This is a genomic window from Brevibacillus sp. BD137 (assembly GCF_041644655.1).
Lineage (GTDB): Bacteria > Bacillota > Bacilli > Brevibacillales > Brevibacillaceae > Brevibacillus > Brevibacillus brevis_D.
The window spans coordinates 1-41848 of the sequence record NZ_JAOTNO010000025.1 but is presented as its reverse complement, the minus strand read 5'-3'; the positions used below and the strand labels follow the sequence as shown (position 1 = coordinate 41848).

General features: G+C 47.0%; 47 protein-coding genes and 1 pseudogene. All 48 read left to right on the top strand.

Going from position 1 to position 41848, the window contains the following annotated elements; all coding sequences use genetic code 11:
• Nucleotides 1–166: 166 nt before the first annotated feature.
• Nucleotides 167–895, top strand: a complete 729-nt coding sequence (cpaB, locus tag ODZ53_RS28910; protein WP_372681807.1) for a Flp pilus assembly protein CpaB — start codon at nucleotides 167–169, stop codon at nucleotides 893–895.
• The gene (locus tag ODZ53_RS28905) at nucleotides 892–2295 is read left to right on the top strand and encodes a CpaE/TadZ family protein (RefSeq protein WP_199927624.1); all 1404 of its coding nucleotides are present in this window, start codon (nucleotides 892–894) and stop codon (nucleotides 2293–2295) included. The genes cpaB and ODZ53_RS28905 overlap by 4 nt, the downstream gene beginning before the upstream one ends.
• Nucleotides 2296–2306: 11 nt before the next feature.
• Nucleotides 2307–3794: a TadA family conjugal transfer-associated ATPase gene (locus ODZ53_RS28900; RefSeq protein ID WP_142498986.1), complete on the top strand. Its 1488-nt coding sequence runs from the start codon at nucleotides 2307–2309 to the stop codon at nucleotides 3792–3794.
• 11 nt (nucleotides 3795–3805) lie between these two features.
• A complete protein-coding gene (locus ODZ53_RS28895; protein WP_372681805.1) occupies nucleotides 3806–4702 on the top strand; it encodes a type II secretion system F family protein in 897 nt (298 codons plus the stop codon).
• 128 nt (nucleotides 4703–4830) lie between these two features.
• The gene (locus ODZ53_RS28890; RefSeq protein WP_372681803.1) at nucleotides 4831–5628 is read left to right on the top strand and encodes a type II secretion system F family protein; all 798 of its coding nucleotides are present in this window, start codon (nucleotides 4831–4833) and stop codon (nucleotides 5626–5628) included.
• Between the two features lie 90 nt (nucleotides 5629–5718).
• Nucleotides 5719–5895 carry a hypothetical protein gene (locus ODZ53_RS28885; protein WP_012683911.1) on the top strand — a complete coding sequence of 59 codons (177 nt, stop codon included), beginning with the start codon at nucleotides 5719–5721 and terminating at the stop codon, nucleotides 5893–5895.
• The gene (locus tag ODZ53_RS28880; RefSeq protein ID WP_064203248.1) at nucleotides 5892–6389 is read left to right on the top strand and encodes an A24 family peptidase; all 498 of its coding nucleotides are present in this window, start codon (nucleotides 5892–5894) and stop codon (nucleotides 6387–6389) included. Before ODZ53_RS28885 ends, ODZ53_RS28880 begins: the two co-directional genes overlap by 4 nt.
• The gene (locus ODZ53_RS28875) at nucleotides 6386–6817 is read left to right on the top strand and encodes a TadE/TadG family type IV pilus assembly protein (protein WP_372681800.1); all 432 of its coding nucleotides are present in this window, start codon (nucleotides 6386–6388) and stop codon (nucleotides 6815–6817) included. Before ODZ53_RS28880 ends, ODZ53_RS28875 begins: the two co-directional genes overlap by 4 nt.
• On the top strand, nucleotides 6814–7323 hold the full coding sequence (locus ODZ53_RS28870; protein ID WP_064203246.1) for a hypothetical protein: 510 nt from the start codon (nucleotides 6814–6816) through the stop codon (nucleotides 7321–7323). The genes ODZ53_RS28875 and ODZ53_RS28870 overlap by 4 nt, the downstream gene beginning before the upstream one ends.
• A 97-nt stretch (nucleotides 7324–7420) precedes the next feature.
• Nucleotides 7421–8038: a DUF4046 domain-containing protein gene (locus ODZ53_RS28865; RefSeq protein WP_372681798.1), complete on the top strand. Its 618-nt coding sequence runs from the start codon at nucleotides 7421–7423 to the stop codon at nucleotides 8036–8038.
• 108 nt (nucleotides 8039–8146) lie between these two features.
• The gene (locus ODZ53_RS28860) at nucleotides 8147–8425 is read left to right on the top strand and encodes a hypothetical protein (protein ID WP_012683916.1); all 279 of its coding nucleotides are present in this window, start codon (nucleotides 8147–8149) and stop codon (nucleotides 8423–8425) included.
• Nucleotides 8426–8573: 148 nt separating this feature from the next.
• Nucleotides 8574–9338 (top strand): hypothetical protein, encoded by a 765-nt coding sequence (locus ODZ53_RS28855; RefSeq protein ID WP_012683917.1) that lies wholly within the window; start codon nucleotides 8574–8576, stop codon nucleotides 9336–9338.
• 2 nt (nucleotides 9339–9340) lie between these two features.
• The gene (locus ODZ53_RS28850; protein ID WP_199927619.1) at nucleotides 9341–10219 is read left to right on the top strand and encodes a CpaE/TadZ family protein; all 879 of its coding nucleotides are present in this window, start codon (nucleotides 9341–9343) and stop codon (nucleotides 10217–10219) included.
• Nucleotides 10216–11004, top strand: a complete 789-nt coding sequence (locus tag ODZ53_RS28845; RefSeq protein ID WP_064203243.1) for an SAF domain-containing protein — start codon at nucleotides 10216–10218, stop codon at nucleotides 11002–11004. Before ODZ53_RS28850 ends, ODZ53_RS28845 begins: the two co-directional genes overlap by 4 nt.
• The gene (locus ODZ53_RS28840; RefSeq protein ID WP_372681795.1) at nucleotides 11001–12119 is read left to right on the top strand and encodes a hypothetical protein; all 1119 of its coding nucleotides are present in this window, start codon (nucleotides 11001–11003) and stop codon (nucleotides 12117–12119) included. Before ODZ53_RS28845 ends, ODZ53_RS28840 begins: the two co-directional genes overlap by 4 nt.
• Nucleotides 12119–13471, top strand: a pseudogene (locus ODZ53_RS28835) (ATPase, T2SS/T4P/T4SS family). Before ODZ53_RS28840 ends, ODZ53_RS28835 begins: the two are co-directional and overlap by 1 nt.
• Before the next feature lie 191 nt (nucleotides 13472–13662).
• The gene (locus ODZ53_RS28830) at nucleotides 13663–14367 is read left to right on the top strand and encodes a hypothetical protein (RefSeq protein WP_234126135.1); all 705 of its coding nucleotides are present in this window, start codon (nucleotides 13663–13665) and stop codon (nucleotides 14365–14367) included.
• Complete coding sequence (locus ODZ53_RS28825; RefSeq protein ID WP_372681793.1) at nucleotides 14367–15206, top strand: hypothetical protein; 840 nt, start codon at nucleotides 14367–14369, stop codon at nucleotides 15204–15206. Before ODZ53_RS28830 ends, ODZ53_RS28825 begins: the two co-directional genes overlap by 1 nt.
• A gap of 13 nt (nucleotides 15207–15219) precedes the next feature.
• Nucleotides 15220–15366, top strand: a complete 147-nt coding sequence (locus ODZ53_RS28820) for a hypothetical protein (RefSeq protein WP_007725181.1) — start codon at nucleotides 15220–15222, stop codon at nucleotides 15364–15366.
• A 488-nt stretch (nucleotides 15367–15854) separates the two neighbouring features.
• Nucleotides 15855–16178: a hypothetical protein gene (locus tag ODZ53_RS28815; protein WP_372681811.1), complete on the top strand. Its 324-nt coding sequence runs from the start codon at nucleotides 15855–15857 to the stop codon at nucleotides 16176–16178.
• A gap of 3 nt (nucleotides 16179–16181) precedes the next feature.
• Nucleotides 16182–16334 carry a hypothetical protein gene (locus tag ODZ53_RS28810; protein ID WP_012683926.1) on the top strand — a complete coding sequence of 51 codons (153 nt, stop codon included), beginning with the start codon at nucleotides 16182–16184 and terminating at the stop codon, nucleotides 16332–16334.
• Nucleotides 16334–16750 (top strand): hypothetical protein, encoded by a 417-nt coding sequence (locus tag ODZ53_RS28805; protein WP_041749197.1) that lies wholly within the window; start codon nucleotides 16334–16336, stop codon nucleotides 16748–16750. Before ODZ53_RS28810 ends, ODZ53_RS28805 begins: the two co-directional genes overlap by 1 nt.
• 55 nt (nucleotides 16751–16805) lie before the next feature.
• Entirely contained in the window at nucleotides 16806–17369 is a 564-nt protein-coding gene (locus tag ODZ53_RS28800; RefSeq protein ID WP_372681790.1) for a hypothetical protein, read from the top strand.
• Nucleotides 17370–17506: 137 nt separating this feature from the next.
• Nucleotides 17507–17848: a DUF3870 domain-containing protein gene (locus tag ODZ53_RS28795; RefSeq protein ID WP_012683929.1), complete on the top strand. Its 342-nt coding sequence runs from the start codon at nucleotides 17507–17509 to the stop codon at nucleotides 17846–17848.
• Nucleotides 17849–17984: 136 nt separating this feature from the next.
• A complete protein-coding gene (locus tag ODZ53_RS28790) occupies nucleotides 17985–18923 on the top strand; it encodes an ABC transporter permease (protein WP_172143247.1) in 939 nt (312 codons plus the stop codon).
• Nucleotides 18924–18949: 26 nt separating this feature from the next.
• On the top strand, nucleotides 18950–19837 hold the full coding sequence (locus ODZ53_RS28785; RefSeq protein ID WP_372681809.1) for an ABC transporter permease: 888 nt from the start codon (nucleotides 18950–18952) through the stop codon (nucleotides 19835–19837).
• A gap of 5 nt (nucleotides 19838–19842) precedes the next feature.
• Nucleotides 19843–20868, top strand: a complete 1026-nt coding sequence (locus tag ODZ53_RS28780; RefSeq protein ID WP_372681787.1) for an ABC transporter ATP-binding protein — start codon at nucleotides 19843–19845, stop codon at nucleotides 20866–20868.
• Between the two features lie 116 nt (nucleotides 20869–20984).
• Complete coding sequence (locus ODZ53_RS28775) at nucleotides 20985–22643, top strand: peptide ABC transporter substrate-binding protein (RefSeq protein ID WP_372681785.1); 1659 nt, start codon at nucleotides 20985–20987, stop codon at nucleotides 22641–22643.
• Nucleotides 22644–22790: 147 nt separating this feature from the next.
• Nucleotides 22791–23885: a dipeptide epimerase gene (locus tag ODZ53_RS28770; RefSeq protein WP_172143265.1), complete on the top strand. Its 1095-nt coding sequence runs from the start codon at nucleotides 22791–22793 to the stop codon at nucleotides 23883–23885.
• Between the two features lies 1 nt (nucleotide 23886).
• Nucleotides 23887–24804: a C40 family peptidase gene (locus ODZ53_RS28765; RefSeq protein WP_372681783.1), complete on the top strand. Its 918-nt coding sequence runs from the start codon at nucleotides 23887–23889 to the stop codon at nucleotides 24802–24804.
• 25 nt (nucleotides 24805–24829) lie between these two features.
• On the top strand, nucleotides 24830–25789 hold the full coding sequence (locus ODZ53_RS28760) for an ABC transporter ATP-binding protein (protein WP_372681781.1): 960 nt from the start codon (nucleotides 24830–24832) through the stop codon (nucleotides 25787–25789).
• 250 nt (nucleotides 25790–26039) lie between these two features.
• On the top strand, nucleotides 26040–26984 hold the full coding sequence (locus tag ODZ53_RS28755) for a sigma-70 family RNA polymerase sigma factor (RefSeq protein ID WP_372681779.1): 945 nt from the start codon (nucleotides 26040–26042) through the stop codon (nucleotides 26982–26984).
• Between the two features lie 165 nt (nucleotides 26985–27149).
• On the top strand, nucleotides 27150–28022 hold the full coding sequence (hslO, locus tag ODZ53_RS28750; RefSeq protein ID WP_064203230.1) for an Hsp33 family molecular chaperone HslO: 873 nt from the start codon (nucleotides 27150–27152) through the stop codon (nucleotides 28020–28022).
• 28 nt (nucleotides 28023–28050) lie between these two features.
• Complete coding sequence (locus ODZ53_RS28745; protein ID WP_199927605.1) at nucleotides 28051–28953, top strand: peptidyl-prolyl cis-trans isomerase; 903 nt, start codon at nucleotides 28051–28053, stop codon at nucleotides 28951–28953.
• 82 nt (nucleotides 28954–29035) lie between these two features.
• Nucleotides 29036–29968: a cysteine synthase A gene (cysK, locus tag ODZ53_RS28740; protein ID WP_012683940.1), complete on the top strand. Its 933-nt coding sequence runs from the start codon at nucleotides 29036–29038 to the stop codon at nucleotides 29966–29968.
• A 120-nt stretch (nucleotides 29969–30088) separates the two neighbouring features.
• Complete coding sequence (locus ODZ53_RS28735) at nucleotides 30089–31582, top strand: anthranilate synthase component I family protein (protein ID WP_372681776.1); 1494 nt, start codon at nucleotides 30089–30091, stop codon at nucleotides 31580–31582.
• A 17-nt stretch (nucleotides 31583–31599) separates the two neighbouring features.
• Entirely contained in the window at nucleotides 31600–32184 is a 585-nt protein-coding gene (gene pabA, locus ODZ53_RS28730) for an aminodeoxychorismate/anthranilate synthase component II (RefSeq protein WP_372681774.1), read from the top strand.
• A 136-nt stretch (nucleotides 32185–32320) separates the two neighbouring features.
• Nucleotides 32321–33964: a PhoX family protein gene (locus tag ODZ53_RS28725; protein ID WP_372681772.1), complete on the top strand. Its 1644-nt coding sequence runs from the start codon at nucleotides 32321–32323 to the stop codon at nucleotides 33962–33964.
• Between the two features lie 20 nt (nucleotides 33965–33984).
• A complete protein-coding gene (tatA, locus tag ODZ53_RS28720) occupies nucleotides 33985–34185 on the top strand; it encodes a twin-arginine translocase TatA/TatE family subunit (protein ID WP_372681770.1) in 201 nt (66 codons plus the stop codon).
• A gap of 69 nt (nucleotides 34186–34254) precedes the next feature.
• Nucleotides 34255–34983: a twin-arginine translocase subunit TatC gene (tatC, locus tag ODZ53_RS28715; protein WP_173627905.1), complete on the top strand. Its 729-nt coding sequence runs from the start codon at nucleotides 34255–34257 to the stop codon at nucleotides 34981–34983.
• A gap of 38 nt (nucleotides 34984–35021) precedes the next feature.
• The gene (gene pabC, locus ODZ53_RS28710; protein ID WP_372681768.1) at nucleotides 35022–35867 is read left to right on the top strand and encodes an aminodeoxychorismate lyase; all 846 of its coding nucleotides are present in this window, start codon (nucleotides 35022–35024) and stop codon (nucleotides 35865–35867) included.
• A 52-nt stretch (nucleotides 35868–35919) separates the two neighbouring features.
• Nucleotides 35920–37107: a dihydropteroate synthase gene (gene folP / locus ODZ53_RS28705; RefSeq protein ID WP_372681766.1), complete on the top strand. Its 1188-nt coding sequence runs from the start codon at nucleotides 35920–35922 to the stop codon at nucleotides 37105–37107.
• 3 nt (nucleotides 37108–37110) lie between these two features.
• Nucleotides 37111–37482: a dihydroneopterin aldolase gene (gene folB, locus ODZ53_RS28700; protein ID WP_064203224.1), complete on the top strand. Its 372-nt coding sequence runs from the start codon at nucleotides 37111–37113 to the stop codon at nucleotides 37480–37482.
• Complete coding sequence (gene folK, locus ODZ53_RS28695; protein ID WP_372681764.1) at nucleotides 37479–38009, top strand: 2-amino-4-hydroxy-6-hydroxymethyldihydropteridine diphosphokinase; 531 nt, start codon at nucleotides 37479–37481, stop codon at nucleotides 38007–38009. The genes folB and folK overlap by 4 nt, the downstream gene beginning before the upstream one ends.
• Nucleotides 37961–38170 carry a helix-turn-helix domain-containing protein gene (locus ODZ53_RS28690; protein ID WP_012683949.1) on the top strand — a complete coding sequence of 70 codons (210 nt, stop codon included), beginning with the start codon at nucleotides 37961–37963 and terminating at the stop codon, nucleotides 38168–38170. The genes folK and ODZ53_RS28690 overlap by 49 nt, the downstream gene beginning before the upstream one ends.
• A gap of 70 nt (nucleotides 38171–38240) precedes the next feature.
• Nucleotides 38241–39269, top strand: coding sequence for a tRNA dihydrouridine synthase DusB (dusB, locus tag ODZ53_RS28685; protein ID WP_199927598.1), 1029 nt, complete (start codon nucleotides 38241–38243; stop codon nucleotides 39267–39269).
• A gap of 217 nt (nucleotides 39270–39486) precedes the next feature.
• Nucleotides 39487–39963: a transcription elongation factor GreA gene (gene greA / locus ODZ53_RS28680; protein ID WP_007725265.1), complete on the top strand. Its 477-nt coding sequence runs from the start codon at nucleotides 39487–39489 to the stop codon at nucleotides 39961–39963.
• A gap of 102 nt (nucleotides 39964–40065) precedes the next feature.
• Complete coding sequence (lysS, locus tag ODZ53_RS28675) at nucleotides 40066–41601, top strand: lysine--tRNA ligase (RefSeq protein WP_372681761.1); 1536 nt, start codon at nucleotides 40066–40068, stop codon at nucleotides 41599–41601.
• Nucleotides 41602–41848: the final 247 nt, after the last annotated feature.

Sequence of the window (41848 nt, the reverse complement as noted above, 5' to 3'; positions counted from 1 at the left end):
GAGACGAAAAGCTGTATTCCCGATTACTTGTAAAAAGTAATGGAGAATGCAGCTTTTTTTGTTGTGTAATAGGTGTAACTGTGCATTTTTCTGCACAGTTTTTTTGTTTTCTTTTTTTGTCCCTCTATTCTCCTCTACGCTAGAAACAATGGAGAGGAGGGGGAGAATGTCTATACATCCGTTACGACTATTGGCTATATTGCTTTTCGCTACATGTATAGGTGTAGCGACCTACATCATTTTGAAGCCGCATCAAGTGACCTATATACAATTGCGATCAACAGTGGAAAAAGAAAGTGGCCAATTACTTGAAGCAAGGGATATGGAGCCATTAACACTGAGACTGGGAGGGATCTTTCAACAACCCATTGCCCCAATTCCAGGTTTGATTCCATGGGAGGAAGGACAGAGTCTTGTCGGTTTAGCATTCACCCGTCAAGTGAAGGGTGGCCGACCGTTATTGAAAAGTGATTTGGAGCAAACCAGTAATGCGCAAGGCAACGGAGTGATCACAGAAAAAATGACAGGTATGAGCATTCCCATAGACAATGTTGCAGGAGTTTCACCGCATGTATCAAGCGGAGAAAGGGTGCACGTCTATGCTTCCTTTGAAGATGAGACAGGAGCACATTCTGGACTGCTGCTGCAAAACATGCCGATCATTGGCATTCAACGCGAAATGGAAGGCGATCACCCCAATCTGGTAGCTGTGACTCTCTCCCTGACACGTGATGAGGCTGTTCTGCTAACACACGCACTTCATTATGGAAAAATCAGACTGGGCTTGGCTGCAGTGAAGGATGAGGGAAATCCAGGAATAGGAGACGTAAAATTCGCTTCAGAGTTAATGAAGACGAAAACTCGCTGGGGTATTAAAAAGGAGGAGCATGAGTGAAAAGGCGGTTGCTCATAGTAGATGATGATAGAGATTCAGTTCGTTTGTTAACGGCGCAACTTATAAACAGCAGATGGATCGAAGTGTGCGGGGAAGCACTCGGAGTGGAAGAGGCATGGGCAAAATTACAGGCAAACCAACCCCATTTGGTGTTGCTTGGTGGTATAAAGGGAACGGAAAGAGGTGTGTTGTGTCAGCAATTTCGGCTAGCCTTTCCTCATCTTTCATTTATTGCTGCTTGCTCAAGCAATGAACTGATGTGGGAGCCATTTTTCCGGAACTTAGGTCTATGGGTTATTGCCAAGCCCATTGAACCAGGGCAAATCGAAGCGTTAGCCATGATGATACAGCCTCCAGGTATGGTAGCAGAAGCTGCGCCACAACAACATCAGTATGTAATCCAGGAACAAACCAGGAGCTATCCGAGTCAGCCGCCTTCGATCTCCGAGCCGATCACGGATAGTTTAGTTCCTGAAATGACTCGTCCTAAACAGCTTATTACTGTTTACGGTCCCAAAGGTGGCGTAGGAAAAACATTTATTTCTCGTGAGCTAGCGATTTTCTTTTCCATGCAAAAAAACGAGGGCGTCCCATTGCGGGTTATCGCTGTTGACTTCAATCTTGATCTCGGTACTTTTGCGACTACTTTGAATCTCCCCCGTACCCCTAATCTTTTTACGTGGGTAAAGGATCTTGATGCTCAATTGCATTCGTTTATTCAGGATCAAGGAAAAGACCCGTATTCCATTAGCAGTGAGGAATGGCAGGAATACGCACAAGCCTTGCCTTTATCTCCTCAACATATCGAGAAATATGTGGTTGCTCATCCTGATACAGGCTTGCATGTACTTACGTCCCCCCGTGATATTCGGCAAAGCTTTGAAATCCGTGACTATCATTTATATCTGATTCTCGAAACGTTAAAACAGAGCAACTATGACGTCATTCTTATTGATACGGCTCCGGATACAACAGATGCAACGATTCAAGCTCTGTTTTTTGCAGAACATGTCGTGATGGTGGGGAATCCGGTGGTAGATTCCATTGAAAATATTCAACGATTGCTGAAACTGTTGAGAGAAGCAGAGTACCCAGAAGAACGCATTCAAATTTGCATGAATCGTTTGCAGAGGAAAGAAATGTTTACCTTAGATGAAATTCGTGCCTATTTCCAGCTTCACCCTAGCAAAAAAATTTTCTCCATACCTGATGATGTGGAAGTGAAAAAATCAATTAACACCGGAACGCCAGTCATGCTCCAGTCAGGGAGAATTCCAGCCAAGGAAGCCATTGAGACATTAGGAAAAGCACTGTTTCCCGTAGATGGGGAGCAAATGAAGGCTGCTGAAAAAGAGAAACAAAAAGAGAAAACATCTCTCTTCAAATGGTTATGGGGATAAGGGAGGGTGTCATGTTCGATAAAAAACAGTTACTAGGCATTTCAAATCAAGTCCGCCCTGCGCAAGAATTGCGATCAGCGGGGAGGGGAATGGCGGGAGTTCCTACGACGCTTCATGAAAAAATGCAAGCTCCTGATCATGAGCGGACGAATGAAAAATGGGTTGGGACAGATAGAGAAACATCGATTCGTACCCAGATTGTTGAGAAATACGGAAAGCGATTATGGGAGGAAAAACATTCTTCACTCTTTATGGATGAGCTGACGGCAGATATTCGGATGCTGCTGGAGTCGCAAACCACGCTGACATCCATACAAATGGAAGCAGAAGTAAAACGGCTGCTGCATTCTTTGACGGGGTGGGGCCCATTAGACGCTTTATTAGAGGATAACGACATCACGGAGATTCTTTTTCATCGCTATAACTATCTCGTCATTGAGAGAAAAAGTACTGGTCGTCTTGAATCTCCGGAGATTGCTGTTTTTCGCGATGAGGAAGAGCTGCTGCGCTTATTAGAACAGATTGCAGCGACAATGGGACGTGAGTTTAATGAAACGAAAGCAGAGCTGCATACACAGCTTCCAGACGGTTCCCGGGTTGCTGCTACGCATCGCTCTATTTCTCCCGATGGTCATATGCTCACGATTAGAAAACACCGTGAGCTACTCAGTGAGTCCGATTATTTACGGTACGGTTCCATTTGCGAGCCGATGCTTCTCTTTTTAAACAGAGCCGTCCGTTTATCTCGTGCATCTGGCATTGTCAGTGGAGGAACAGGCTCAGGCAAGACACACATGCTCAATCTCATCTCCCAATATGTCCCTGATCATTTAAGTATTATTACGATCGAGGATGTTTTGGAGATGAAGCTTCAGCATCCTTTTGTGCGCAGATTTTTAGCGAAACCTGCGAATTACGAGGGGAAGGGTGGGTTTTCGATCAAGGATTGTGTTCGCTTGTCCTTGCGAAAAAGGCCGGATGTCATTATGGTCGGTGAGACACGCGGTGGAGAAATCGTAGATATGCTTTGGGCGATGAATACGGACCACCCTGGTAGCTGGAGCACAGCGCACGCAAACTCACCGCGAGCTTTGGTCGATTCAACATTGCCCATTTTATTTGGAAAAGCAGATGAAGGGTATAGTGCTGAAGAGCGCAACTTAATGATCGGTTCAGCACTGGATTTGATTGTTCAAGTAAAACGTTTTGAAGAAGATGGTAGTCGCAAGGTGGTAGCGATAACGGAGGTAGTGGGGACGGGTCAATCGCATGAAGAATGGATAAAGCGAGCCTGCAACATTAAACAGGTTCTCCCTGATCGGGTGTATTTGCAGGATATATACGTGTACGAAGTAACAGGGGTGGAGAATGGGAGAGTAAAGGGCCATTTCAAATGGACAGGCTATCGCCCAGAGCGACTGATTAAGCGATGGCTAGAGAAAGGCCTGTCTCGAGAGGAGATTGAGCGCGTCTTTTTCACCACACCAATACCGCTATAGGAGGGGAAAGCATGGACATTAGCTTACCTGTTGCAATTGGGATAGGGATGGCCATCCTGTTATTGATCTTGCCCAACAAATTGTATATGCGAGAACCGGCGGGGAAGCACGAAATCGTAGAAGTGTTGCAACAGGACAGAAAAACGATTTGGAAGCAGTTTGAGGAGAGGTTGGCGAAATCGCGCTCAGGGTGGGGGGTAAACCAGTATGTGACCCTCTCTTTTTTATTGGGGATCGCGTCATTTGGTGTGAGTAGTCAGATCTTGCAGTCTTGGTGGATGGCAATGCCTGCTTTGCTGGCAGGGATTATGTTTACCGAACGGTTAGTGAGTGTATGGGGGGCCCGTCGAAAGGACGATTTCGAAGCAGGCAATGTAAAAGCGATTCGACTCATGGCCAGTTCTTTACGTACTTCTCCATCGTATTTGCATGCGTTTGAACAGGTAGCTACTAGTCCATTTTTATCAGAAATCGTATTAGAGGAATACAGGCGTATTGTAGAGCTATTGCGGGCACAAGTCCCATTAGAGCACGTAATGAATCGATTCTTTGAACGCACAGGATCAGCAGATGTCAAATATTTAGCGACCATTGTCCACATTCAACGTGAGATGGGCGGAGATATGGCTAAAACGCTCGATTTGGCTGCCTCTTCGATATTACGGCGCAGACAGTCGCTCCGTAGACAAAAAGCAGCTATGGCACAAATCGTTGCACAAGTGAATTTACTAAGCGTCATGCCGTTTGTTTTTGTCATTGCGTTGTATGTGAATAATCCCAATCATTTCGACCCACTTACGGCCACAATTGGGGGACGGTTTCTTATTTTGGGAAGCTTGGCTTCTATTTTGATTGGGGGAGAAGCAATTCGTTTTGTTGCGCATAAAAGCATAAGCAGGGGAGCATAGGGGAGGGTGCAATGTTCGTTCTCGTTCTTAGTATATTGGTGAGTGTTGCTATATTTCTATACGGCTTGCCGTCTTGTGTGAGTAAGGGAGAACCAATATCCGCCACCCTTTTGGGCAGGATTGACTCCGTGAAACAAGCCAAGCTTGAGCAATCGTTTCAACAAGGACGAAAAAGGTGGACACTAGTTCGAAGCTTGGAGAAAAACCAGGTACTGCTACAGCATTTTTACAAATGGACGGGAATCGATAAGAAAAAAATAGAGGAAACATTGGCGCGTCTGGGGATTGATATAAGCCTGACAGAAATTGTTTTGTTCCGGCTCATCAGTATGTGTTTCATCGTTTCATCTCTAGCATCATTGTCAATAAGCATGGTACATGGTGAAAAAATCGGTATGGTGACTGGGCTTCCCTTAACGATTAGCTTATTTTTGTACTTGCTGCCGAACATGCTACTAGATCGGGTAGACAAGCGGGCTAAAGCTGAAATTCGAGAGCAGGTCCCAATCTTTTTCAGCATTGTGCAGTCATTGGTGGAAGCAGGCATGCCGTTGCAGCAGGCTGTTAAGCAGACAGCGAGACGTTTTGATGCCAGACTTGGCAGAGAACTCGCGAGCCTAGAAATGGGAGAAAAAAGGCATGGGAACTGGCGAAAGGCACTTGAAGAGCTGGCCTTTCGGTGGGAGGTAGATTCGTTGACTTCCATCGCACTAGAGATGAACGAGGCAATGAAAAAAGGGGTTAGCATATCGCAAATGTTGTCTGTCCAAGTAGAGGAGCAAGTGAGACAACAAGAGGACGAAGCTGCTACCCATATGAATCGGTTAAATATCAGATTACTGCCTTTTGTCATTTTGTTAATGGGTCTGCCGCTATTGTTCCTGGTGATGGGGCCTGCATTCATCGGCATCGGAGAAAGCCTGTAGAAAAATAAGCGCATGTAAATATTTTTGCGAGAGGCGCTGTCTTTTGGCAGAGTGAAAATAGAACCAAAATATCAATGAGGAGTGAATGGAATGGGAACCATCGCAGATTACGTCAAGCGTTTTTGGTATGAGGAGGACGGTGTCACGATCGTGGAAATGGTCATTATCATTGCCGTCATCTTGATTGTGCTTATTCCGACACTGACACAACTAGGTACTGCTGAAGACGAGAAGCTGAAGGAACTGCAAGAAAAAATAAGCAAATGACAAACGTAGTCTTGCTAGGCGTATTAGGAGCGGCAGCATGGATGGATTGGAGACAAAGAAGAATACCGAATACGCTTGTTTTTCCGGCGATTGCTGTCGGCTTATGGTATCAGTGGGAAGGTGAATTATTAGCAGGAGCAGTGCTAGGTGTGGCAGGAGCATTTTTGTTGACAGTTGGTCCCGTAATCTTAAAAGGAATGGGGATGGGCGATCAAAAGCTGCTGATGGCTGTTGGAGCTTGGACAAGCTGGAGTGTGGTGTCTTCTTTGTTTTTGCATTCTATCATTTTATGCCTGATTGTGATGGTGTTCTATCCGCAAAATTGGGCTCGCCTACGCAACAATCTTCAAATTATTGCAGCCGGATGGACAGCTCATCGACAAGTGTGGCTGCCAGGCAGGGAAAAAACAGCCTTTTCATTCCCCTATGCTGTATATTTGCTGGGTGCTTTTGTGCTCCAATCTGTGCGAGATGTCATCGGAGCAAGCGGATGATCACACGTATGGGACGAATGATAAGTGCGAGGGTGAAAGATGAGCGAGGCAGCCAGATGATTGAGTTTATTTTGGTGTTTCCTTTAGTTTGGATCTTGATCGTATTCTCCTTTGACCAATTCAGCATGATGTACAACAAGCAAAAGGCATTGGCGGCTGCGTATGAGGCAGGGAGAATTGCTGCAGTGCAGCCCAATTTCGGTTTGGCCAAATTCCATGCGAAACAGAGAGGTACATCCGAATTAGCACAAGGTATCGGAGTCCTCCACAAAGATGTGCAGCTGGAGCTTGATGGGAACGGCTGGAGAAAAGGCAGTCATGTAAAAGCTAAAGCAACAGTTTCATTTCGGCTTCTCTCTACGGGGGAATTATTCGAGATAACTGAAAGCTATCACATGATGGTTGAAAATGCGGAGGAGAAGCAATGAATGATTCGTTGCATCATTTTTTGATTCGAGTGAAGGAAGAGCGCGGGGCAACCATGATTACTGTGCTCTTCTTTCTCTTCTGCTTGGGCAGTCTGCTCTCTATCCTGTTATTTTTGGAGCAGACAGATTATCTAAAAATGAAGATGCAACATACAGCAGATTTGATTACTAAGGGAGCACGTGCGGCTGGAAAATGGGAGTACGTGGATACGAACGGTGATAAGCAAATCAGATTGTTTGCGACAACAGAAGAAGCTGAACGTCGTGATGCGGATATTATTCGCGGGGCACGTGAAGAAGCGGGGATTCTTTGGAGATTAAACAGGCCGAATCTGGAGGGGACAAGTGATGAGGTCTCTGTCATTCACCAAAAAGGTGAACGGCCTTATTTGTACTTGCAAGGAATCTATCATTTAGAAGTAAAGGTTGAAAAGAATATACCCGTATTTTGGGATGAGCTTTTTGTAAAAATGAACAGAGTCTCCCAGTCTGGGGTCTATGAATAAAGTCACAATTTTGAACAGAGGTGCTGTTATTTTTGTCCTAATCCCGCATGGTAATTTAGTAGTATATTCCAGAAATGGGGATAGGAGTGAGATGACAATGCCCTCAAAAATAGTCGATCGGTACAAACGAATTCTTAACGGAGAGCAAAAGCGTTTTTCCCCGTATGAGTTCGAAGATGTGCAGTACCGAAAGCAAAAAGTCCAATTAGTTGTAAGATATGCGATTGAAAATGTAAAAAGATGGACTCCTGAGCAGGCGAGACGTGAATTGAACTTGCAGGATGTCAAAGAACTGAAGCTTCATTTGGTGAGAGAATTTATTGAACCGCCCATCGAGGCAAAGGCTGAGGATGTGTATTACTTCGTCGAATTCGCTTATCCGTATTTACCTCGGCTTTCAGAAGAACAACGAGTGTTATGGGTTTACCAAGAAGTGCTTTCAGGCATAAGACGTCATTTTCCCCCAGCTTATTTTCAGAGTATAAAGGGTGAGGAACGGGCAAAAATATGTGTCGACTATATGTGCAAGCATCTACTAAAGCTAGCAGATTTGCGTCAACTGCCAAGTATCTTCAGCAAAACAGAGAGAGCCTATACGCTCCTGAAAACATATAAACTCAAGATTCTCGTCGATACACTTTACTTTTCACCGTTTGATATGGTCACTGAAATGTATCCCGAACTTAGTAATCCCTCTTATTGGGATGAGTTATAAAAATATTTGCACAACCCTGCTGTCTTTTTTTACGGTAGAGGTAGTTTCATAGGCTTATAAGCAGATGAAACGGCCGTACTCTACAGGTGAGAGAAGGAGGCGTTGCGCATGGCAACAGTAGAGGCTCACCAGAAATGCTCTGCATCCGTGGAGCAGCTTCTAGGGCGACAAGTACGCTACCAGAAGCACAAACCTGGCAGACATCTTTCAGTGGAAAGAGTTCCGCAGGGAGCGTTCCAGATCGAATCCGTACATCGATTTGGAGACAGAGTAGTACTCAATGACGGGCTAATTGTAATGGAGAATGCTCCAACCGTCATGGAGCGCGCGGGAAGGATTGCTCTTCTTTTCGCGACCGGAGAAGAACTTTACTTTGTAACTGAGTAGGTTCTTTTAATCGCCTTGCACGGGTGCGTGTGAGGCGACCCATAAAGCGAAATGCCTGGTTTGCCAGGCTAAATAAGATTCGCCGCGTCGAGAACGCTGTTGGAGAATATCTATCGTTCTATAAAAAGGAAAATGGGGGTATTTTGACGTGTTGGCAAAGAGTGCAATCGAATTAGTCAACCGCTGCTATGAGGAGACAAACAAGCTGACATTGTTGTCATTGGAAGAGTTTAAGGAATCCTTTATTGCTTTTGTTTTTGGGGATTACCAGGAAGAATTTATGGTTCAGTATGATCTAGAAGAGTTTTATGAGCATCTGAATCAGCTTCAGTTATCGAATTGCCGGAGAGATTTTGATCGAGCAGTTGAGGAATGGTACATCACAGAGTATGGAAGCGGGTATAAAGGCGTCAATTATCATGACATTTTGTTTACGCTAGTAAAAGAAGCAGTCGTTCAATACCAATCGCCAAATCGGATAGCACTCATCCGAGACGTAACCAAGCTCCTAACAATGCCAAATGGATTCCTCGCTCGATGGCAAGATGGGCAGATACGTGAACGTCCCATCCCCACCTATTTTAAATACTTGATGAAGCTCGGAGTACGTACACATGAAGATATTGAAACGTTGGTAGACATGTGGCTGGTAGAGTACCCAAACGCATTTAATAAAAAGCAGCAGGAGCTATTTGCCAATCCACCAAGAAGAGGGAGACCTAACAACGTCGAGCTCGCTCTGTTAATCGAGCTAGCCATGAAAGTGAGACCAGAAATGACGGCTCAGGAAAGGGAGCGGCTGCGCAAAATATACTATTATCACCGCAAGTCCCTTACTGTTCGAGAGATGGTTGAGAAATTTGAGAAGTACATTGCTAGTAAAAATAAATCAAATGACTCCCAGGTGGGATAATCATGTTTCACCAAATGAGCCGCTTTGTCTCCAGGTTCCGTGATTTGGAGCAGCAGGAGTTTTCACAGTCTATTGAGGAAGAGCGGCAATGGAGGATACTTAAAGAAAAGCTTGCTTCTCCACAAATAGTTGAGCAACTGGAGTCGTATCAGCGTAAATGTATTGCGGTTATGAGCTTGTACGCACAGGCTGGAGCTAGTTTTCTTGCAAGTAACCTAGCGTATGCATGGTCAGGAAAAGGCATTCCTGTTACCCTTTGCGAGTTGCCAAAAGTGACATCCTATTATTATTTTGCTCTTGATTTTGAACGTAGAGCTCGACAACAAGTAAGAGATTCTCCTACATCATTGCTCCTCATGCAGAATAACCATCTTCGCATCCAGATAGAATCCCCAGCACGATTTCAGCAGGAATCTTCTCAAACAGATACAGCCAACTGGTTACTACGAATTTGTAAGGATAGTCCTATTGTGGTTATTGATGTTTCTTCCCATTGGAATGATGCTCACTCCAAACATATTTTTGAGCATGCCGACGAAATATGGGTAGTTTTTGATGCCGATTTGGCTAGACTTACCCGCTTGTTCCTGGTAGAGCCAGCCCCTGCTTGGTGGAAGACAGAAAGAAGAAAAATAAAAATGATAGCAAACAAATGGAATAGCCAATTGTCTCGGACAAGCATCATGAAAAAAGTAGAAGGAACGCTCTCCCTATGGGACCAGCAGCCGGGAGCTACACAGGTAACTAATATGATTCCGTTGATGAATGGAGAGAAAACAGCAATGGCAAGCGCCAAAGCCAATCTACTTTTGGAGATTTTCCCCGAGGAAGAAATTGAGTTTCAGTCATTGATTCATGCTTATAAAGGAAGGATGTTATGAAGAAGCAAACATTACTTGTCATTTGCTTAATTTCGTTTCTGCTAGCAGGGTCGTCCTTTTATGCGGCGACTCAATATATTGACGCGATGGCTGCGGAAAAGCTGTTTGCCCCAGTTATTAAGGTAGCTGCAGGGAAAGAAATATCAGCCTTCGAGCCGATTACACAAGATGACGTGATACTCGTACAGGAAGAGGTGGATGAAATTCTTCCAGGTTCAGCGCGCGATTTGGATACTGTACTGGGGAAAAGGAGCACGCAGACAATGTACGAAGGCGAGCAATTATTAGTGGAAAAGCTGACAGATTCGCAGCTTTTACCGGAAAAAGGGGAGGCGCGCTACGAGTTCCCCCTACTATCCATCCATCCGTTAACTGAATTACGTAAAGGCGATCATGTGAAAATTTGGGTCAAATACAAGAGTCTTTCGGAGCTGCAAGACTATCCTACACCACTGCATTTTCGAAAAACTAATGATACGGCAGATCTGTTATTTGAAAGTCAGCTTGCAAGTGTGAGGGACAGTAATGGTATTGAGATCTATACATTAAAGCCAAGCTTGTTACCATCGCCTGATCAGATGGATTCTATCTTTCATGGATCACGAGAAAAACCGTTGCAGAATGGAGAAAAGCGATATCGTGACTACCGGGTACAGCCAACAGCACTACCTGCTTTTATCGGTTTTAATTTGACAGACGAGGAGTATGTGATAATAACCGAGGCAATGTCATATGGGATGCTTCAGGTAGGTCATATCATGGGTTCGAAGGAGCAAGCGTCATGAAAATTTTAGTTTGTTATCCGATGAAGTCACTCGCCAAGACGTATATGCCTATGTACAGTGATGTGCTGGTAGCTGAGTCGGCGGCGGAGTTTTCACGGCTTGTGCAGCTTTATATGCCAGAAGCTTCCGTGATATTTTCCGAAATGTTCAACTCTCCCGTTTGGGAATGGCTTCCGGCACTGAAAGCACAGCTCCCGCCTAACTCACCGTTAATTATTGTCCCTCTCTATCGGGATGAGAAGATGATTGAGAAGGTAGCTGAGGAGTCTAGGCTAGAGCATGTATACATTTTATCAGCCCATTTATCACAAGAAGAAATACGTCATCAGATCAGTCTGATTCTAGGCTTTGTGCAAGAGTGTGCAGATATCGGATCGTCAAAAGAAAAGGGGCTCGTTTACGCTTTATTGAGCTACGGTGCTTCTGGCATTACTACTTTTTGTATTAATTATCCAGTCTTACTAGCGAGGCAGCATCCTGAAAAGCGAATTGTCGTACTTGATATGAATGAAGCTAAGCCAGATTTATCAAGATTCTTCAAGCTCCAACAACATCAATTATCTCTATTTCGTCCTGACTTTATTGATATACAAACAACTGCCAAGCGTAACTGGAGCAATGTCTGCAAACAGAGCGCCCACTTACCTAATCTGTATTACGCACATGCTGCCAGCAAGTGGAAGAGCTCAGAATTAAGCAATCTAATTACTGTGTTTCGTAGGCAATTTGACTATGTATACGTCGATTGGGGTTACTGCTTTCCTGAGTCTGAGACTTTACAGCGGTTGCTTCATACTGTTGACCGCAATCTTTTATTCGTGAGAGCTGATCCCTTTAGTATCGATAGTGCTAGAGAGTGGTTGTATAAATGGAAAGAAAGAGGAGTGAAATGCGAGGTTCTGCTCAGTCATTTAGATCCTGGGCAACCCTTTCGAATTGGAGAGGATGTTTCGGTCTATGGTGTAGTACCACGCATTTCGGAGAACAGGCTCATGCAATCTCATCAGAGCAGTAGCGTATTAATAGAAGAGTTTTTCGCTCCCAAATCGTACATCAGCAGTTTGAAGGAAATTGCTAAGGCGCAATATATGGATAGAAGTGCGGTGTTTTGCTGATGAGAGGGATAGAACGAGAACAACCAGTTAAATCAGACATCCAAACCATCGAGGACATGAAACAAGTAGCAAGAGATTATTTAAATCATTTTGGCAAAACTCGAGAAGAGAAGCTGGAGATGCAACGAATTCTCGCTTTGGCAGAGCAGGGAGACCGTGATAGTCACAACCATATTATTCTTCGCTTACAGCATTATTTTGAGGAAGTCCTCCAACGACCAGTAACCTAACAAATTTTGCCGCATGTTAACGGTTACGAAGGTCTCACCTTTTCTACTTACGGGTGGGGCATACTCGATGCCGTCCTACATTTATCTCCGTGGGTAGAGGAAGTGCGAATTTCTGCAAACCGCAACATTGCGTACCTGGAGCAAGGAGTCAAAAAATTTCTCTCTTACACTCCAAGCTGGAAAGAGGTTGAAACCCTCCAACAAAAGTTGACCAATACAGCGGGTCTATCTTTTAACGAGAAAAAACCTAGATTGAGTGGATACTTACATTCGCTAAAAGCAAGATTGACCATGTTTACTTTCCCTTATTCCAGAGTACCGACCATTCTGGTTAGACGATTTACAACACCTGCTTTTTCGCTCGACCAACTCCGTACACAGCAACAGCCAGCCTTCGACGAAAGAATTCAATGGCTAATGGAACAGCAAGTGTACGGACGAAGCAATGTGCTGGTTATTGGACCGATGGCAGCAGGGAAAACCACGTTGATGATGTGTATGTTGAAGCTGAAGGATCCTCGGACAGAATATATCACGATCTTTGAAAGTGAACACGAGATGCGATTTGGTGATATTTGGCCAGGGGAAGTGATTGAACTCCAAAACGTGGAGGAAATCGGCATTGAATTAGAGCATTGCTTCAAAGACATGTACCGATCAACAGCAAATACCATTTTGATTGGAGAAATTCGTGAACCTATAGAAGCGTACCATTTTATAAATGCCGGAATCAGAGGGACGGACGCTACAATCGGAGCAATGCACGAACGATTTGCTCATAGAGCGTTACATGATCTTACCGATCTTGTTTATCAATACGGGGGGCGGAGTGTCGAGCTAACGCAGGAGAGGATTAGCAGGGCAGTCAATTTTGTCAATTCGCTTACATACCGCAACAATGGTCACCGTTTTATTGATGCCATTCATACGACGGAGTGGAACTCTTCTTTTAATCGAGTTGAATCTATTCCCTTGGTAGGTCGCAACATGCAGACGGGAGCTTATGAATGGACGGGGAATCAACTGAGCCCACATTTAGTTGAATACATGTGTTACGTCGGCAAAGCAGACATTGAAGTGTTGAAAGAGCTACGTCTTACCGATATAGGCAGGCAACTATGATTTACACGTTTCTTTTCCCGGTGTTTCTATGTCTCTTCTCTGGCTTTTTGTTTCTCGGCTTACACCTGTATAAGGGATGGAGAAGCCCACGCGTATTCTTCCCGCGTACAGTTGAGGTATGGAGAGAGAAATTTTTAAGGCATTCTACTCGGCGAATGTTGTATGAAAGCTTTGAGCGTTGGTGTCAAATCGTGGGAGGTACGCCAGAAGGATACTTATTACTATCCATGATTGGCGCGATAGCGGGATTCATCTCGGGTATTTTGCTAGGAAATATGGTTGTATCCTTATCGCTTTTTCTGTTATTCCTCTTGCTGCCAACGCTGATTCTATACGCACGCTATACCGTGCAAATGAATAAAAAAATTAGCTCATTCTGTCGCTTCGTAGAATTGTTTGCCCGTTATTATAACAGTCGCAAAAACATTGTCCTTACTTTTCGCGAAATGATAGAGGAATGCCCCAAAGAGTTACTGCCTGACCTTCTTCTGCTAAACAATAGCCTTTCGGATGGGGGAAACTCGGTTGCGGCAGTGGAGAAGTTTGCGCAGAGATTGGACCACCCGTGGGCTTTTGACTTTGCAACGTATATTTCCAGCGGTTTGGAAGGAGAAACAGAAGATATTCAATCACCACTAAATCGGTTAACGAATGAGATGTTTGTACAACAAGATGAAAAGCATGAGCGTGATAGTGAAATATACTCCATTTGGATCAGCCTGCTAATCGTCATAGCGATTTGCATTTGCTTGATCCCCTACAATCAAGGTTTGCTTCAGGATTCTTACCGTCTCTATTTCTACACGCCAGATGGACAAGCCATTTTAGCGATTGCGGCGACTGTGTGGACTTTTTCGATCCTATTGGCTTTTATTTGGGGAAGGAGATATCGCTAATGCCAATGCTAATTATGTATACCTACCTTGGATTAGGCGCTCTATTTGTTTTTAGTGCAGCGTTTATGATCGGGAAGTATTTGTTTCACAAGCAAAAGCCGAAGCTGTTTGTTTCTGGGGTGTGGTGGGAAAAGTGGGAACAAGCACTCAAGCCTGACGAAGACGACAAATGGGAACAGTTACTTTCACGAGCAGGAAGGCCTTTTGGATGGGGGAAACCAGAGTGGGTGTTTCTGCAATTGTTGACTGGAAGTATGGTTTGCATCCTGGTTCTTATGTGGGTCGTTGTGAGTCGAATGGAATCATTCCCACTTCTGTCGATGTGTCTGGCATCTGCAGGTAGTTACATGCTGCCTTACATGGGCTTGAAGACATGGGCAAATCACAGGGAGGACATGCTGAGCACAGATATCGCCAGATTTATCAATCGTTATGTGACCCTTCTAGAAAATCAGGTGCCCATTTACAATGCCATGGTCAAGGCAGCAAGACCGACTAGAAAGCTAAAAGAATATATCCCTACTTTATCTGAGTGGAACAGAGACCCTAACGAAGCACTTGAGAGCTTTAAACGCAAAATCGGTGTCGACGACGGAATTATCCTCGTATCAAGTATGCGTACAATTGAGACGCTGAGTGAGGGACAAGTAAGTGCAACTATGCAACGAATGGAGTGGGCTGTCGATCACCGAAGAATGTTTCGTCACCGAAAAAAAATAAAGTCTTTAGGGATTGGCTACACGGTCATTGTCTACCCGGCATTTTACATGGGTTTATTGGTTGCTATGTTTCCTTGGTATAAGCTGCTTACAGAAATACTGGATAAATATTTGACCTGAGGAGGAGCAACTAATGACGAAGCTATTATCTATCATCATGTGCATCGTTTTCTCTTTAGGAATAATCGTTTCTAGCTTGTCTGAAATAAACACATCGGTAGTGAGGGAAGACGGACTGAGAGATCGAGCAGTTGGGTGGATCGATAAAGCCATACCTTAAATAAATCACGAACGAGAAAAGGGGAAAATTGAGATGTCGAAAATGTTTTTTATATTTTTAGCATGCGTCATGGTGTTAGGAATTGGTGTTAGCAGTTACGGCAATGAGTTAAGCCCTGCGGCCAACGATTCTGCCGAGAGCATTAACCAATCCATCACATCGCTGAACTATGATACTCGAAATGAAAACATCAACTTTAGGATGCAAAACGGCACATCCTATACGTCGTCTAAATGATGCTGCACATCCACGTACTTCTCATTATTTCGATTATGGTAGGGAGCTTGTGCGCGGTGCTTTGGAATCTCCAACCAGAGGAGCAGCTTAAACAGACACAACAGGAAAGGGTGTATCGGGCAGCGACAGTCATCTTCCACTAAAGAAGAGCTGGCGTTTCTAAAACGATGGTGAAAGCAAAAGTCTTTCTTATTTGTCTACTGGTCCTTCTATTGATCACTTCCGCACTGGGAGCTTACCACTTGTACGCAATGGAAAGGGCGATTGCCCGTGGAATCTATGCTGACTTACTGGATGATATGCAGGACATCGGGTATTTGGAGCCGACGTTAGCAGATTACTATCTTCTGAAAATGAAAGGACTGGGTTGGGAAGTGACAGGGGATACGTTTGCTGGGAGCTGGCCTCGAACCGAGGGCGAGCGAGCTCGTAAAGAGCGGCAGGAGGCGATTACCTTGTCGGTTACCATCCAGCCTTCAAAAGTGACCCAATGGCTGCGCAAATTTGTGGAAGGGAATACATCCTTTTCCTTTACAGGAAGCCGTCCGTCCGAATACTTTGATCCAGGGTGGTAGTGAATGAATAAAATGATTAGCATTTTGGCTGTAATGGCGATTGTTTTGCCTTTGACGGTAGGGTTGCTTCTCACCGGTCCGCAAAATCTCTTTTCGGCATGCACGCAGTTTTTCGGTGATTTGCTCGCTGAAGTAACGCGTTTTGGTACAGGCTAATGGGGCAATTAATCGCTGTGATTCTGAACATTATGGTTATGCTACTCGTTCCATTAGGGCTTTTACAGGTACATACGGTTGTTCAGGCCAGGAACGAATTATTGGAAGTGAGCGCAGCCGCTACGAAATATGTCAGCAACCACGGGGGGACGAGTGAAGCCAACCTGCAACAAGAGGTTCGTGCATTGATCACTCGGGAGCTGCGGGAGAAAAAGCTTTCCATTCCAGATCAGGAGCTGTTTGTCAGTGTCACTCGCACTCGTTCACTCGATCCCGTTCTGTGGAGCCACGAAGATGAGTTTGTCGTGGAGCTGGCAATTCCATACCCCCGCTTTACCTCGTGGATTCCGATGCCAGCTGATTCCTTGCAAGTCCAAAGAATAGGTACAGTTAACATCATGGACTATGATTTGTAAAAGCTCCCGTTAGGAGGCTATCGTTACGGGTATAAATATCTTATCGATTTCTACGATGCTGTTCTTTTTGTTGGTAGGTATGTTTATTGTAGATGCAGACCTCGCCATGCAGAAAAAAACAGAAGTGAAGATACTCCTGGAGTTGTCTAATCATCACGCTACCTTTGCTGTTGATCCTGTACTGAAAACAGAAGGTGTGATTGATCTGCTCGAAGACGAGGCTCTTGAACGTTTTGATGAAAGAATGCATAAGAATGGTGGCTACCGTCGTGAGCAGGCCATGTTCGTCCCTCAAGCAGACAGTGTGACCACTGATCCCATTCCTTTCTCCCGCTATTATGTGGATTTCCGTTCGTGGCGTAATGACCACCAATTACGCTTACAGTACAATGGGAAAACACTCGTGACAGAGCGAGCAACGAAAGGGCCAGCTCGTCCGGGAGGTGGAATGCTGCAGATTACCGTCGTAACTGAGCGTGGGGAGGAATTGCAGCTTGCACCGAAAACAATGGTGGGTCCATCGCATGTCGTAGTTGCCTACATCGACGAGCGACCGTTTCTGCCGATGCTGCCGTCGCATTCGTTTCCGGTCGTATCTGTAGAAGAACTGAAAGATTAGTCAGACTTATTTACAAATTGCGAAATCTTCTGGTACTATGTAGGAAAGTGCTTACCCAGCTTGCGATTGTGAGGAAGTCGCTCTCCGAACATCCCGTTTGCCGGTCCGTTAAGCATAGTAAAAGTGGGGTTATTGATTTGTTTGATAAAGATACCATTTATATCGTAGGCGATGCACAGTCTTCTTCGAACAATCCGATTACACAGCAATTCAGTGCTTTTTTTATCGGATTGGTTGTCGATACTTCCAATGACAAGATCGTTGATGCAGCCTGTTCTTCCACGGTCCAACTGACGTCTGATTTTGCTCGGTCGATCTTTATCGGTCATTCGATTATGGCGTCGGAGGAAATTGGCGAAGAGATTCGCTTTCGGTATTTTGGATCTTCCCAAAAAACATTGATCGCAGCGTTTAAGGATGCGCAAAAGAAGTACAAACAAGCAGTTTCCACGAGAAATAAAGCCACAGTCACCAAATGAATACACCCGCTGCTTTATTTATTCGTATGCACGGCATACACGTAAGTAAAACCCAGCAAATGCCATGATCACGTGCATTTGCTGGGTTTTTTGCTTATTACGAGAGGTCAGTTTCTGATGAAAAGGAGGAGAGTCCTTGCTATCTTTTGTTTTCCGCAGATTTATCTCCATGATCGTGACGTTATGGCTCATCATTACCCTCACTTTTTTCCTGATGCATGCCGTTCCGGGATCTCCTTTTGAAAAAGAAGGAAAGGCATTAAACGAAGCAGTTGCTGCCAATCTGAATGCCTACTATAACCTGGATAAGCCACTACTCGTCCAATACGGGCTGTACTTGCAAAAGCTGGTGCAGTTTGACCTTGGGCCGTCGATTGCAAACAGCTCGGATACGGTCAACAAAATGATCGCCCGTGGATTCCCCGTTTCTTTTCAACTCGGTCTGATTTCTGTCGTCTTTGCGATTGTTACCGGTATTGCGCTTGGTGTAATCGCCGCGCTACGACATAACCGTCTCATTGATTACCTTGCCATGATTATTGCTGTTATCGGGATATCTGTTCCCAGCTTTGTTGTCGCCTCCTTATTAATCAAATATTTGGCGGTCGAATGGAAGCTGTTGCCGACCGCAACGTGGGGGTCTTGGCAGCATGTGATTATGCCAGCGCTTGCATTGGCATTTGGTCCGATTGCGATTATCGCTCGTTTGACTCGTACCAACATGCTGGAAGTGTTGACCCAGGAATACATTGAAACCGCTCGTGCAAAAGGGCTATCTCCAGCGACGATCGTGTTAAAACACGCACTGCGTAATGCGATTTTGCCTGTCGTCACGCTTTTAGGCGCACTGATTGCCAACGTTTTAACGGGAAGCTTTGTGATCGAAAAAATATTTGCGATTCCTGGGATGGGGAAATATTTCGTAGCGGGCATTAATAACCGTGACTATTCCGTCATTATGGGAACGACCGTCTTCTATAGCGCACTTTTGATTTTCCTGATGTTTGTTGTCGATGTACTGTACGGCATCATCGATCCACGAATTAAGCTGCATCGAAAGGAGAGCGAAGGATGATCGTTTCTGATGATTTATTTATCCCCATGCGAAAAGACAATCTTAATGCGGAAGCGATTGTGCGACCTCAACTGACGTTTTGGCAAGAAGCTTGGCTTCGTCTGAGAGGAAACAAGCTGGCTCTGTTGGGGTTGGTAATTATTATATTGCTTGGGGTTATGGCTACGATTGGACCGATGATCTCTGGTCATGAATACGCCAAACAGTCGATTATTGTGAAAAACAAACCGCCGTCGGAAGTGAACTGGTTTGGTACTGATGATTTTGGCCGCGATGTGTTCACGCGTATTTGGTATGGTGCGCGCATTTCCCTGTTTGTCGGTTTGACGGCAGCACTTATCGATTTTTTCATTGGTGTCTTGTATGGAGGAATTGCCGGATATTTGGGCGGGCGAATCGATAATATCATGATGCGCTTCGTGGACATTTTGTACGGCCTTCCTTATTTGTTAGTGGTGATTTTGCTAATGGTCGTCATGGGGCCCGGACTTTTAACCATTATTATCGCCTTAAGTGCGACCGGTTGGATCGGGATGGCCCGGACTGTGCGTGGTCAGGTCCTGCAAATGAAAAACTCAGAGTACGTACTGGCAGCAAAAACAATGGGGGCAAAGCCTTTCTACATCATTCGTAAACACCTGCTGCCCAACACAATTGGCATCATCATTGTCTATGTCACGTTATCTGTTCCATCTGCGATTTTTGCAGAGGCGTTTCTGAGTTTTCTTGGTCTCGGTATTCAGGCGCCAATGGCTAGCTGGGGGGTAATGGCGAACGATGGACTCCCAACCATTTTGTCGGGGCATTGGTGGCGGCTCTTTTTCCCTGCTTTCCTCATCTCGCTGACGATGCTCGCGTTCAACGTGCTCGGTGATGGCTTGCGCGATGCGTTCGATCCGAAGTCAAGGAGGTAAGCAACATGAATAAAACGGAAAAGCTGCTGGAAGTCAGTGGGCTTCGGGTCACATTCAAGACGCATGGTGGTGAAGTGAACGCTGTTCGGGACGTGAACTTTACTTTGAACAAAGGGGAGACACTGGCGATTGTTGGTGAATCCGGATGTGGGAAAAGTGTGACTGCAAGGAGCATCATGCGACTGATCCCGGAGCATATCGGAAAAATCGCGGGTGGAAGCATTCATTTTAAAGGGCAGGACTTGGCAAAGCTGCCGGAAAAGCAAATGCGCGAGCTGCGTGGGAAAGAAATCTCCATGATCTTTCAAGATGCGATGACATCCCTCAACCCGACTATCACCATTGGGGAGCAGATTATGGAGGGAATCATTCGCCATCAAAAGGTCACCAGAAGTGAAGCCAAGCGGCAAGCGATTGAAATTCTCACCTTGGTGGGGATCGCCACTCCAGAAAGTCGTCTAAAGCAGTACCTCCATCAGTTTAGTGGCGGGATGCGCCAACGGATCATGATTGCGATTGCGCTTGTCTGTAAGCCGTCCATTCTTATTGCGGATGAGCCTACGACAGCGTTGGATGTGACGATTCAGGCGCAAATCATCGAGCTGTTCAAAAGCATTCAGAAAAAGACGGGAGTCTCGATCATTATTATCACGCATGATTTGGGAGTCGTCGCCAAGATTGCGGATCGGGTCAACGTCATGTATGCCGGAAAAGTGGTAGAGTCCGGGCCTGTTCGCGACATTTTTTACAATCCGCAGCATCCGTACACCAAAGGCTTGCTGGCGTCGATGCCTCGTTTGGATGCCGATCGCTCCATACCGCTTAGCCCGATACCTGGAACACCCCCGGATTTGTTCAGCCCGCCAATTGGCTGTGCATTCGCTGCGCGCTGTGACTACGCGTTGGAAGTATGTCGGAATTACCAGCCAGCGGAGACCCATGTTCATAGCAAACATGCGGTTTCCTGTTGGTTGCAGGACCCACGGGCGAAGAAGTTGTTAGCGTCGATGCAACCGCCAACGGGGACCTGATTCATAGCTGTCGAGGGCAGTGGTCAAGCCCGGCTTTGTTCGTGTAAAAGAGGGTGTCGGCTGACGGCGCTATCCTTTTACGTCATACAAAAACAAAAAATAAGGGGGAAGAAACAGTGAAAAAACTATCAACATTGCTGCTGACGGCTACGCTGGGGGTGTCCATGCTCATGGCTGGCTGTACATCGGGTCAACCAGCTGCATCAGGTGAGCCTGCACCAGGTAACACCGCTCAGCCAAATGCTCCGACGCCGGGCGATCAAGCAGCAAAGCTCCTGTTGCTGAATAATATCAAGGAACCGACGTCATTGGATCCGCCGATTGGCTTCGATGAGCCGTCCTATAACATTTTGAACAACTTGATGGAAGGCTTGACTCGCCTCGACGAAAATCAAAAGCCTCAACCAGCGGCTGCTTCCGAATGGACGGTCTCCGTGGATGGAAAAACCTACACCTTTACTCTGCGTGACAACAAATGGTCCAATGGTGAACCGGTAAAGGCTCAGGACTTCGAATTCGCGTGGAAACGCATGCTTGATCCTGCACTGGCCTCTCCAGCGGCATCCCTCGCGTATATTATTGAGGGAGCGGAGGCCTATAACAGTGGTAAAGGACCGGCGGATGGCGTAAAAGTAAAAGCGTTGGACGACAAAACACTAGAGGTCGTGCTCGCTCAACCAGCTTCCTGGACGCTCCTGTTGGCATCAAACCCGGCTTTCTTCCCTGTTCACAAAGCAACTGTAGAAAAAGATCCGAAATGGGCAGCAGAAGCAGCAAGCTTTGTCGGAAACGGGCCATTCAAGCTGACAGAATGGGCGCATGACAGTGAACTGAAAATAATGAAGAGCGATACGTACTGGGATGCAGCAAACGTAACGCTGCCCGGTGCTATTTGGAAAATGATTGATGACGAGAATACCGAGTATCAAATGTTTACGAACGAAGAGCTGCACAGAACGACAACCGTTCCTGCAGACATGGCAGACCAATTGTTCAAAGATGGCAAAGTATTCGTGCGTGATGGAGCGGGAACAGAGTTCTATCGTTTCAACGTAACGAAGGAGCCATTTGATAACGCCAATATTCGTAAAGCCTTCAGCTTGGCGATTGACCGTAAGACACTGGTCGACCTAGTGCTGATGCGTCAACAAAAGCCGGGAACAGGCTTCGTATCTTATGGTTTGCCTGATGCCAACGGTGAAGGACAATTCCGTGAGGTAGGCGGAGAATTGGTGAACTTCAACCCAGATGAAGCGAAGAAGCTCCTGGAACAAGGAATGAAAGAAAAAGGCTACACAAAGCTCCCAGAGGTTACACTCACGTACCGCAGCGGAACGGCTAACGAAAAAACGGCACAAGCCGCGCAAGAAATGTGGAAGCAGACGCTGGGGGTAGATGTGAAGCTGCAAAAGGTAGAAGGAAAAGTTTTGACGGATATGCAAAAGCAATTGCAGTATCAAATTGCTCGTTCTTCCTGGTTGCCTGACTTCGGAGATGCGATCAACTTCCTCGACATTTTCCAATCGAAGGCAGCAAGCAATCGTACGGGCTGGAGCAATGCGCAATTCGACAAGCTGATCCAAGACGCATACAAGGAGCCAGACGATGCAAAACGTCTGAAGCTGCTGCATGATGCAGAAAAAATCTTGGTGGATGAAGCGCCAATCGCACCGCTTTATTTCTACAACACTTCCTTGCTCTCAAGCGACAAAGTGAGCGGTGTACAAAGCTCTTCACTGAGCTATACAGACCTGAGAAAAGCTGTCGTGAAGTAAGAAAGAGTGAGTTGGGAGAAGTCATTTCAGGTGGATGGAATGACTCTCCCCCTTTTTTGCTAGAATTTTTAATAGTGCTATAATTTAGTATGTCTATTAGAAAAAACACGAAAGAAAGCACGAGTGCTGGAGAAGATGGAGGAAAACATGATTATTCAAGCCATCGAAGTAAAACGAATATCTGTTCCATTGAAAAAGCCTTTTAAAACGGCTTTGCGTACGGTGCATAGTCTGGAATCGGTTCTGGTGAAAATTACCTGCGACAACGGTATGGTCGGGTGGGGCGAAGCTTCGGCTACTGTCGTCATTACCGGAGACAGCATCGAAAGCATCGAGTCGGCAATTATGAATACGATGAGACCTCAGCTCATCGGCTTGAATTTGCTTGCCTATGAACGAGTTTTCCAAACCTTGCACCAATCCATGGTAGGAAATACGAGTGCGAAGGCAGCGGTAGACATTGCGTTGTACGACCTCATTTCTCAGCGCGCAGGAATGCCGTTGTATCAATTCCTGGGTGGCTACCGTGACCAATTGGAGACGGACTATACCGTCAGCGTGAACTCTCCGAAAGAAATGGGCGAGGATGCTGCTGCCTATCTCAAGCAAGGCTTTCACGTACTGAAAATCAAGGTCGGCAAGGACAATATCGAGGATGACATTTTGCGCATCCAAGAAATTCGCAAATCCGTGGGCAATCAGGTGAAGATTCGTCTTGATGCCAACCAGGGATGGAATGTAAAAGAAGCGGTGCAATCCATTCGCAAAATGGAGGACATGGGTCTTGGCATCGAGCTCATTGAGCAGCCTGTAAAAGCGCATGATCTGGAAGGCTTGAAGCGGGTAACAGATTCGGTCGATACGCCCATCATGGCTGACGAGAGTGTGTTTTCACCAGCGCAGGCCCTGCAGGTTTTGCAAAACCGTGCAGCTGACATGATTAATATCAAGCTGATGAAGGCTGGCGGCATTTACAAAGCACAATTGATCAACCAATTGGCTGAAGAGTACGGTATTCCATGTATGGTTGGCAGTATGATCGAATCGCGTCTGGCTGTATCAGCAGCAGCGCATTTTGCAGCCAGCAAGAAGAACATCACCCGTTTTGATTTTGATGCTCCATTGATGCTTTTGCACGACGGCATAGAAGGTGGCGTAACATACGAAGGTCGCTTGATGCGCATGCCAGAAGAGTCTGGGCTTGGTATTCGTTCCGTCAGCCTGTGGGAGGGGGAGAACTAAGATGAAATCTGCCATTGTTTCTGTCTCTGTTGCCACAGTGTGGACCAAGCCGGAGTCGCCGCGTGATATTGACCAAGTAGCACTCAAATCCCCGGTAGATGCACGAGGCTGGCTCGCTTCCCTAACTGTGGAGGAGAAGCTTGGTTTTTACGACAATAACGCGATTCAAACACAAGCACTGTACGGTACCCGCGTAGAGGTAGTCGAGGAGCAAGGGGAATGGTCACAGGTTCTGATTCCTGATCAGACTACGAACAAAAACGCAACAGGCTATCCCGGCTGGATTCCGTCTCGCCAGCTAGCACCGTGGTCAGATGCTTTTGAGGTACAGCAAGGCCAAAAGCTAGCGATGGTCACAGCGGCGTTTACCCGTCTACATACAGCCGACAAAAAGCCAGACCTGGAGCTTGCCTTTTTGACCAAACTGCCGCTGATTGAGGAAACAGCAGACTGGGTAACGGTAGCGACACCGAACGGCACAGGACTTTTGCCAAAAGCTGACGTCCAAATTGTGAATGCAAACAAGCCCATCGAGCTTTCCGGTAATCGTGGAGAGGCAATCGTAGAGGCGGGCAAGCGATTCCTCAACCTGCATTATTTATGGGGCGGCATGTCCTCTTACGGGTATGACTGCTCAGGATTTGCGTACAACATGCACCGATCCGTCGGTCTCCAGATTCCGCGTGATGCATCTGATCAGGCAAAAGCCGGACAGCTCGTGGAAAAAGAAGCTTTGCTTCCGGGCGATCTGCTGTTTTTTGCCCATGAAGAAGGGAAAGGCAGAGTCCATCACGTGGGCATTTATATGGGGAATGGTGAAATGATTCATTCTCCGGATTCGCGAAGTGCCATCGAGATCGTCAAGCTGGATGGCTACAAGCTCGAAAAGGAACATTGCGTCTCCAGACGATACTGGTAAACGGATAACGGGGAGGAGTGGCCAGATGCAACGAAAGAAGCTGGTCCAGGTAAAGAACCTGACAAAGACCTTTACGTTGGGTAAAGGGCTCTCACTTACGGCAGCGGACAATGTTTCCTTCGATATATACGAGGGGGAAACGTTTGGACTGGTAGGGGAATCTGGCTGCGGCAAATCGACCACAGGCCGTACAATCATCGGGTTGTATCAGCCGACGACAGGTGAGGTTATTTTTGACGGGAAAAATGTCCATCAGGCATCATCTGCTGAGCGGAGCAAGCTGACACGCCATATGCAAATGATTTTTCAGGACCCGTATGCTTCTCTGAACCCCCGAATGAACATTTCAGAAATCATTTCGGAGGGCTTGCATCTAAATGGGCTATATAAAGGGAAGGAACGGATGAATCGTGTGATCGAGCTGTTGGAGATGGTTGGCTTGCAGAAAGAGCATGCCAACCGTTTCCCGCACGAGTTCAGTGGTGGTCAGCGACAGCGGATAGGGATTGCGCGGGCACTTGCCGTCAATCCTACCTTTATCATTGCCGATGAGCCGATTTCCGCACTCGATGTTTCGGTTCAGGCACAGGTCGTTAATTTAATGAAGAAATTGCAGCAGGAACAAAAGCTGACGTACTTGTTTATCGCGCATGATTTGGCGATGGTCAAGCACATCAGTGACCGTATTGGCGTCATGTACCTGGGCAATATGGTCGAGATGACTGCCAGTGAAATCCTTTACGAATCACCGAAGCATCCTTACACGCAGGCGTTGTTGTCGGCCATTCCTGTCCCCGATCCTGATTTGGAGAAAAGCCGCGAGCGTACCATTATTGAAGGTGACGTTCCGAGCCCGATCAATCCACCTAGCGGCTGTGTGTTCCGTACGCGCTGTCCAGTAGCCAAAGCCGTATGCGCCGAAAAGAAGCCTATCTGGCAGGAAGTGGACACTAACCACTTCGTCGCCTGTCACCTGTATCAGTAGCCTTCGTTTTTATCAGAAGATTCGACATTGTCTTTTTGCCATCCTTGGTTAATGAGGATGGCTTTTCTTCATAAACTTTTAACTCTAGCCTATGAAAGGGCTTTCATCAACTATTCTGAGAGGAGAACTGTTAATATTCTGTTAACTGGCAGGAATCGGACAGGTTTTGTCGAAATACGGATACAGTAAAACATTCCGTGACTCACCTACTTCATCGTGATCTTCCATTCCAGAGAAGTGAGGGTTGCATATGACTCTGAGTACCTCCTCGTTCCATTCAACTCCCCGTCGTTGGCGGGAAGTGGAGACACAGTTGGGAATTGTTGTCCCTAGATCGCTTCGATCGGACACTTCTGCTCTACTGTTTTTGGAAAGCGTCGCTGCAACACCTATGTTGGACAAAGAAGAAGAGCTTGCTTGCCTGATTCGCTATCAAAGGGATAGCGATCTTGAAGCACGTGAAACGATTGTGCGCGCCTATTTACGATACGTAGTTAGTACCGCTTTGCGCCATTTGAAAAGAGGGATGCCGTTCCTGGATTTGATTCAGGAGGGCACGATAGGTTTGTTTACCGCGATTGACAAATTTGATGTGGGACGAGGCGTGCGTCTCTATCATTACTCGCACTGGTGGATCTCTCAAGCGATCACCCGTGCCATCAACGACAAAGCAACTCTGATTCGCATTCCTGTCCACATGCATGAGCAGATTCGCCAGTATCAAAAGCAAGTACTACATCTCGTCCATGCTTTGAACCGGACGCCAGATCGGCAGGAGATTGCCGTACTCCTGGATATTCCATTAGAAAAGGTGGAGGCCATTGAACTGGCTCTCATGATGAAGATGGAATCCATCGACGCAGAACTGGACAGTGAGAAATGGCAGGCCTGGCATGAAGACGAGAGCTTGAGCTACGCAGAAATCATGGATGATGGGTTGTCCTCGCTGGATGACTGGATTGAAAAAGTAGACCTTCGCTCGCAAATGCGCGCAGCGTTGGATCGACTTAGTCCCCGCGCCCAAGAAATTATCTCCATGCGTTATGGTCTCTATGATGATCAAGTGTACACGCTGGAGGAAGTGGGGAAAATGTTTGGTCTTACCCGCGAGCGTATTCGCCAAATTGAAGCGACGACGATTGACCGATTGCGAACGCAAAAAGCCTCGCACGTATTAAAAGATTATTTAACCTAACATAGGATTTAGTTATTTCGGCCCCTCTTCGTACAGAGGGGTTTTTTCTGTCAGAAATATGATCGAATTCGCAAAGTGTCAGACTCACAGCGGGAGAGGCGTAGTCTTTTTCTCCTTGTGGTAAACTGGTAAGATAGCTTCATGATTGAAAAGGAGGATCGCTACATGGGCGATTATATGATAAGAGCAACTGGTTTTAATGGGCATGTTCGTGCATTTGCCGCACGCACGACAGAATCTGTTGAAGATATGCGTCGTCGTCACGACATGTGGAATACAGCGACAGCCGCAGCGGGACGTACGCTGACCATTACCTTGATGATGGGCGCTATGTTAAAAGGAAACGAGAACCTCCATGTCAAAGTAAAAGGAGGCGGACCAATCGGGCAGATCATGGCGGAAGCAAACGCACATGGTGAAGGAATCGCGTATGTATCTAACCCGCACGTCCACTTTGAGCTAAACGATAAAGGCAAGCTCGATGTAGCACGTGCAGTGGGAACAGACGGATTTGTGTACGTAACGAAAGATCTCGGTCTCAAGGAGCCGTATCAAGGCAGCGCGCCGATCGTCTCTGGTGAGATTGGGGAAGACTTCACGTATTATTTTGTGATGTCCGAGCAAACGCCTTCAGCAGTAGGGGTGGGTGTACTGGTTAATCCTGAGGACCGTTCTGTTTTGGCTGCGGGTGGTTTTATTCTTCAGCTGTTGCCGAATACGCCTGAAGAGGTTGTGGCAGCCATTGAAGAGCGCCTGGGACAGCTTCCACAGGTTTCTCGCATGATTGGCGAAGGTTTGACTCCTGAAGAGATTTTGGCCCGCGTATTGGATGAGCCAAAAATCCTGAGCCGCACGGAGATTCAATTTAGCTGCAAATGTTCAGCGGATAAGGTAGTTCAGGCACTGATCAGCATGGGACGCGAAGAAATGGAAGGTCTGATTGAGGAACAGGGCGAGGCAGAAGTACACTGTCATTTCTGTAATGAACGTTACCATTATGACAGATCCGCGTTGGAAGACATCCTGAAAGACATGTAAGCGCGGCGTCAAGTAGGGGAGTGTTGGCATGACCAACGTAAAAGGGTTGTGGGCATTCATTGGGGCGCTTGTATTGTTGCTGCTTGCCGTTACCTGGGCATGGTACCAGGCATCAGGCAAGCTGCAGCCTGCCGCCATCGTAGGGGATAAGACGATTAGCAACGACGAGTATGTAACGGCGCTGAAACAAAAGTTCGGTAAGCAAGTGCTAAACGACATGATTAATCGGGAAGTCGTTTTTCAAGAGGCGAAGCGATCCGGCATTACGGTTGATCCGAAGCAGCTGGAGCAAGAGCTTTCCCAGATTCGCGACAGTTACGGCAGTCGGACAGACAGCGAGTTTGAGGCTGCGCTAATCAAACAAGCGGGAACGACCGTGGAAGCCCTGAAGCAGGAGATTTCTTATCAAATCCTGCTGCAAACCCTTGCAACGAAGGACATGACCATCAAGGATGAAGAATTAATAAACGTCTACAATAGCCGATCTGACCGTTATACCCGACCGATGCAGGTGCGTTTAGGACAAATCGTCGTGGCTTCACAAAAAGAAGCGGAACAAGTTTTGGCTGATTTAAAAAACGGGGCCGACTTTCAGACGATTGCCAAAGCGCGTTCGATTGATGCGGATACAGCGGTGAATGGCGGCGATGTAGGCTGGGTTTCCATCAAGGATAATCGATTGCCTGACGAGGCGAAGCCCATTGTAGAAAAGCTGGAGAAAGACAAATATAGCGAAGCAATCAAAATACAAGATCAATACGTCATTTATCAACTGACAGAGCGCAGGGAAGCCAGTCAACGGACGTTTGAAGAGGTAAAAGATGAGCTTCGCCGAGAAATCGCATTTGCCCAGGTTGAGTCGCTGGATGTCGTGCTGGAGCGATTGCGAAAATCGGTAGGAGTCCAGATATCTGGGCAAATGCCTCATTGACCAAATAGGCTACCGTTGATATAATTATGTCAATAAATCCTAGCGTTTTACTCGGTTATGAAAAATAGGAGGGGCAGAACATATGCGCGTGGCTAATTCCATTACCGATTTGATTGGATTTACTCCGCTTGTAAAGCTGAATCGTGTTGTCACCGAAGATATTGCAGACATTTACTTGAAGCTGGAGTTCTTCAACCCGGGCAGCAGTGTAAAAGACCGAATTGCGTTGTCGATGATTGAGGCAGCAGAGGCAGATGGGAGTCTAAAACCGGGTGATACCATCATTGAACCTACGAGCGGAAATACCGGTATTGGACTCGCGATGGTTGCTGCTGCAAAAGGATATCGTGCTATTCTGGTCATGCCAGAGACGATGAGTATGGAGCGACGCAACCTGTTGCGTGCTTATGGTGCGGAGCTGGTTCTCACACCAGGCAGCGAAGGGATGGGCGGAGCGATTCGCAAAGCGGAAGAGCTGGCGAAAGAAGATAGCTCTTATTTCATTCCGCAACAATTTAAAAATCTAGCAAACCCGGCCATTCACCGCGAGACCACTGCCCGTGAGCTGCTGGACCAAGCGAAGGAAATTGGCGGCGTAGATGCGTTTATTTCCGGTATCGGTACAGGCGGAACGATTACGGGTGTAGGGCAGGTTCTCCGTGAACACTATCCGAATGTACAAATCGTGGCTGTTGAGCCTGCGGCTTCGCCAGTTTTGTCTGGCGGCAAACCAGGTCCACATAAGATCCAAGGTATCGGGGCTGGCTTTGTCCCGGATATTCTCGATACACAAATTTACGACGAAATCATTAAGGTAGAAAACGAGGACGCTTTTGAAACCGCGCGTCGTGTAGCTCGTCAGGAAGGCATTCTCGGCGGGATTTCTTCTGGAGCAGCGATCCATGCGGCTCTGCAAGTAGCAGCGAAGCTGGGCAAAGGTAAAAAAGTGATCGCTATCATTCCTTCGAATGGGGAGCGTTATTTGTCCACGCCTCTGTATCAGTTCGAAGATTGATTGTAAAAATATACCAGTATGACCACGAAGCGCACGTTGGCGACGTGGTCTTTTCTTTTTGTGTCAGGCAACTATATAATGAACGGATAAATAGTGAAAACCGGAGCGTGAAGAGGAAGAATGTTCCCTACCTTTGCTGATTGCCAGACATATGCCTTATCTTATTCGTTGGTTCCCCTAGCCCTGCGTAGACCATGGTCTTCGACGATTGATCCGTGGCAGGTGCTCACAAAACTACAGCCTTCTCTGCAAAATGCTGTCCTGTTGGAAAGTGGACGAGCTGGGCGGTATACCTTTTTGGCATATGAGCCTATCGCTACGCTGCGCAGTCAGCGAGGAGAAACCATTGTTTCGTACCCAGAAGGAAAAATGGAGAGCATAGAAGCTCTAAACCCATTGAATGCTTTACGAGAGCTGCTCTCTCGTTATCGTACGCCTGTGCTTCCAGGTATGCCAGATTTTGCTGGTGGAGCTGTAGGCTATATTAGCTATGAGATGAACCGCTTTTTTGAGCCTAGCTTGCCACAGATAGCGACTGATGACTTACAGTTGCCAGACCTGTATGTTATGATAATGCAAGACCTTCTTGTCTTTGATCATGAGACCCGAGAGATCATTTGTCTGACGCATTTGAATGCGGGCAATTTGACCGAAGAGAGCTATCGACAAGCAGCACTCCAGCTGGAAAAACGTATCGACTCAATTGCTTCATTGGCAATGGATCGCGATGAGACAGATTGGGAAGCTTTGCGCAAAAGACCGCTTGCCAAGCTAGTGCCAGCGTCAGTGTCCTTTGCCAAAGACCAATTCGAGGAAGCCGTTCGCCGGGTGCAGGAGTACATCGCCCAAGGGGATGTTTTTCAGGTCAATCTGTCGGTGCGGCAAAGTAAGCCGGTGCAGGTGACTGCCCCAGAAGTGTACGATGTGCTTCGCAAGCTGAATCCGTCTCCTTATATGGGCTATCTGAGCTTCCCTGAATTTCAATTGGTTAGTGCCTCGCCAGAGCTACTTGTAAAAGTAAAAGGCAAGGAAGTGCATACACGTCCAATCGCCGGTACACGTCCGCGTGGATTAACGGACGAGCAAGACGATGCATTGGCCCTTGAACTGATTGATAATGAAAAGGAACGCGCAGAGCATGTCATGCTGGTTGATCTGGAACGCAATGACATGGGCCGCGTCTGTCGCTTTGGCAGCGTGGAGGTCAGCGAATTCATGGTCGTGGAGAAATATTCCCACGTCATGCATATCGTCTCTCATGTCAAAGGAGAGCTGGCAGCAGGCAAGGATGCGCTTGATGCGATCGAAGCGACTTTTCCGGGAGGAACGATCACCGGAGCGCCCAAGGTTCGCACGATGGAAATCATCGAAGAGCTGGAGCCAGTCAAGCGAGGCGTCTATACGGGATCAATCGGCTGGTTTGGCTTCAATGGTGATATCGAGGTCAACATTGCCATCCGCACGATGGTGATCAAGGATGGCGTAGCTCATGTTCAGGCTGGAGCGGGTATCGTGATTGACTCGGTTCCGGAGGCCGAGTACGCCGAGTCATTGAAAAAGGCAGAAGCGTTGTGGAAAGCACTTGAGTTGAGCGAGCAGAGAACGATGAGTTGAGAGGAGACGAGTGTACGATGATTTTGATGATTGATAACTACGATTCCTTTACCTACAATTTGGTGCAGTATGTGGGAGAGCTTGGGGAAGAGCTCCAAGTGTATCGCAATGACAAGATTACGCTGGAAGAAATCGAGCGACTGGCACCTGATTATTTGATGGTGTCTCCAGGACCGTGCACGCCAAATGAAGCGGGGATCAGCATGGATGCGATCCGCCATTTTGCCGGAAAAATTCCGATCATGGGTGTTTGCTTGGGCCATCAGTCCATTGGGCAAGTGTTTGGCGGAAAAGTCATTCGGGCCGAGCGCTTGATGCACGGAAAGACGTCGGAAGTTTTCCATGATGGCAAAACTATCTTTCAGGACATCCCGTCCCCTTTTACAGCGGCACGCTACCATTCCTTGATTATCGAGGAAGCGTCGATTCCGAGTGAGCTGGAAGTAACCGCTCGGACAGCCGAAGGTGAAATTATGGCTGTGCGCCATCGGGAGTACCCAATCGAGGGCGTCCAGTTCCACCCTGAATCGATTATTACCGAGCACGGTAAGCAATTGCTGAAGAACTTCATTACCGCATACGCGCGCCATACGACAGGTTAACACATAGATACGACAGGAAAACCGCCTTTTTACGAGGGCGGTTTTTTATTTACATACTCTTTATATAACATTCATGGTTCCTCGATATACGGCTTGTACAATGAAACCGAAGAAGGTAAAAAAGGAGAGATAGTAAATGGATGTAAATCGTCGACAGTTTTTGACTTATCTCGGTGTAGGGACAGCGGCGTTGGCTTCGGTAGCAACAGGAATTCCTGCCCTGGCAGCTGGCGGTACCCTATCAGGAAAAACGGCTGATCATCTGTTTGGTCTCGATACAAAGAAGCATAACTTCAATCCGAAATTCAAGGAAATTCATCCAACTACAAAAGACGATGTTGTACTGCCGGAAGGTTTTAAATACGATGTAGTGGCTTCCTATGGCGATAAGATCAATGCAGCAGGAGATACCTTCGGGTTCAACAACGACTTCACCTGTTTCCTACCAATCGAAGGCAAGTCCGATCATGGCCTCTTGTGGGTAAATCACGAATATTTAGGTGAGTTGGAATATTACGTAAATGGCTATGACAATTTGAATGCAGATGCAGATGACAACAAACGTACCCCTGAGCAAATCAAGAAGTACTTGTATGCACTTGGCGGTTCCATTATTGAAATCAAAAAAGAAAATGGCACATGGAAGCTTGTTTCCGATTCCAAATATGGTCGTCGGGTAAGTGGGCTGACCAAGCATGTGCTGACGGGTCCAGCAGCTTCCATTGCTAAAGAAGTGACCGGAACATTTGCGAACTGCTCCGGCGGCGTGACGATGTGGAATACAATTCTTTCCTGCGAGGAAAACTACATGGACGTTGTCGGTGATTGCAAGCTGCCTGAAGCCAAGCACTATGGCTGGGTTGTTGAGGTAGATCCATTTGATCCGAAATCGACTCCGAAGAAGCATACAGCATTGGGCAGATTCTCCCACGAAAACACGGCAATGGTTCTGGCTCCGTCTGGACAACTGGTCGTCTACATGGGGGATGATGCGAAAGACCAATACGTGTATAAGTATGTATCCAAAGGCAAGTACGATCCGAAGGCGGGGAAAAGCAATTCCAAGCTGCTTGAAGAGGGTACACTGTACGTTGCCAACTTCGGTAAGGGCAAGTGGATTGCGTTGGATTTCGCAACAAACGAAGCACTGAAAAAAGCAGTCAATGCAGATGGCAAACCGATGTTCGCTTCTCAGGCTGACGTGCTTCTCAACTGCCGAGATGCATCCAAAGCAGTAGGGGCTACCCCGATGGATCGCCCAGAAGACCTGGAAGTTCATCCGATTGATGGTTCCGTCTTCATTGCCTTGACCAACAACGACAAGCATGGCAACTTCTACGGACAAATCGTTCGCCTGTTCGAGAATGACAACAACCATGCAGGTTTGGAGTTTACGTTTGAGATTTTTGCAGCAGGTGGACCACAAAGCGGTTTTGCGGCGCCAGACAACATGGCTTTCGACAGCGCGGGTAACCTGTGGGTCGTGACAGACATCTCGTCCTCGTCGATGAACAGCGGCATTTATAAATCCTTTGGTAACAATGGTGTGTTTTTCATTCCAACAACGGGTAACAGCAAGGGAGAAGCCGCACAATTCGCGTCTGCACCTGTAGGCGCTGAAATGACAGGTCCTTGGTTCACCCCTGATGAAAAAACACTGTTCCTGGCGGTGCAGCATCCAGGTGAAAACCTGAAGTCGTATGACAAGCCAACCAGCCACTGGCCAAAAGGCGGAAATGCAGTAGCCATGCCGAGCGTGATTGCTATTACAGGTTTCTAGGACAAGGAGTGTAACAGATTATGCTGTCGAGCATCGGTATTCCTGGATTAATTCTGATCCTGATCATTGCTTTGGTGATTTTCGGGCCGAGTAAACTGCCAGAGATCGGTCGTGCTTTTGGACGAACCTTGACCGAATTTAAAACCGCAGCAAAAGATTTGACCAAAGACGATGATGAAAAAGAGAAGACTCCAGAAGAAGCGTTTAAACGAATTAACTAATCCAGCCTGAGTGAAGGCGGTGCGTACACGAGACGCACTGCCTTTTTCCGCGCATGAGGAGGAGTTCGAGTGAGCAAAGAGATGCCTATACTTGAGCATGTGACAGACCTGCGCCGCAGAATTTTGATTGTGCTGTCCGTTCTTGTTGTCAGTATGGTTATCTGCTTTTTATTTGTGGATCATATTTATTTGGCGTTAGCGAATCATTCAGGGGAAAAGCTGGCGATTCTTGGTCCGGGAGATATCCTGTCGATCTATGTAAAGCTGGCCGCAGTCGGTGCGCTTGCGATTACAATCCCGGTTGCCGCTTATCAAGTTTGGCGTTTTGTGGTGCCTGCATTGGAAGAAAGAGAGCGAAAAGTGGCGCTCATGTATATCCCGGCTCTATTCCTGCTGTTTATTTTCGGGCTTTCCTTCGCCTACTTTGTGCTATTTCCGATGATGTACAAATTTGTGTTGGGTTTATCCAACGGGAATTTTGAACTGGTCATTACAGCGAACGATTACTTCACCTTCATGCTCAATCTTTGCCTGCCGTTTGGGTTGCTTTTTGAACTGCCGGTTGTCGTTTTGTTTTTGAGCCATTTGGGGATTCTCAACCCGCATCGCTTGGCTAAAATACGCAAACCCGCCTATTTGGTGCTCGCGATTATCTCTATTACCATTACGCCGCCTGATTTCCTCTCCGATATTATGGTAATTGTGCCACTCATCGTTTTATATGAAATCTCCATTACTATCTCGCGTTTCGTACACGGCAAACGCTCGGAGGAAACGGTGCTTTCTTCGGAAGTGTGATATGATGCTCTCGACTATATTATCGGGAGAGAGCGCAGATGCACGTTTATGTAAACGGAACGATTTGTCCGGCTCATGAGGCTAGCGTATCGGTATTGGATCACGGGTTTTTGTACGGTATTGGTTTGTTTGAAACATTACGTGTATACGACCGCAAGCTATTTCTATGGGATGCCCATTACGCCCGGCTTTGTTCCGGGCTTTTTGCGTTGCAGATTCAACCTGCTTGGACCAAGGAAGAGCTGGCAGAAGCCATCTTGATGACCATCGATGCCAACGAGTTGCGTGATGCTTACGTCCGCTTGAGTGTTACAGCAGGCGCAGAAGGAGTGGGCTTGGTAGCGGGGGGATACGAGCGCCCGTCCTTATTCGTATTTGCCAAACCTGTAGCACCCCTGGCAGTACCTCCCATGCCAAAACGGTTGCAGACATTGGCGTTGGCTAGACAGACAGCAGAAGGCCAGCAGCGCTTTAAATCGCACAATTACTTAAACAATGCTCTTGCACGCCAAGAACTCGGTGCCCGTCCCGATGTGGAAGGTCTGTTTTTGACGCATGATGGCTTCGTGGCGGAAGGAATTGTGAGCAATGTGTTCTGGGTCAAGAACGGCCAGTTGTTTACCCCTTCTATTGATACGGGCATTCTTGATGGTGTGACGCGGCGACATGTTTTGGCGTTGGCACAGCAATTATCGATGCCTGTCGAAGAAGGTCGATATCGCTTGGAAGAGCTGCTCAATGCCGATGAAGTCTTTACGACAAATTCCGTGCAAGAGATCGTTCCGATTACTGAAATTGACGGGTATTCCGTCCCTTCGACATATGGTACATATTCGTGCGAACTGCACCGCGCCTACCGTCAGTCTGTAGCGGCTAGCGAGTAAATTATGGTATGCTACTATTCAATGTGCGAAGACGGAAAAAGGGAGTTTGATCATGAAATACAATTCATTTCGAATCCATGCTGCGACCTTCGCTGAGATGGTTTCGGAGCTTGTCAAAAGGGGAGTTCCTGTTCCTGAAGCGGAACGCATGACGGAAGCGGGGACGAGCCTGAAGATTCACACGGAAAACATGAGCGGGGCAACAGCACAGAGTGTGAGAGAAATTATGCACTCTTTCGATGCGGAAGCTGTTATCTCAGACCAACCAGGTACTGCCGACAAAAAATACGTGCTGCTGTTGGCTTCACACAAGAAGATGGATTTGGCGTTGGATTATATGAAAACCCAAACAGAAGAACTACGAGCGTTGGCGGCAGAGGTACGGGAAGTTTTAGCTATGCCTGCCAAGCTTCGTGCTCGGCGCGAGCTGAACTGTGGCCAGTATGTCCTGCCACTGGGGGAGCGTACGCTAGTCATGGGTATTTTGAATGTGACGCCTGATTCATTTTCGGATGGCGGTCGCTATGTCGATGTGGAGGCAGCACTGGCACAAGCGCGTGCGATGGTTGAAGCTGGAGCTGACCTGATTGATATCGGGGGAGAATCGACACGTCCGGGGTCGGAAGCAGTCGATGAGGCGACGGAGCTGGACAGAGTGCTGCCAGTCATTCGGATGCTTTCGCAGGAATTGTCTGTTCCGCTGTCCATTGACACGTACAAAGCGGCGGTTGCAGAACGGGCTATTATGGAGGGGGCACATATCATCAATGATGTATGGGGAGCGAAGCGTGACCCACGGATGGCAGATGTAGCTGCTCGTCTCGATGTGCCCATTATCCTGATGCACAACCGCGAAGACACGAACTATCACGACTTTTTCCCAAACTATATCAAAGACCTACGTGAGTCCGTACAGATCGCCTTGCAGGCAGGGGTAAAGCAGGAGCGAATCATTCTCGATCCGGGGATCGGGTTTGTAAGGACTGTCGAGCAAAATCTCGAAACGATGCGCAGGCTGGATGATCTGGTAGGGCTGGGCTATCCCGTTCTACTTGCTACTTCACGCAAGCGGATGATTGGTCATGTTCTCGACTTGCCTGTAGATGAACGTGTCGAAGGTACGGCAGCGACAGTTGCTCTCGGGGCGGCAAAAGGCTGTCATATGGTACGGGTGCATGATGTCAAAGAAATGAAGCGCGTTACGAAGATGATGGACGCGATGCTAAAAGGGGGCATTTAAACCGTGGATAAAATCTACTTCAATGGCATGTCATTTTACGGATATCACGGTGTGTTTGGAGCAGAGGCTGAACTGGGCCAACGGTTTTATGTCGATTTGGAGCTATCGCTCGATTTATCCAAAGCCGGAGCAAGTGACGATCTTCACGATACAGTCAATTACGCCGATATCTTTACTTGTGTGCAAAAAATTGTCGAGGGTGAACGATTTCATCTGGTAGAAAAACTGACCGCTGTGATAGCAGAACGTCTACTGGAGCAATTCCCTTTGCATGAAGTCAAAGCAAAAGTGACCAAGCCGAATCCGCCGATCAATGGGCATTATGAGTCGGTTGCGATTGAGATGATCCGTAGAAGAGAGGATTTTGCTTCATGACAGTTTGTGCGTATTTGGCGCTAGGCTCCAATCTCGGGGATCGGGCACAGAACTTGCGCCGGGCGATACAGAGATTGAACGAGCAACCTGGAATTCGCGTGCTACGTGTCTCCTCTGTTTATGAGACCGATCCATTTGGTTACGTCGAGCAAGATGCATTTCTAAATATGGCGATCGCTGTGGAAACAGAACAGAGCCCGGATCAGCTGCTAGAGACGGCTCTGTCAGTAGAGCGAGAGCTAGGTCGTGTGCGAACGGTACGATGGGGACCGCGCACAATTGATATTGACTTACTGTTGTACGGGACATCTCGTATTTCGCAAGACAATCTCATGATTCCTCATCCCGGGCTGAGCGAGCGTGCTTTTGTACTCGTGCCGCTTCGAGACGTTTGGGAAGGCGGCGTTTTACCTGAGCATAACCAGACCATTGATCATTATCTTTCCTTATTGGTAGAAGATCACAAGGGGGTACGTGAGTGGGGAGCAATCAACTGGGAAATCGAATCCGGTCCTTCCGAAAGCTAAAAGGGTATACACAACAGTCCCTTTCGGACAAGATGGGAGTGTCATTGTCTTTTGTTGGATCACTAGAGAGAGGAACTCGTACGCCAACAGAGCCTGTATTACGGAAGATCGCCAGCACTTTACAGGTAGACTACGATGAATTATGTGCTATAAATAAGTGATGTAATGAAGTTTGGATAGGATTGTCCTCTCCAAGACCCCGACTAAGCGGGAATAAGGAGGCGAATATAGATGAAAATCGGCAATATTGAATTAAAGAATAACGTAGTGCTCGCTCCAATGGCAGGTGTCTGTAACCCTGCTTTTCGTCTGATTGCCAAGGAGTTCGGTACTGGATTAGTTTGCGCCGAGATGGTAAGCGACAAAGGCATTGTGCACGGAAACAAAAAAACGATAGATATGCTATTTGTCGACGAACGCGAAAAACCACTAAGTTTGCAGATTTTTGGTGGAGACAAGGAAACCTTGGTGAGTGCAGCGAAATATGTAGACCAGCACACGAACGCGGATATCATTGATATCAACATGGGCTGTCCTGTGCCGAAAATTACGAGCTGTGATGCAGGTGCGCGTCTGTTGCTCGATCCAGATAAAATCTACGAAGTCGTATCTTCTGTGGTCGATGCGGTCGACAAGCCAGTTACCGTGAAGATGAGATTGGGCTGGGACGAAGACCATCTGTACGTACTGGATAATGCCAAGGCAGTAGAACGTGCAGGCGGCAAAGCGATCGCTGTTCATGGACGCACCCGCGTACAAATGTACAAAGGGAAAGCGGACTGGGACTGGATCCGTCGAGTGAAGGAAACCGTTTCGATTCCAGTAATCGGGAACGGGGATGTGGCTACTCCTGAGGATGCGAGACGCATGCTGGATACAACGGGATGCGATGGTGTTATGATTGGGCGGGCTGCGCTCGGAAATCCGTGGATGCTGTATCGCACCATTCAATACCTGACGACGGGAGAGCTGGGTCCAGAGCCAACCGCACGTGAAAAGATGAATATTTGTTTATTGCATGCAGAGCGTTTAATCGCGCTGAAGGGTCCGAGAGTGGGAGTCCTTGAGATGCGCAAGCACGCGGCGTATTACTTGAAAGGCTTGAAGGGCTCGACGCACACGAAAAATCTCGTGAATGCGGTTGAGACAGAAGAGGAGCTTCGCAGCGTCCTCATGAACTTTGTCGACTGGATCGAAAACTACGCAGATGACAGCGAGGAACTGCTGGAAACAGCAAGTGATGAGGCTGTCAGCTACTAAAACTGGTGGTTCATTCCAGACATTGACAAGGGTTCCTTCATATCCTATAATACTCCGTAATATTGGGTGCCGAGCTGCCAGTCCTCACTGGCAGCTTTACCTTTGAACCTCACAGACGATTGCATTCTGCTGTATATTGTATAGAACATCTACATATAATCCTTTGTACTTTACCCAGTATAAATGGAATCATTTTTTAAAACGGGGGAATTGAACCATGTCTGAAAAAGAAGTCATCCTTACACCAGAAGGTTTAACAAAGCTTGAACAAGAGCTTGAAGATTTGAAAACGGTTAAACGTAAGGAAGTAGCTGCTCGTATTAAAGAAGCGATTAGCTTTGGAGATATCAGTGAGAACTCTGAATACGAAGAAGCAAAGAATGAGCAAGCGTTCATCGAAGGCCGCATTCTGACGTTGGAAAAAATGCTACGCAATGCCCGTATCATCACAAATGAAGATGTAGATACAGGTGTTGTAAGCGTTGGATCCCGCGTGAAGCTGAAAGACCTAGAGTTCGGTGATGTTATGGATTACACGATTGTAGGTTCTGCTGAATCCGATCCGATGAACAACAAGATTTCCAACGAGTCCCCGGTAGGTCAAGCACTCCTCGGCAAAGCAAAAGGCGCGATTGTTGACGTGAACGTACCGGCAGGAGTCATTCAGTACGAGATTCTTGATATTAACCTGTAAGCAGTCGATCTATGGCGTACCTTTTGCGAGGTACGCCGTATCGCTATTATAAAAGTCTGTACAAAATTGTTAATGCAGGCATTTTCTAGAGGAGTGAGCAAAATGGCAAACGAGCAAGACCTTCAGCAGGATGAACAGCAACAGGATGAACAGCAACAGGAAGGGCTCCACGAGCTTCTTCAAGTGCGTCACGACAAAATGAATCAATTGCGTGAGTGGGGCTTTGATCCGTTCGGTAAAAAATTCGAGCAAACGCATCACGCTACAGATATAACGAAAGCTTTTAGCGAAAAGAGCAAGGAAGAGCTGGAAGCGGAAGAGAACGTGGTTACGATTGCAGGCCGCTTGATGGCGAAACGTGGGATGGGTAAGGCGAGCTTTGCTCAACTGCTGGATCGTTCCGGTCAGATTCAAATCTACGTCCGTCAGGATACTGTTGGGGAAGAGCTGAGCAAAGTATTTGATTTGGCTGATATCGGTGACATGATCGGTGTAACTGGTGTTGTTTTCAAAACAAAAACGGGTGAGCTCAGTGTAAAAGCAAAGGAACTATCCTACCTGACGAAATCATTGCGTCCACTACCTGAGAAATACCATGGTCTCAAAGATATCGAGACTCGCTACCGTAAGCGTTACGTGGATTTGATTGTGAATCCAGAAGTTCGCGATACGTTCATTACGCGTAGCCGCATTCTGACTTCGATGCGTCGTTATTTGGACAACCTGGGCTATCTGGAAGTAGAAACACCTACACTCCACGCGATTGCCGGTGGTGCATCTGCTCGTCCATTTATCACGCATCACAATGCGTTGGATATGCAGCTGTATATGCGTATTGCAATTGAGCTGCACTTGAAACGCCTGATTGTCGGCGGCTTGGAGAAGGTGTATGAGATCGGTCGCGTATACCGCAATGAAGGGATTTCTACTCGTCACAACCCTGAGTTCACGATGATTGAGCTATACGAAGCGTATGCCGACTACCAGGATATCATGAGCCTGACTGAAGAAATGGTTGCTCATATCGCACAAGAAGTATTAGGCACCATGAAAATTCAGTACCAAGGCAATGAGATTGACCTGACACCAAAATGGCGTCGTGTACACATGGTAGATTTGATTAAGGAAAATCTCGGCGTCGATTTCTGGAAGGAAATGAGCGACGACGAAGCGCGTGCTTTGGCAAAAGAGCATGGCGTATCCGTTGAGCCTCACCATACGTTCGGACATGTAGTGAATGAATTCTTTGAGCAAAAGCTGGAGCATAAGTTGATTCAGCCTACCTTTGTTTACGGTCATCCTGTGGCGATTTCGCCATTGGCGAAGAAAAATGACCAGGATCCGCGATTCACGGATCGTTTTGAGTTGTTTATCGTAGCTCGTGAGCATGCTAATGCATTTACAGAGCTCAATGATCCAATTGACCAGCGTGAACGCTTTGAAGCACAGCTCTTGGAAAAAGAAGCTGGTAACGACGAAGCGCATGATATGGACGACGATTTCATTGAAGCGCTTGAGTACGGTATGCCGCCAACTGGAGGACTTGGAATCGGAATTGACCGTCTGGTAATGCTGTTGACCAACTCTCCTTCCATTCGCGACGTGCTGTTGTTCCCTCACATGCGTAACCGCGACTAGTCATTTGTAGAATAGAACCATCTGAGAAAAACTCAGGTGGTTCTATTTTTTACTTGCACTTAAAAAGGTTAAGTGCTATATTAATACCTGTTCTTCTTTTTTACTTAATCGATCACGAAAATGATGTGAAAATAGTTCTTGCTTTTTCCTCAAGGTATGTGATAGATTAATGAGGTCGCTGAAAAACATGTCGAAAAAACTTGTTGACACGACCTGGACAACCTGATAAGATGAAATGGTTGTTGTG

Excerpts from the sequence above, each read along its gene's own strand:
- ODZ53_RS28850 (WP_199927619.1), top strand. The coding sequence starts at position 9,341 with ATGTTTCACCAAATGAGCCGCTTTGTCTCCAGGTTCCGTGATTTGGAG.
- ODZ53_RS28735 (WP_372681776.1), top strand. The coding sequence starts at position 30,089 with ATGTTCCCTACCTTTGCTGATTGCCAGACATATGCCTTATCTTATTCG.
- ODZ53_RS28745 (WP_199927605.1), top strand. The coding sequence starts at position 28,051 with ATGACCAACGTAAAAGGGTTGTGGGCATTCATTGGGGCGCTTGTATTG.
- pabA (WP_372681774.1), top strand. The coding sequence starts at position 31,600 with ATGATTTTGATGATTGATAACTACGATTCCTTTACCTACAATTTGGTG.
- ODZ53_RS28805 (WP_041749197.1), top strand. The coding sequence starts at position 16,334 with ATGGGGCAATTAATCGCTGTGATTCTGAACATTATGGTTATGCTACTC.
- cysK (WP_012683940.1), top strand. The coding sequence starts at position 29,036 with ATGCGCGTGGCTAATTCCATTACCGATTTGATTGGATTTACTCCGCTT.
- ODZ53_RS28870 (WP_064203246.1), top strand. The coding sequence starts at position 6,814 with ATGAATGATTCGTTGCATCATTTTTTGATTCGAGTGAAGGAAGAGCGC.
- dusB (WP_199927598.1), top strand. The coding sequence starts at position 38,241 with ATGAAAATCGGCAATATTGAATTAAAGAATAACGTAGTGCTCGCTCCA.
- ODZ53_RS28840 (WP_372681795.1), top strand. The coding sequence starts at position 11,001 with ATGAAAATTTTAGTTTGTTATCCGATGAAGTCACTCGCCAAGACGTAT.
- ODZ53_RS28825 (WP_372681793.1), top strand. The coding sequence starts at position 14,367 with ATGCCAATGCTAATTATGTATACCTACCTTGGATTAGGCGCTCTATTT.
- ODZ53_RS28880 (WP_064203248.1), top strand. The coding sequence starts at position 5,892 with ATGACAAACGTAGTCTTGCTAGGCGTATTAGGAGCGGCAGCATGGATG.
- ODZ53_RS28755 (WP_372681779.1), top strand. The coding sequence starts at position 26,040 with ATGACTCTGAGTACCTCCTCGTTCCATTCAACTCCCCGTCGTTGGCGG.
- folP (WP_372681766.1), top strand. The coding sequence starts at position 35,920 with ATGAAATACAATTCATTTCGAATCCATGCTGCGACCTTCGCTGAGATG.
- lysS (WP_372681761.1), top strand. The coding sequence starts at position 40,066 with ATGGCAAACGAGCAAGACCTTCAGCAGGATGAACAGCAACAGGATGAA.
- ODZ53_RS28875 (WP_372681800.1), top strand. The coding sequence starts at position 6,386 with ATGATCACACGTATGGGACGAATGATAAGTGCGAGGGTGAAAGATGAG.
- ODZ53_RS28815 (WP_372681811.1), top strand. The coding sequence starts at position 15,855 with ATGGAAAGGGCGATTGCCCGTGGAATCTATGCTGACTTACTGGATGAT.
- ODZ53_RS28725 (WP_372681772.1), top strand. The coding sequence starts at position 32,321 with ATGGATGTAAATCGTCGACAGTTTTTGACTTATCTCGGTGTAGGGACA.
- greA (WP_007725265.1), top strand. The coding sequence starts at position 39,487 with ATGTCTGAAAAAGAAGTCATCCTTACACCAGAAGGTTTAACAAAGCTT.
- ODZ53_RS28845 (WP_064203243.1), top strand. The coding sequence starts at position 10,216 with ATGAAGAAGCAAACATTACTTGTCATTTGCTTAATTTCGTTTCTGCTA.
- ODZ53_RS28885 (WP_012683911.1), top strand. The coding sequence starts at position 5,719 with ATGGGAACCATCGCAGATTACGTCAAGCGTTTTTGGTATGAGGAGGAC.
- ODZ53_RS28765 (WP_372681783.1), top strand. The coding sequence starts at position 23,887 with ATGAAATCTGCCATTGTTTCTGTCTCTGTTGCCACAGTGTGGACCAAG.
- ODZ53_RS28900 (WP_142498986.1), top strand. The coding sequence starts at position 2,307 with ATGTTCGATAAAAAACAGTTACTAGGCATTTCAAATCAAGTCCGCCCT.
- ODZ53_RS28865 (WP_372681798.1), top strand. The coding sequence starts at position 7,421 with ATGCCCTCAAAAATAGTCGATCGGTACAAACGAATTCTTAACGGAGAG.
- pabC (WP_372681768.1), top strand. The coding sequence starts at position 35,022 with ATGCACGTTTATGTAAACGGAACGATTTGTCCGGCTCATGAGGCTAGC.
- ODZ53_RS28785 (WP_372681809.1), top strand. The coding sequence starts at position 18,950 with ATGCGAAAAGACAATCTTAATGCGGAAGCGATTGTGCGACCTCAACTG.
- folK (WP_372681764.1), top strand. The coding sequence starts at position 37,479 with ATGACAGTTTGTGCGTATTTGGCGCTAGGCTCCAATCTCGGGGATCGG.
- ODZ53_RS28860 (WP_012683916.1), top strand. The coding sequence starts at position 8,147 with ATGGCAACAGTAGAGGCTCACCAGAAATGCTCTGCATCCGTGGAGCAG.
- cpaB (WP_372681807.1), top strand. The coding sequence starts at position 167 with ATGTCTATACATCCGTTACGACTATTGGCTATATTGCTTTTCGCTACA.
- ODZ53_RS28760 (WP_372681781.1), top strand. The coding sequence starts at position 24,830 with ATGCAACGAAAGAAGCTGGTCCAGGTAAAGAACCTGACAAAGACCTTT.
- tatA (WP_372681770.1), top strand. The coding sequence starts at position 33,985 with ATGCTGTCGAGCATCGGTATTCCTGGATTAATTCTGATCCTGATCATT.
- hslO (WP_064203230.1), top strand. The coding sequence starts at position 27,150 with ATGGGCGATTATATGATAAGAGCAACTGGTTTTAATGGGCATGTTCGT.
- ODZ53_RS28780 (WP_372681787.1), top strand. The coding sequence starts at position 19,843 with ATGAATAAAACGGAAAAGCTGCTGGAAGTCAGTGGGCTTCGGGTCACA.
- ODZ53_RS28895 (WP_372681805.1), top strand. The coding sequence starts at position 3,806 with ATGGACATTAGCTTACCTGTTGCAATTGGGATAGGGATGGCCATCCTG.
- ODZ53_RS28810 (WP_012683926.1), top strand. The coding sequence starts at position 16,182 with ATGAATAAAATGATTAGCATTTTGGCTGTAATGGCGATTGTTTTGCCT.
- ODZ53_RS28800 (WP_372681790.1), top strand. The coding sequence starts at position 16,806 with ATGCTGTTCTTTTTGTTGGTAGGTATGTTTATTGTAGATGCAGACCTC.
- ODZ53_RS28770 (WP_172143265.1), top strand. The coding sequence starts at position 22,791 with ATGATTATTCAAGCCATCGAAGTAAAACGAATATCTGTTCCATTGAAA.
- ODZ53_RS28820 (WP_007725181.1), top strand. The coding sequence starts at position 15,220 with ATGACGAAGCTATTATCTATCATCATGTGCATCGTTTTCTCTTTAGGA.